Here is a 57,671-nt window from a genome sequence, read left to right on the forward strand (position 1 = left end):
TACTTGATTTAAGTAAACGTACTCCTACTCAGTTCCCTGAACCAACACAAGTATGGGTTGTGTCTATGGGCTCTGGGAAAGCAACACTAATTAATCCAATTAAAGATAATAGTTATCCAATCAAATACTCAGGAGCTGAAGTCCTTGAAGTATATATAAAGCTACCTGGTGCACCAGGAGTTGGTTTTACTCCTGTTCTCTGGACAAAAAAAAGCTTTTCGACCTTTTATGCTTCTATGCATGTTGCTATATTATTTTTGCTTGCAATTACTATTGCTATCTGTCTTATTCGAGCATTTACAGAAAAACAAGAATGGAGAATTTGGGCTGCACTTTATTCAGGATCTATTCTAATAAGCACACTATGGGGACTTCCTCCTACCCCTAAGGGGATACTTACTATTTGGGATATACCTGGTTTACTAGCTCCAGGAATAGCACTATTTATTCTACCACACATAGGTAGACGCCTGATGAACACAAGGCAAGTATCACCTCATATTGATATACAACTTTTACTTCTTACTCTTCCAGGATTAGTTTTATCAATTCTTCCTCTTATTCCTGGATATCTTTGGACTTTACCATATCTTTCTGTTTGGCCACTTATAACTATTCTCTTTTTACCCACTTGTTTGTATGCAAGATTTTGTGATCTAAAACAATCAAAAACATTTTTTACTATATGTGCATTCCCATCTATTGGGATATTGCCTCTTGCTATTTCTATCAACTCTATGCCTCAATATATTCCTATAGGTCTAATTAACCTCTTTCCTATAATAACACTTACTCTAAGTGCTATGCTTGTTGCACTTGTACCTAATCCAAAACCTTCTTCTGGAGCTATACGACGGGAACACCCTTCTTCTAACATAAAAATACCATCTATACCTAATAAACAAAATAAGATACAGATGAAGAAAGAAGAAGAACAAAGAACAACAACTACAAATTTAAATATAGAAAGTCTTGAACAACAGCTACGTGCACCTTTAGAGCGTATACGTAAAGAATTAAGTATACTTAATACATCGCTACAGTCGACACCCTTACAACAGCACATTGAATCTATTGAAAATACAGCCGAAGGTCTTTCTCATATTATTAATGATATACCTGAACTATTTATCTCCAAAACTCATACTGACAAAGAAATTTTTGACTTAAACCAAATAGTTCTGGGTATCCATGATGCTGTCAATAACGATGCAGAAAGTAAAAATCTTGCTTTTTCTTGGTTTATAGCACCGCATCTTTATCAAAAATATGAAGGTAACCCAACGCAGCTAACACAAGTCCTTTATATGCTTGTTGAAAGCTCCATACAAGCTACAGAAAAAGGACTTGTACAACTACGTATTCAACGGGTACCTAATAGTATAAACCCTGGAGAACTACTTATTACAGTTTCTGACTCTGGGAAAGGATCACCACCAATTACACGTAGCCCGCTTGCTCTTATTCATGCTTGGGAATTAGCAACTAGCACTGGTGGCTCTGTGACAATGAAAAGTGAGCCAACAGGAACAACTATCTCATTTAGTATCTCCCTCACTGCTAAACAAACAACTACGTCTTTATCCCACCAACATGATGAGTCAATTACTACTACTGAACAGCCAACAACACAATTATCACAAATTATTATTGTTGATATTGTCCCTAGCAATAGACAACTTTTAACTTACTACTTAGATGAACTTCCCTATAATATCTTTGAAGCACAAGATGTTACTACTGTCTATAATCTATATAAACAATCTCCAGGAGCAGTTATCATTTTTGGACCAGAACTGTCTGAAACTATTGCTATTGAAACAATAGGAGCTATTAGAGTATTTGAGGGAGAACACAACTTCCTTCCTGCACCAATATTAGCTATTTGCAAAACAGAAGCTCAAAAAGAAAGACTCCTAAGAATAGGCTGTACCCATGTAATTATCGAACCATTAACTCGTAAGACCTTTCGACAAACTATATTACAGTTATCGCCTATTTCTAGCCATACCCAAGCTATACCTAGTCCTCTTTTGGAATCAACATCTAAAAAAATCAAACAGACAGCACCTACTAGTTCTGTTAACTCAAAACTAATAGACACAGTAAATGATTCACAAATACCATGCATGGAGACGCCTATACAGGATATACCCATATCTCCTCATGCCTCTCTCTATTCTGAAGATAATACTTCAGAGTATACTCATGAAAAAAAGGGGATAGCACTCCTAAAAACCCCAGATCAAATTAAAACAAAAAAACTTTCTATAATTAAAGGAGAACCTACACCTATTTCTTCTTCGACTCATCAACAAAGGAATGATACATCTCTAACCAATAATGTTAGCTACAAAGTAGAACAATATCCTCTTATGAGTTCATCAGAGTGGGTTGGTGAACCTACTCCTATTACTAAGCAAAAAACTTCTACTAATAAAACTTCAGCTAGATTATCGCAACATTCATCAGAATGGGTTGGTGAGCCTATTCCTATTATAAAACGAAAAAAACCACCAATAACCCCACCTAAAAATGATCCTTTACATAATACTGTAGAGTGGGTTGGTGAACCTATGCCTATTACTATAGCACAGCAAAAATCATTAACAATTGAACAACAACCTATAGTTAATCTAACAATAGAAGATGAACAACTATCCTCAGAAAAAAGAAAAATTGTTGAGGAAAACTATACGACAACTATAGAAAAAACACTGTCAGCAGAACCTAAACCACACGAGCAACTTGCAACTATTACTAAAGAAAAGATAGAACACATTGAACCTATAGTAACAACAAATGATATACATAAAAATAACCTATTAGAGAATGGTACATCTTTTAATGAAAAATCAGTTATACTACAAAACTCTATAGAGATACCTGAAGATTTATCAATTTATTCCCCAAGTTTACACATTCAAAATTCCCCTGAAAAATCTTTTTTATCATCACAAAGTGAACCTGATAACAACTCTCAATGCATTAATAACTCATCAAAAGAAATAGATACAATTCAAGAAGTTCCCATAACATCATCTGACTCGGCTATTATCAATCAAAAAGATAATAAACATCATGATAACCTATTAACAGCTACTACAACTAGACAAAAGAAGCATAATAATTCTCGTCAAAAAAACTCTCGACATCAAAAATCATCACTATCATTATTAGATATGATAACAATACCAACAGAAGAGAACCAAGAAACAAACCATACACAAAAAGCTCTTAATACTGATAGCTACTTATCTATGGTTGGACACCCTGAGATACCAGAAGAACATATCATAACATTAACAGAAACAGTAGATACATACAAAAAAGACACATTATCAGTAAAAAAAGACATACCAGACTTATTTAGTGTTCACCATCCAACAGAAGTCATAGAAGATTTTACTTATCCAAAGGAGCAGTCTGAACAACTAAGTATGATGCAACTTTTTAGCTCAACACTTAACATTGTCGAAGAAAACGACTTGGGAACTCATTCTAAGGAACTTTTCCAAGAATTAGATATTACATTAGGATTATTACAACAAGCTATCCAAACAAAACAATCTGAAAATCTTGTATCCTTTTCACAGGTCATTTTATCTCTCTCTGAACAACTAAAGTTAAAACATCTAAAAACACTTTCTTACTCTTTACTCGACGCTATCCAAACAAGTAAAGAAGATATAATAGAACAACTTATTAAAGATATAAAAGCAGAAGTACAACATAACCAAGGGGATACTACAGACTTATTATAGTCTCAAAGGATGGTAGTATATTAACACTAACCTTTTCATGTCTCCCTTATAATCATAGCAAATTTTATTGATATATTTTTTATCTAATATAAGTTAAAAACTAATATGTTTAATTCATAATACTCTCAAAGACAAAAATGAAAAATTTAACTTAACGAAAATAATACTTAGGTTACCTTTTAGGCATACTCCACCATAAACTAACAAAAAATTCACCTGCCAACTTCAAAAAGAATATATAAAAAAATAAGGTACAATAAGTTGCCTTATAGTATTTCTTAGAGTTATACATCGTTATCAAAATAAAAAGAGCTGCTCTTATCAACAATCTTTCCCAGAATGACATAATAAAAGGTCTAATATGCAAAATATACGCTCTAGTTATACTGACTCTATTAATTTCTTTGGTAAGACATCACCTGAAGAACTAATAAAAATTTATGGTTCACCTTTATATGTATATAATGAATCCATAATCCGACAACGATGTAAAGAAATAAAAAGTCTATCTTCCTATCCAAATTTTTTTGTATCTTATTCTGCTAAAGCAAATACAAATCCTACATTACTCTCTATTATTAAAGATGAAGGATGTCTTGTAGATGCTATGTCTCCTGGAGAAGTATATCTCCATAAAAAAGTAGGATTTAAGTCTGATGAAATACTTTATGTATGTAACAACATTTCTGCAGAAGAAATTCAATATGCTATTGATAACAAAATCCTTCTTAGTATAGACTCACTTTCTCAACTTGAAACCTATGGGAAACTTAATCCTGGGGGGAAAATAATGGTCCGTATTAACCCTGGGATAGGTACAGGACATCATAAAAAAGTTATAACTGCTGGAAAAGAAACAAAATTTGGAATTAATACAGAACAGTTTAGTGATGTAAAAAAAATAGTAGATACGTATCAATTGATGCTAGTTGGAATAAATCAACATATAGGTTCTCTTTTCTTAGATCCCCAAAATTATCTTGACTCTATTGCTTTTCTTCTTCAATTTATAGACAATAACCCTTGGATTTTTGAACAGCTAGAAATTATAGATTTTGGTGGTGGTTTTGGTATTCCTTACAAAAAATATGAAGAACAACCACGACTTGATCTCAAAAAAATGTCAGAACAGTTCAATACAAAAATTATGGACTGGGTAGCATCAACTGGTTATAAAGGACGTTTCTATATTGAGCCTGGCCGTTATATCATTGCAGAAAGTGGGATATTACTTGGTTCTGTACATGTTGTTAAATATAATGGTCCTATACGCTATATAGGAACAGATGTAGGATTCAATGTCCTTATGAGACCTGTATTATATGATGCTTATCATGAGATTGAAGTCTATCGTAAAAATGGTACACCAGACTTACAGCTTATTCCACAGACTGTAGTAGGAAACATTTGTGAAAGCGGTGACATTATAGCAAATAAGCGTCCTCTACCTCTCATTCAAGAAGGAGATATAATTGGTATCTTAGATGTAGGCGCTTATGGATTTGTTATGTCATCAAACTATAATCAACGTCCAAGACCAGCTGAAGTTCTCATTCAACAGAATGGTGAACCAAAGCTTATTCGTAAGCGTGAAACAATTGAAGATATGAATATTCAACTTCATTAACATGTTATAAATCAGGACATACCTTATGCCTTCTTTTTCTTTTGTATTAAGATGTTGCCTGCTCTTTTTAATGGTACTAACCTCACAAACCTTGTCTGTTTCACAGCCACTAAGAGAAGAAGCTGAAGGGAATTTACCACAACATATTGAAGCTACCTTAACTAACCTTATTGAAGCAACTTCTTCAACAAAACAATACCCTTCTGTTTCACAGCTTGATACAATCCTTCAATTTGTAACATCGACTAATGAACAGGCTCATAAAATCCTTCCAGCCACACGTGATTATGGTAAAGGTATTTTTTATAAAACTACTATAAATATTCCACTGTCTACCTTAATTAAATATTTTCTTAACCCAGAAATTCCAGGAGAAGCACTTTATCCTACAAGTATCCGTCGTAATGTATGGCAAGAAGGAAGTGAAATCCTCCAAAATAGTAATATATTCTTAGCAGCACCTCTTCCTCCCCAAAAACCTATTTTCTCTCGAGGAACAGAATATGAAGAAATAACTCCTGATATATCTAGCGGATGTTATTATAACTATATTTTAAAAAGACTATTTATTTTATATAAATTTAAGAGTGAAACAGCGTTTATTACTGTTTCATTTATGCCAAAAGAATCATCTGTTGGATTACGTGGCGGTGTTATTGGTAAAGATACTGAGTGGGATTATGTCTATGGTCCAGACATAGGCACAAACCTGCCTATGCTAACATGGGCAAAAACATATCTTTATGGTTCAGCAACTATTAACATTTTCACCCAAAAACCTAATAGTCCTACTACAGATATTTATATATTCAAATGGACAAGTGCTGGCTGGTCAGGGATGAATGTTGTAACACATAAACACATTAGAAATGGGGTTATTCGCTTTATTTCAGGTTTGAAACAAATTATGGAATCCCCTTATCTCCCCTCAGAACAAGAAATTATTAAAAAACATAGCGAGCTTAACACAATGAGTCTTAATGAATTACAATCTGCTCTCAAACCATTTGCATCAAAACTTGCAGCAAAAAGTCTTAAAGATTCTACTCTATCAAAAGATAATTTTCAAAAAATTCTAAAAAATGACGTCTACCCTACAACACTAACAAAAGAAAATGCTGTTGCTGAACTTTTAAAACGTTATATGAAGCAAAAAATTAATCAAACTATGGAAGGAAAGACAACTATCACATCAAAAAAATAACTTATTGTAATATAAAAAAGGTAAATAAACCTTTTCATAAAAACATTAAAAAAAGTAACCATACTATAGTTAATACCTTTTATAATACTTTTAGTCTTGCAAGTAGGGTTGTTATTATGAATGATGGATGTCTTCCTGAAGAATTTAGACAACATCAAATAGATGATATATATTTTGAAGAATCCTATGAGTCAATGGATCCTCAACACAGGGTATGGATTAAAACAACTTTAGCTCTAACAGGAGCATTTTATAATATATTCCCTGGTAGAACAATATCTACTCAAGAAAATCTGTCTATTGGTTTTCAACTAAAAAAAACTTTTAAACCTTTTCATTGGACCATCTTACTCTTAGATGAACATTATATGTCTTCGCCAAGAATTGCAGCAGCAATTATGCCTGCACAGCTTGCTGGAGTTAAAAACATTATAGCTGTTTGGACCAGTAAAAATAACCGACTGACCGCTGAAAAAATCTCACCTGCTTTACTAACAACATTAGAACTTTCAGGAGTTAACATAGCCCTAACACTTACCCACACTGAAACTGAACTTCTTATTCATCAATTAATGAAAATAGGTATTGGAAACCTGTTATATTTTTTAAAAGAAGAAGACATACTACATATATCTACTATACCTGTACTACCTTTCTGGAAAGAATATACTTCTCATCGACTTGTTATAGAAAAAGATGCTGGCATTAATACAGAAATCCTCCAATGGGCACATCCTCATTCAATTATAGAACAAATAGCAACAGAACCATACTCTGAAGATATCCCAGATGCACTTTACTGTGCTAGCTCATCCAGTAAAAACTATACATCATACAGAATCCCAAGAATTTTTCATAATGGACTTGAAGCATATTGGATTCATCCAACACTTTCTCCAGCCTCCTTTCTCCATACAACATGGGATTTATCTTTGCTAGAACAAGACTAACCTATACAATAAACATAATTAATATAAGATAGTTACTCTAACTAATAATAAAATACATGAACTAAAATTATAATTCCCTAATAAGTTAATTATCTAACGACATAAAGTACATAGCAAGTAATCTAAGCAATGCATAGAAAAATTGATTGCCAGTTAGGCCTTTTCCTGTCACGATATCTTAATGAAACCACTGCATAATATCATCCTTATTATGTCTATAGCTTTAATGGGAGTTATGGGCGTATCCATTATTCTTCCAGTCCTTCCTCTACTTGCCCATATATTTGAACTTACTCCTACTGAAGTAGGACTTATTATAACCTGTTTTTCATTGCCAAGTGCTTTATTTACTCCTGTTGCCGGAATTATTGCTGATCTTTATGGAAGAAAAAAAATTCTTTTATTAGGTCTGGCCCTTTTTGCACTTGGAGGAGTTGGATGTGCACTCTCTACCTCCTTTAAAGGACTTCTTTTTTGTAGAGCTATCCAAGGTCTTGGAGCAGCGCCTCTAGGAATACTCTACAGTACTATCATTGGAGACCTTTATAATGAAGAAGAGCGTCCTAAAATGATGGGCATAGCTGGTGCGACAATAAGTATTGGAACAGCAATATATCCGGCACTAGGTGGATTTGTTGGAGAAATTCACTGGACTCTTCCATTCTGGTTTTCCTTATTATCTCTCCCTGTAGCAATCATAGCCCTTATTTATCCCTATCCTTATAAAGGAACAAAAACATCTATCAAAGACTACACAAAAATTTCTGGAAAACTTATTTTTCATTCACATTCAGTAGGCCTTTTAAGTATTACTTTTCTTTGTTTTAGCATTCTGTATGGCCCAATACTTACCTATTTCCCTTTAATTGCAAATTTACTCTATCAAGCTTCACCTATCCAGATAGGTATAACCTTTAGTATTGCCTGCTTAGGTACTGCAATTATCGCTATTAATCTTGCACAACTTAGTAGGACATATAGTCACAAAAAACTGCTTATTATAGCTGCTGGTTGTTACTTTATTTCCCAAGGACTTGTTATTATTCTCCCATTACAAAGCCAAAATATTTGGCTACTTACATTACCTATTTTTGTTTTAGGAATAGCACAAGGTATATCATTTCCTTTAGTAAACAGCCACATTACATCACTTGCACCAACATCCAACAGAGCTATTGTTATGGCTATAAACAGTACATTTATGAGGTTAAGTCAGAGTATTTCGCCAATTGTTTTTGGTATTGGATGGTCATTTTTTGGTTGGCCTGGTCCTTTTATATTTGGTCTTTTTACTTCTATTATATTAGCCCTCTTAATTATGAAAGTATTTTCAAGATGTAACCCAATATCACCTATTTTTGATAACTAGTAAATTTTATTATTAAAAAGCTTAGTTAGTTAAGATTACATATATTATATACAATTACTATAACATTAACTAATTACTAACTATTACTTCCAATTGATTAATTGATGCTATTTAAAGAGGATATATTAATGATGTCATGGCTCACAATAGGTGTTATCCTTGGATTAGTGCAAGGGATCACAGAATTTCTTCCTGTTTCCTCAACAGGTCATTTGATTATTGTAGCTAAGTTTCTTCACTTTACAGGCTCTAAAGCAAGTGTGTTCGAAGTTGCTGTACAACTTGGATCCATTATGGCTGTAGTTGTCATTTACTGGAATAGATTTATAGGACTAATAAGGCCAGAAAAGAATAAAAAATTTACAGGACTATATGGTATTTGGCTTTTATTTTTAACAACATTACCGCCAGGAATCATAGGATTTTTATTTCATAGCTATATAAAAACACTTTTCACCATACCAAGTGTTATAGCTGCATTAACAACTGGCTCTATATTTATGTTGATTAGCGAACAGTTATGTAGAAATATTTCTCAACGTATAGTTACACTTGACGAATTAACGCCTAAGACTGCTCTTGGAATTGGCTTTTTTGAATGTTTAGCTCTTTGGCCAGGATTTTCCCGTTCTGCAGCAACAATTATGGGAGGAATGCTTCTTGGGGCAAAGCGTCATCTTGCTGCTGAATATTCTTTTATTGCTGCTGTGCCTGTTATGTTTGCAGCTACAGGCTATGATCTCCTTAAAAATTGGGATCTTTTTACTGCCAATGATCTTCCTCTTTTTATTACAGGAATGATATGTGCCTTCTTAGCGGCTTGGATAACAATTAAAGTTTTTATCTTACTTATAAGTAAAATCTCATTGCGGCCATTTGCTTATTATCGTCTTCTATTAGCATTTATTGTATATTTATGTATTAAATAATATACCCAGGTCGACTATACATACATCTAATTCATAACAATTGAAAACTATATAATATAAATGTTAATCAAAGTCTGCTAATAACGTACCAAAAGAAAGTGTACCAAAAGTTAAATTATGAAAATCTGCATGGATGCGAGCAACTGCTGCATGCAATACAGGAGATGAAATACCTTTATATATTGAAGTATGTGCCTCTAAGAAAGCAGCAAGACTATCACATGCTTTTAATAGTTGACCGTCTTTTGGATCAAATTCATCTTTATTGTTAAACAATTGAAGCTCTTCAAAGTTCTTAATACGTTTTACCCCTGAGCTATCTTGTATTGTTTCTTGAAATTCGGATGTAACATCTTCACCAAGTAGCCCTAAGTAGTATTGCAATCTATGTACAAGATCTATATAACCTGACTTCCGCAATGGTACAAAAATACGTCTCTCTAATTCTTGTAATTCATACTCTTTTAACAATATTGAAAATTGATCCACAGAACGCTTTACAGGTGTTATAATATCACGAGTCAAAAGCTCTGGTAAATCATGAAATAACCCAGCAAAAAAATTGTTTACACATCTTGCTGGACAACAACCTATAACAAGACTACAAAAATATACATATCCAGCTACTAAAAACATATGACCTAAAACTGATGTTTCAGGAACACGAGGAGTATCCGACCAACGAATTTGAAAACGTAATTGCCCGCTTAACCTTGCAAAATGTCCAAGTGCTGTAGGATTCTCTATAAAAAAAGCCTCTCCTTGGATTAAGTCTTGTACCCCTGTAAGTTCTTTTAAGGCAAAAAGTTCAGAGATAAAAAAATGGGAAATATTTTTTGTCTCCTCATCAAAGGTATTAAAAGGTTGAATAAGTGCAAATTCCCATCCTGATGCATACAACCTAGCTGCCTTAATAATTTTGTCTGCAAGTTCTGTTCGATCTGTTTGGTAATGATATTTTACCATACGATCCCAAAAATCCCTACTCAATGGTTCTACAATTGGTTTTAATTTATTTAATACCCAATCAGTAAGTTGTCTTTTATGAATGTGATGTTCACAAATTCTATGAAAAATTTGTGGTGTAATATCTGTTACTATTAAACCAAATAAATAATCAAATAATCCTCTCTCAATAACAGTTTGTTGTAATGCTATCTTTTCCGATTCAGAGGCATGACGACTATTTAATAAAGTAAGCATCCAAGCAATAATCATTTTATGACCTTGCTTATCTACTTCATAAAGTTCTATAGGACGAAGCTTATCATTCCATCGACGCATAGATGCACCTAAAAACATAATTTGTAACAGACTCTTACGAATAGAAGACATACCTTCTCCATATAACTATCTTATTTTTATTGTAAACTTTGAAGCTATACCTGACAAGGTTTAACTAATTAACAAATCATCTTTTTTCCTGCTTGACAAGAAGTATCTAGTAATTTATGAAATATGTAGTATTTTTATTCATAAAAAACAGGAGACGCTTCGCAAATGAAGACGTTTAGCCCAAAGCCAGAACATATTAGCCACCAATGGTTTCTAGTTGATGCACATAATAAAATTCTTGGTCGTCTTGCCGCTCAAATTGCCCATAGACTTCGTGGAAAGCATAAACCTGAATTTGCTCCACATATCGATAACGGAGACTATATTGTTGTAGTCAATTGTGAACAGATTAAAGTTACTGGTAACAAGCAAGAACAAAAAAAATACTATCGTCATTCTGGATATGTAGGCGGACTAAAAGAAACAACATTAAAAACACTTCTTGAAAAAAAACCAGCAGAAGTACTTATACATGCTGTTCGTGGTATGCTTCCTAAAAATCGTCTTGGTCGTGCTATGTTAAAAAAACTTAAAGTCTATGCTGGACCGGAGCATCAACATATAGCTCAACAGCCTATTCCTTTAAGTCTTCCTTATTAATGACATTAGGAGTTTATTATGTCAACTGAATTTAATTATGCTACAGGTCGTCGTAAAACAGCTGTAGCACGTACAAGACTCTACCCTGGAAATGGAACTATTAAAATTAATGGTCGTCCTCTTGAAAATTATTTTCCTAGAAAATCATTACAGATGATTATCCGTCAACCACTAGTCCATACAAAACTATTAGATAAATATGATATAAAAATTAATGTAAGTGGTGGGGGAGTATCTGGTCAAGCTGAAGCTGTACGTCATGGAATTTCTCGTGCACTTCTTGAAGTTAATCCAGAACTTCGTTCCCTTTTAAAACCTGTAGGCTTTTTAACACGTGATGCACGACAAAAAGAAAGAAAAAAATATGGGTTACGTGCTGCTCGAGCAAAATATCAATATTCAAAGCGTTAAAATTTTATATTGTATTGTTACTATATTATCAACTTTTTTTAAAAAGCATCTGTACTCTTCTAAGAGCCAGATGCTTTTTAACTAACTTACTTAAGAGTTATATAAAAAATCTCTGCCATAATGAGCAGATAATATATATATATATTAACTAATAACTCTTATAATTATGAGATACTGAATGAAAGATGAATTTTTAACTATAACACCACTAGGAGGATTAGAGGAAATTGGGCTTAACTGCCAACTATGGGAAACATCCAAAGGAGTTGTTCTTATTGACTGTGGCATCATGTTTCCAAATGAACAACATCTTGGGATTGATGTTATTATTCCACCTATTGATCCTATTTTACATGTAAAAAATCGATTACTAGGAGTTGTTCTTACCCATGGACATGAAGATCATATAGGTGCTATCCCATGGCTTGTATGTTTTATTCCTGGTCTAAAAATCTATGGTTCTCCCTTTACTCTTGCGCTAGTTGAGCACAAACTCAAAGAACGTAACCTCCTCAGCTCAGCCCAACTTATTGCCGTTACTCCAAAAACTAAACTCAATCTTGGTAACCTTTACTTCCAATTTATTTCAGTAAGTCATTCTATTCCTCAAAGCTATGCGCTTGCAGTGACAACACCTGTTGGTAAAATTATTCATTCTGGGGATTTTAAGATAGATCCAACACCATCAGATGGTATTGGCACAGATTTGCAATCTATTAAAGAATTTGCTGGTAATGATGGTATACGACTTTTCCTTTCAGACTCAACAAACGCAGATGAGCAAGGACATAACCTCTCTGAACAATATATAAAAAAAAATTTTTATGAAATTTTTAGTGAGGCAAAAGGAAGAATTATTGTTACCCTTTTTGCAAGTAATATAGAACGAATTCAAACCGTCTGTGATTTAGTCAAAGTTTTTAATAAAAAATTAGTGGTAACAGGAAGAAGCCTTATTAATAATATAGAAAAAGCTAAAGAGCTAGGTTTTCTCAATATCCCCTATAAATTTTTTACTGATCAAAATGTACCAGACCTGTCTCCTGAACAGACAGTTATTATCACTACTGGTTCACAAGGAGAACCCCTTTCAGCCTTAGTGAGAATTATTTCAGGGGAACATCGCTATCTCTCTATCCATGAAGGTGATACTGTTATTATGTCTTCAAGAGTTCTACCTAATAGTACTTTAGCAGTAAATCGCCTTATAAATAGAATATACCGATTAGGAGCAACTGTTTGTCTTAATGGACAAAAAGCAATTCATGTTTCAGGACATGCACGTCAGGATGAATTAAAAATTTTGCTCACAGTAGTTAATCCTCAATATTTTGTTCCTATCCACGGAGAATATAGACAACTATTTCGACACAAAGAACTTGCAATGCAACATGGAATTCCTTCTGAAAACATTTTTATCCTTGATGATGGAGAGCCCCTTACACTTCTCCCAACCAAGGTCCGTAAAGAAAAAAAAATACCCTTAAAATCTATTTTGATTGACGGAAAAGGTATTGGTGATGTTGATAGTAGTGTACTTAGGGACCGACAACTTCTTGGAGGTGATGGTGTAGTTGTTGTGTCTCTTACTAGAGATAAGGGAACTGGATCTGTTATGCAGGGGCCTTCTATTCTTTCTCGAGGCCTTATCTTTGAAAAAAAACTAAATTGTCTTATAGAAGAAGCAAAACAAGTTGTTATTGAAATATTACAATCAGATTTAACTCTAACGACTCAAAAACTAGAAAAAAAAATTTGTACTTCACTACATAGTTTCTTCCGAAATGTTATTGGAAGAGAACCTATTATCATTCCTATCATTACAGAAAACTAATATTTCTTTTATTCTTATATTTTTTCTTCTACCCACTCTAATATACATATTATACTATAACTATAAATAAAATACATTAAACTAATCTATTAGAATAATATAATATTTTATACTTAAACTGTAAAATATGTATATATATATATTTTAATATAGACACTATATTAGAATAACTGTTATGTAACTTATTCATTAGTAGATGAAGCCATAACATATTGTAGTGCTCATACTACAAGAGGTAAACATGAGTAAAAATGTACATATTGACCTTAAAATCGGAATAAGTTTTGCTATTTCTACAGGAACGTTTCTTATTTTAGGATTATATATTCTACTTTCAATACAACCAATTATTGATCAATTTAAAATCACAATCTTAGAAACATCTGATGCTATAAGCATCACTACACGGCTATTAATTACAATGAAAGAAGCTTCTATAAACTTTCGCAGTTATACTGTAAGAGCAGATCAATCTTTCTATGATAATTTTACTAAAAATATACATCTTTTTAATACAGCACTAGAGCATGCACAAAACCTTAATGATGATTCTATCTCATTAAAAATATTAAATAAAAACTTGCCACAAGTTATAGCTTTAAAAAAAGAATATAAAGAAGTTGGCCAAAAAGTATACGATCTTACTGAAATGTTTAAACAAAATACACCTAAATTAGCCTTTCTTTTAAGTGCATTTATCAATGACATAGAAGAGTTTTTAAAAACTCTTGAAGAGTTAGTTCGAAATACTGGTGGCAAAGATGCTGAAGCTTTCAAACTAATAGTTGATCTTAACCAACTCATTGAAACATCCTTACTTGCTAGAGGAGATTTTTGGAGAGGAGTTAGTAATGCAAATAGCAATGCTTTTGAAACATGCTTAAAAATACTCAAAGGCAGTATTAGCCATATGGAAGCTATCAAAGAAGCAAATTCTGTTAAAGAATTTACTGCTCCATTTGAATCGTTAATTTTTTCAATGAAAAATCTTGAAAATATCTTTGTAACTATAATTAATAACTATGAGTTAGCTCAAGAAAATATACAGAATCAAGATGCAATCGTACAGAGTATCTTAACACTCCTTAATGAAATCCTAGAAGAAAATATGGATAAGATAGGAATAGAATCAAAGTCAGCAGTTGAAAACTTAAAACTTATAAGAAATATTGTGCTTATGCTTGTAGCAATAGGTGTAATTTTTACAAATACAGTAGGATTTATTGTTGCAAAAAAAATAGGAGAAAAAACATATACCCCATCAAAATAAAAGGCTATTGTTTTAAATTTGTTTATAAAAAATGAAGTGGTGCCTGGAGCGGGAGTTGAACCCGCACAGTGAATTCACCGAGGGATTTTAAGTCCCTTGCGTCTACCAGTTCCGCCATCCAGGCAATAAAACAAAAAAACAGTTAGAAGAGGTGAAAAATACAATGGTTAAGCTTTGTCGTCAAGCTGAACATAACAATCTTACAGTTCAAACCAATTAACGAAATTACAAATATACATAACTTACTAAGTATTAAGTATTTTTTCTATTTATTGCTTTTTAAAATTATATCTAATTCCAAGGAGGAATAGTAAAAGTATATTTTTGAAACGTCTTATCTGAAGCTACAACTCCTTGTAACTGATTCAAGTCTCTACTAATAAGTAAAAACTTTCCATTTATACCATCACAAGTGTAGTTACTTAAGGCTTCACATAATTCATTATATTTTCTATCATTCATGTCTTCAAACGAACATTGAACCTGTAACCCATCTCCTACTGGTGTAAAATCAAGATGTATTGCATCAAAACTATTAAGTATCTGTTGAACAAAAAAGGTAAGCCTCTCTTCTTTACTCATTATTTCTTCATAACTAAGTTCTATATCATAAACAAAATAACAAAAATACTCATAAGGCAAATATGCCATAAATGCTCCAAAACTTTTGTTGAGTCTTTCTAACTCCTGAATTATATTAAGAAAATATATTAACAAAAATCAGAAAAACTTTCTATATCTTGTTTTTACATTAATTAAGGTTAGATATGGGAATAAATGAACTCAAAAGGCTATGTATAATAAGCTATGCAAGACTTGGAATAGCAGGATTATCTCCTATTATGCCAGGTAGTTGTGGTTCACTCATAGCAGCAATATTAGCCCCCTGGCTATTCATTCCATTCTCAACATTCACAAGAATATTAATTCTTATTTTTATTTTTTGGACAGGTAGCCTTGTTGGAACAATAATTGAACAATTACTACAAAAAAAAGACCCCAAAGAAGTTGTGATTGATGAATTACTGGGTCTTTGGATAGTATTACTTCCATTCAAAAATCCTGGATGGATTTTTATTGGATTAGCATTTATTCTTTTTCGTATTTTTGATATTATTAAAATATGGCCTGTTAATGCATCAGAGAATTGGTTACCTGGTGGATATGGAATTATGATTGATGATGTATTTGCAGGACTACAAGCATTACTCATTATAAGTATACTATACTGGACAGGTTATCTCAACCAATGGCTTTAATATTCATATCATTCTCCTCTATGATAAGTAACACTTATGATCCAGCCTATCCTTATACATCCCTTTTTTTGATTTATTTATAATGTTAATAATCTTTACTATAAGGAGCACTCATGGCATTACTTCGCTACTACCTCACTATAGGAATTATATTTATAACTTTGTTAAGTTCAGCTACTGCAACACAACCCAAAACAGAATCTCCTGAATCTATTCTTAATAAACCTGAAAAATCTACAAAACGTAATACAACTATTTCAATCGAATTTGAAGGTACTGATAGTATTGGTTCTAAACTTTCCACCCGCATCAAAGAATTAATGAATGCAAGTAATCTTTTCACACTTACAGAAAAAGATTCCCCTAAAATTCGTATTCTGCTTGCTACAATGTCAGAGTTTTCTCAACGTCCAAGTATTGGCTCAGTATATTCTGTTGTGTGGCTTTTTTCACAATCAGAAACAACACTAAAACATTTTCTTGCAAAAAAAATAGGTGTACTTACTGCTGATGAAGTAGACCAAGTTGCAGCAATGATTGTAGAGCAAACAGATACACTTGCTGTACGCTATGGTTATCTACTCCCATAAGATTGTGTATAATATATTCCATTCCCCCCTCCACATAAAAAATACCGGTAGGCAAACCGGTATTTTTTCGGAGGTAGACTCTAAATAAATTTGAGCTCTCCTGCTCCTGACTACTATCAGGAGAGAGTACCACTAACGCTTCATATTTACAACTGTCTCTAACATTTGGTCAATAGTAGTTACAATTTTACTATTTGACTGGAATCCACGTTGTGTTGCAATCATTGAGACAAACTCTGTAGATATATCTACGTTTGATCCTTCTAAAGTATTAGCGTTAATTGAACCAAACCCAGAAGTGTTTGCAGCACCTGAAGATGGGTCCCCTGATTCTCTTGTTTGACTAAATAAGTTACCACCTTCACGACGTAACCCCTGTTTAGAGTTAAAATCATAAAGAGCTACTTGATATAATGGAAGTTGTACTCCATTTGAATATACTCCAAATAACACTCCCTCAGCATTTACACTATAGTTCATTAAATCACCAAAACCATAACCATTTTGACTTGCAGATTTTGTAGAGCTACCACCTGCATAGTTAGTAAACGCATTTGATAAGCGGTTTGGTGTTCCATTCATATTAGCTAAGTCTTTAACATTTGGTGGATCATTAGCTTCTAATATACCTGATGCAGCATTATGAGGCCAATGTTCCTTTTTAATGTCAGCTGCGGTACCACCTGCGGCAGTTAATGCAGTCTTATATGCAGCCTGATAAGAAGCTTCATTTTTATATACATATGGTGGACTCTGTGGAACTGTGTTATCATAGTTAGGGTTACCAAAATAATATTGTGGCATTACCCCAGCAGGATTTTCCAATATCTGAGCCATACCAAGTTCAGTTACTGATGGAGCTGGAGTTTTATACCCACCAACTGTCCAACCACCTGCGACATCCATAGGATTATGTGTTTTTTTATAGCTTAAAGAAGAAAGAGGTTCATTTGCATTCTTCCATGTATTATCAAGATCAGTAGCTTTTAAACCAAAGTCAATTTCTGTAAAAAAGGTGGTAGCATCACCAACAGATCCAGCTGTATTTTTACCTGGGACACCAGTAAAATTAGCTACAATCATAGGAAATCCATTATTAGAAACTTCTGCTGGATAGAAGTTTTCAGCTGGATTATCTATATTAAGAATAGGAATTGCATTTCCATCTCTATCAATAGTAAAACCATTACCATTAATAAGAGCTCCGGTTGCAGGATCAACTGCAGGCTTACGTGAACCATTCAGCGAATATGCACTTTGGTTTGCAAGTTTTCCTGAGCTATCAAAACTCAATGTTCCTGACATTAACATTCCTGCAGCTTTAGTATCTTTGATGTCCACAATGTTACCACCAACAGAAACTTGGCGATTATCTTCAGAAGGATCCATAGTAACAACGTATTCCCATACACTTTCTCCACTTCCACCACCTTTGTAGTCTTTAGGAGAAACTTGGTCAAAATAGACTGTTAATGTATGTGTTCCACCAGCTTCATCATATACCTTAATAGATGTCTGATAACTATATGCACTTTCAGGCATAGGTGGATTGTTAGGTTCACTTGGTTGTTTACCATTCCATATATTAAATAATGAGGTAAATGGACTATTAACGTTTTGAGATTTATCTCCAGATTTATCAGAAGAAAGGTTTACGTTAAAACTTACATTTGTTGTCTGTAAAGGTGCAACTGTCCAAGTATCAAGACGGATATCTGTTGGTTCACCTGTACCCATAATCTGCGAAGTATTTGTACCTGGATTAACACCACCTGAGATACGTTGTGGCCCTTCAGTATTATCAATTTTCCAACCCTGAAGAGCATATCCATGAGGATCAACTAAGTATCCATCATTATTAAAACGAAAATTACCTGCACGGGTATAATATGAAGTCTCTGATCCTTGTGGTTTAACTTTGAAAAATCCACGACCACCAATAGCAAGGTCTGTTGCTTCAGTTGTGGTTTCAAAACTACCCTGACCAAAGTTCCCCATGACAGCTCCAATGCCTACACCACGTCCAATTTGTGTAATCCCTGCAGTACTAAAGCCATCTTGATAAATAAAGTCTGCGAAATCCATACGTTGGCCTTTAAAGCCTACTGTATTTACGTTAGCTATGTTATTACCAATAACATTCATCTTTTCGCCATGACTTAAAAGTCCTGAAACACCTGTCCACATTCCTGCTGTAAGACTCATAGTAATCAACCTCCGAATGTATTTTACTCTGCCTGTTGCCTCAGGTTTTTCCAGAGTTTAGTTTTAATTATATATAATCTACCTTACCTAGATAACTTCTCTTTTATAGTGGGTAATAGCTGATACAAATCCTGCATCCCAGAACCTTCAGATCCCTCTGTACCATTAGTTTCACCAGGATCTGAATTATCCCCACCACCTGACTCACCGTCTTCTGAATCACCACTGTCTGTGTCATCACCGGGCTCAACTGTTTTTGGCTGAACCACTTCACGAACATTTGAAAGAGCTACTAGACGTCCATCAGAAAGACGTAATAATTGATCCCCTTGATACATTGTAACAGCTTCTACTTTTCCACTTACAGATGTGTCTACTAAAACTGGAGCACCTGCTGAATTTTGACCTGCGATATTAACTGTATAAACTCCATCAGAAACTTTACTTCCATTAGGAAGCAGCCCATCCCAATCAAAATCATGAATACCAGGTGCCTTTGAGTCCAATTGAACTGTTGTAATTAGTTGATTAGAAGCATCAAAAATATTTACATAACCTTTAACCATTTCTTCATTAATTGCATATTGAATATTAGAAATAGTATCACCTTTAACGGATACACCATAACCACGAGCAGCAACTTCTTTACCAATAAAACTTGCAGCACTAATCATTTGTTGTTGTGTCTGTAAATTTAATAAAGACTCCATCTTTTCATTTGTACTCATCTGCTGCTCAAGAGCAGAGAACTGTGCTAATTGAGCAATAAATTCTTTATCTTCCATAGGGTTCAGGGGGTCTTGATATTTAAACTGGGTTACAAGTAATTTAAGAAAATCTTCCTTACCCAGTTCACTTTTACCAGCCTGCTGAGAAAAAATCCCAGTTGCTGAGCTAACTCCTGAAGCACCATTAGTTGGCATGATAAAACTCCTTTATGCAATGATATCTACTCGGCTGGTATTTCCTGCCGTCATACTGTTATTATGCATGTTATGTGCCAAGGAAATTTCTACCCCATTATCTTCTTGTCCTACTCTTCCAAGCATGCGTAATCTCTCAAGATCCCTTACTCTTTCAGATTGTTCTTGAGAGCTATTATGCTGATCCATACCTTGCCAATGCATATTTTGTTCGTCTTTCAACTGTGTTTGTACTTCTACTTTAGCTACCTTAAGACCTTGTTGTTCTAGCTCCGCACGTAAGCTATCCATCTGTTGCAGTAATGCAGCTGTTGTTTCAGCACGTTCAGGGCGCAATAGTGCACTCACCTCCCCATTCTTTGTTGTAAGCAAAACATTCACTGTTCCAAGTTCAAGAGGGTTAAGTGTCAACTCTAATTTACTGGTTCCATTACGAAGTGCAGAAAATGCCCCTTGCTCTATTTGAGAAAACATTCTAGCTGCTAAACGATCTATTGCAGTTAGTTGAGCATTTTGTTGTATAGGTTGTTGAAGAGGAATAACTGTCCCCACAGATTGATTTACCCCTAAACGTTGTGCAAGAGATTCCCATGGGTTAGAACTAGTTGTAGTAACACCTTTTCCCTTATTATCAGACAATAAACCCTTACTATCTTGTCCATTATTTTTTTCAAATAATCCATCACCACTATTCTTACCTTGAAATAAATTTTCTTTATCACCAGTTTGAGGTTGAAATTGCCCGGCAAATTTTGCCGAATCTGTATTTTGTCTTGCACCCTGTATTTTATTAAGAGTTTCACTAGCTACGTCTTGTTGTTGAGTATTAGCTATTCCATTTTTTGTAACTGTATCCTGAGTTTGTTCTGCACCCTGTATTTTATTAAGAGTTTCACTAGCTACGTCTTGTTGTTGGATATTAGCTATTCCATTCTTTGTAACTGTATCCTGAATAAGAATTTTACTCTGCTCTGATCGTCTTGACTCAATAGTCCCAGCTGAAATCTCCTCATCCATACGCTTTTTAGCTTCTTTAATTACAGGCATTAATGCACCTTCAAGTTGGCTTGCCAACTTACTCTGTGCATCAATTTTATTTGTCATTTGTTGTTGAAGTGGTACAAGTAAATTTCTTAACTGATCAGGAGTAAGGGATAACTCTTTACTTCCCTTAAAACTTTTTGATAATGCATCCAATGTTGCAGAGTTTGCCCCTAACGCCTTTCCAAGAGAAACAATTTCTTTATGACTAATTGAAAGTTTTACATTTGGATCATAACTTGATAATGCTTTACTTAAACGATCCCATGCTTGAACAGAACGTCCTTGTCTGAAATCACTAAGAACTCTCTCTCCTAACTGACCTGAACTATCCAGTTTATTTGCTAGTGATCTAATATTTATCATATCGCTTTCACTAAGACGCACAGGAGCTTCATAAGCTACTGCTTGTATGACATCACCAATAGCTGTTCCATTAGGTGAACCAAGAAGATTCTGAACAGTTTCAGTTGCAGCACCTTGGGCTGCTAATGAATCAATAACCTTTTGCAACTCGCTATCTGTAAAACGTATATCATCAATAGAAGAAGAGGATGGATATAATGTACTTACATCTACTCTAAGCTCTGCACTATTATCATAAGGAGCTTCTGTACTAAAAAATGATGTATTTTTATCTACAGAATCATAAAATAAATTTGGCGTAATTTCAGCTGGAGTATTTTTAAAAAACTTAGTAAAGAGCTGATTAAAAGCAAAGCTATCTCTACCATTACCTCTAGATAATGATGAAGCTTCTTTATAAAGCATATCGGAAGAAATAGGAAAAATCTGCATGGCTATACTCCTTGTAGGCAAAATAGTACAAGGAGTGTTCCAAAAATTTTAATGTGTGTATTCCCAAGAAGATACGATTATTAGATTAAGATTCTAGGTAACTTTTACCTATTAATTAATACTCCATACTAATTCTAGCCTACTACTAAAATACAAAAAATATCTAATAAAAAATATAGTTATGATGAAAAGTTGATAGTAGATAGCTTACTAACATTGAGAAGCAAAACTAAAAGTTTCTATTAACGAAGAAAGCAATGTACCTGTTTTTTTCCATGCTTTATTACTAAATTTATTATTTTGTAATAACAAATCAATATAACCTGTAGCTGGCCTTAATGCAGGCATAACGCTGAACCAATATTTACTTGGAACAATATCACTTCCTTTTTTAAGAACTTTTGCAACATTCTTACTAAGACTTAATAATGTTTTTTGCATAGGGTTACACATATGAGGAGCATTCTCAAAAAATAACTTAGAAACAGGTATAAGTTTGTCTGACATTCCACCAAGCATTGCAATAAACCACTCTTTCCAAAATAAACCTAATAAATGTCTCTGATGCTCAATATTGGGAAGCAATGGAACCAAAGTAAATAATCCTCGTTCATCTCTACTTGTTTTATATATATGTAACCCAGAAAATATTGATTTCTCTAAAGAACTATTCTCTATTAAATGAACAATAAGTCTACCTATTTTCCCTGGGGTAAATAAACTCCGGCAACTAAAATCTCTCCCCTCACAATTCCAACAACCTACACAACTCATAGCTGGCCTAACTACAATATGTCCAGGAGATGCAGGAGCTGTCTCCCATGGATTTACATTTCCCATAGACAAATTCAAAACAGGAGTTCCTGTCCATGCAGCCAAATGCATTGGACCTGTATCTGGAGTAACAAATAAGTCTAGCTTTTGGGAAAAAAGTACTAACTCAGAAAGATTAAATTTCCCAGCAAAATTATTAGACGAATTTAACTGAGCTATGTCTATACACTCTTGAGCTAAGCTCCTATCATTAGGACCTCCAAGAAAAATTGGGTATAAGTTATGCCTTATTAGATAACGTGCTAGTAAACCCCAAAACTGTGCGTTAGGACGCTTTCCAGCCTCGCTTGCACCAACAAAAAGTCCAATATGTCCTGAACTTCCAATATTACGTAAAGGTGGCCATATAACCTCTTTAAATGACTGCTCTGGAATCAGCCCTAATGCTTCCAAATCTGACCAATGGAAAAGATTATGCCTATTATTATTAACTATAGAACTACGGTATAATCTCCAATCACCTGCTATATATAAAAAATCTTCTTGATTAAAAATACCTATTTTCTCTTCAGTAGTTAATACACCAGTAAGTTGAGCAGCTATGTCTCTATGGCTTAAATTAATAACCCGCCTATAGTTCCTTAATTTAAGATTAGGTATCATAGAGTGATCAAAAAAAACCACTTGAGGAGCAACTGTAATTAATTCTTTAAAAAAATGAGGTTCTGCAAGAACCCATAAAGGATGATTTGGCTCTAACATCAATAATCTTTTACACAAATGAAATGATAGTATTAAATCACCCATTCGTTGTAATTGAATAATCAATGTTGGACTTTGAGTCATATCTTCATATTATCCTTTATATCTCATGGAAATAAATAAGATAGTTTATTATATTTCTTTATAATTACAATCTTATTAGTACAAAAAGATTATATCTTCCATAATATATTTAAAATTATACACTAAAAAACTATAAAAAATGCCCCAGAAGGAATATATCCTTTTGGGGCATCAACACTATACATTAAAAGGAGAAAGGAATTATTAAATATATAGCAAATTATATGCCAAATAATACTATTCATTATCTCTTATAATAAAGAGGAGTTAGATACTGCTTACTTGTAATAAGAAGTACAAAAATTTATACTACTTAATAGTTATCTTAAAATTTATATATAAAAACAAAAAATTTTTTACTACTATTTAAAATAATGATATATACAAAAAAAACTATGTTTAACTAAATAAAAAAATAAAAATTTACTATTATAATTTATAAAAACTACTTATTTATAATATAATATAAAATTAAAATATTCATTTTTTTATAATTAATATAGTAATAAAAACATTACTACGATATATTTGTAGTATAAAATTTTTACATAATATATTATAATATTATAACAATGCCGGTTATTTGTCATTAGTATTAAGATTGGATTGATATAACAGTTAATAGAGTAAAAATATGATATGTAACATTTCTATATTTATTACTTTTTTAAGATTGGTATATCCATTGCATGATTTATGGTAACCAACCATTTCAGGAGGTTTGCCATATGTCTTTGGTCATTAACAACAACATGATGGCTGCAAATGCAGCCCGTAACCTCAATGAAAGTTATTCACGACTTAGCCAATCAACAAGACGTCTATCTTCTGGACTTCGTGTTGGGACAGCAGCTGATGATTCAGCAGGGCTTGCTATTAGAGAACTTATGCGAGCCGATATTAAAACATTTCAACAAGGTGCAAGAAATGCAAATGATGCTATTTCATTAGTACAAGTTGCAGATGGGGCACTAGGTGTTATAGATGAAAAGCTTATCCGAATGAAAGAGCTTGCTGAACAAGCTGCTACAGGTACTTATAATTCAACACAACGCTTGATTATTGAATCTGAATATCAAGCAATGGCTTCAGAAATTACACGTATTTCTGTTGCAACAGAATTTAATGGTATAAAATTATTAGATGGTTCTCTATCTGGACCTCATAAAGGAACTAATCTACAACAAACAGGAGCTCTAAGAGTACATTTTGGTCCAGGGAATAGTTCAGCAGAAGACTATTATGAAATTAGCATACATTCCGCTACAGCTTCTGCACTAGGCCTTGGAAATGGAACTACTGGTCCTGGTGCTACAATCTCTACTCAAGCTGCAGCACAAGCAGCGTTAGACGCCATCAATGATGCTATCGTTTCTAAAGATAATATTCGTGCTAGCCTTGGTACGCTACAAAATAGGTTAGAAGCAACAATTACAAACTTAAATACCCAAGCTGAAAACCTCCAGGCTGCAGAATCACGAATTTCTGATATAGACGTTTCAACAGAAATGACTGAATTTGTAAGAAATCAAATTTTAACACAATCTGGAGTAGCAATGCTTTCACAGGCAAACTCACTGCCAAAGATGGCAAGCCAACTCATTAGTGGCTAATCCATCACTACATAATATGGTTAAGGCAGACCAAAGACACATGGCTTGGAGGAAAGAAGTTGTTGTATTCTTTTCTTCAAGCCATGATACTTATTGATTTATTGTACCGTTATGATAATATTGTCTATTTATAATCTTTTCCTGCTCTACTTACTTTATATATTAACTATTTTTATAACTAATAAAAAGAATCATATAAGCTTTTACTTATCATTAACTGATTGACAATGCATCAAAGACTCTAAAGCAATACGTGCAGCTTCTTGTTCTGCCCTTTTTAAACCTGTACCACTGGCTCTAAAAACTTGGCCATCTGGAAGTTCGACACAAACTTCAAAAATTTTTTCATGTTCAGGTCCATGCATTCCTTCAAGGATATATTTTGGTAATCCCTTAATATGTCTTTGTGTCTCTTCCTGTAATCTTGTTTTAAAATCTTTAACTAATGCGGCACTTTTTTTAGGCCAAAAATTATCATAACTCTTGCTAATTACTTTTCTTGCATAAAACAAATCTCCATCAACAAAAACTGCTCCAAAGACAGCCTCCATTGTATCAGCAAGTAAAGTATTTCTTTGTCTGCCTCCCTGATTTTCTTCTCCTCGTGCTAATAAAAGATATTGATTAAGTTTAAGTTCTCTAGCAAGAAGGACTAACATTTTTGTATTAACAAGATTAGATCTCATCCGAGTTAATTCTCCCTCTCTTGCCTCAGGATGACGTTTAAATAACTCCTCAGAGATACAAATTTCTAATACAGCATCTCCTAAAAACTCTAACCTTTCATTATGTTCTGCTGTTACATCATTTTCATTTACCCATGAACTATGTGTCAATGCTGTTATAAGTAACTGTTCATCTTTAAAATAATATCCTAAATCTTCTTGTAATTCTTTTAAATCCATCTTAGCCTTCTTTTATCTTTTCACATTTAGTATATAATAGTATCTATGATTAATAATTATTGTAGTCTAAACTTGACATAACAATTAGGACTCCCTAACTATGCCAATAGAACTTCACTAAGGAGATTATACTATGTCTTATACTATCCGTATGGTAAAACTTTTTACAGGTGAACTTGTACTAGGAAAATTTGATCCTGAAAAAAATATACTTAAGGATGTTGCTTTACTACAAGTTATCCCCACACAACAAGGTGCTCAAATGATGATGTTACCTTATGGATACCCATTTGAACAAGAATTTTCAGGAACAATAGAAGCTAAATTCTTTATTTATGAATATAAAAAAGTTCCTGAAGATCTTGAAACAAAATACCTTGAAGCCTGCACAAATCTTACACTTTCAACAGCTGGGGTAACTCTTACAGGAGCAACTCCTAGTGGAAACCCCACAGGATTAATTAAATAACGATCTAGTATTTATCAACTTACTGGATGAAAACCATATTCTCTTTAAGTTAATCTAGTTCTAATAATATAACTAGATTAACAAAGAGTTTTATACTAATCTTACTGCATTAATAGTTATTACTATTAAATCAATTGTTACTATAGATAATAATAGTTATGGTTATGTTATTTTTCTTTTTAATTAATTATGGTATAAAAAAATAAGATACACTACTAGCTAAAAAATAAAAGTAGACGAATTATAATAGTTATAGGTAAAAAGAATATAACTAATAAAAATTCTTATAATATTAAGAACTAACCTAAGTTATAGAGCATATTTATCACTATAAAAAATTTTTATCTTACTTTTCCTAACAAACTAGTAAAATAATATAATCCTATGATATAAATTACACTGATATCTCATTAACAAGGTATTTACTTATATAGCTCTAGCAGTCCTTTCGGAGGATTTATCCTAATAAGTTGAGCATTAGTGTCAACCTCTAATACAAATTCTGGTATAGCTGGTAAAAGAACTTCTTTCCCTTCTGGAGTAATGATCGACCACAATTCCTGTCCCCCAGGAAACGATACATATTCCAACTTACCTATAACTTCATCTGTATTATCTAATACTACAGAAAACCCTAATAGATCACATAGATAAGACTCATTACTTTCTATCTCAGGTAAAAAACTTCTTGAAACAAGTAATGTTTGACCACGTAAGACTTCTACAGCACTTCTATCAGAAAAACCTTTAAAACATACTAGAGCTACTCCTTGATGAATACGAGAGGATATAATTTCTGCCTTTTTAGGTAATGAGTTACTTTTTTGAAGAAAGACTTCACCTAAAAAAACATCAATAGAATCCGTATAACGTATTAAACGGATCTCACCCTTAATACCATGAGGACGAGATAATACTCCGACAGCTACAAGCTGCTCTGACATATATGTAGATTATTCCAAGATTTCAAGCATTGTGCGTTTTTGTGCTTTAGATGATGCGGCACCTAGAAGGGTACGAATAGCCCTTGCTGTACGACCTTGTCTACCAATAACCTTTCCAAGGTCTTCTTTTGCAACACGTAATTCAAGAACTGAAGTTTGTTCACCTTCCACTTCACACACCTGCACTTCTTCAGGATTATCTACAAGGGATTTGGCAACAAATTCTACAAAACTTTTTAACATACTAACTCTGTTATTTCTCAAAAGAGAGGTTAAGGAATGAAAACCATGTGTAACTACACAAGGCAAAACTAGATATTATACATTAACTTTACTATATGCTTTAATAATAGAGCGTACAGTATCTGAAGGTTGTGCACCAATTGACAGCCATTTTTCTACTTTTTCGACATCAACCTTGATAGCTGATGGATTTGTTTGAGGATTATAGTATCCCAAATAGTCTAATGGACGACCATCACGACGAGTATGACTGTTGATTGCTACAATACGATAAAATGGACGTTTTTTATTACCCATACGGGTAAGCCTTAACTTTACAGACATATTAAATTCTCCTAACTTTTATGATATATAACTCTCAAAAAAAGAACAAGAAAAAATACATTAAGAATTAATAAAAAAATTAATAGGTTACTATTCATAATAAAAGCAGCACTTCATAATAATATAAAAGAGCTATTTTCTTTTTTTATTCTTATGTTTCTTTTTTTCCTTTTTCTTTTTTGTTGCAGATTTTCCACTACCATTCACTCCACCAATTGAAGTTGAACGCAGGACAGGTCTTCCAAACAGTCCAGGGATACCTGGTAATGCACTAAAACCTATTCCTCCCTCACCAAAAAATGATCCTAATCCAAAACCACCTTCTCCTGATTCTGCATTCTTCATAAGAGAATTATCTGAGACAACTCTCTGCATCATTTGCTTCATTTGATCAAATTTCTGAATTGTTTGATTAACTTTATTAAGAGTAACACCAGCGCCTCTAGCAATCCTTTGTCGTCTACTTGTATTTAACAAATCTGGATTTCGACGCTCTTTAATTGTCATAGAGTTGATAATAGCTTCTGTATAAGAAAATTCATCTTCTGGAATTGCAACACGAAATTTACTAACAGCAGAACCAAATCCAGGGATAAGTTTCATTAAAGAACTTAATGAACCTAATTGTTTCATTCGGCGTATTTGACTAAAAAAATCTTCAAAATTAAATGTTGCTTTCTGAATTTTTTCAGTAATAGCTTTAAGCTCATCATCTTCAAACGTTGACTGGGCTTTTTCTATAAGTGTAAGCATATCTCCCATGCCAAGAATACGTCCTGCTATACGATCTGGATGAAAGACTTCAAAGTCAGAAAGTTTCTCACCGGTTCCCACATACTTAACTGGCACACCAGTAGATGAACAAATAGATAGTGCTGCACCTCCACGTGCATCTCCATCCATCTTTGTAAGAATGGCACCTGTTAATGAAAGCTTTTTATTAAACTCCTCTGCAACAGTTACAACATCTTGACCTGTCATAGCATCTGCAACAAAAAGAATTTCTTGTGGATGTGCAACAAGTTTTATATCTGTAAGTTCTTGCATTAATGGTTCATCTATATGTAATCTCCCGGCTGTATCTAACAAAACAACTGTATACTCTTTTTCTTTTGCTTCATGCAGCGCAGCATTAATAATATCTAATGGCTTCATTGCCGCATTAGATGCAAAACATGGGATATTCAGTTGCGTTGCCAAAGTTTGTAATTGTTCAATAGCAGCAGGTCGATATATATCAACAGGAACTAAGTATGGACGTAATCCTTGACTCTGTAGTAAAGAAGCAAGCTTTCCTGTAGATGTCGTTTTTCCTGAACCTTGTAACCCAACAAGCATAATAACACTTAGGGGAAAATGCGTTACATCTAATTTGGTCGACTTTCCTCCTAATAGGTTAACAAGTTCTTCATGAAAAACCTTTATAAACTGTTGTGCAGGAGTAAGATGTTTTTCTATAGCTTGTCCAACAACTTTCTCTTTTACATGCTCAATAAACTTTTTAACAACGTTAAAATTAACATCAGCTTCTAATAACGCTAAACGTACCTCACGTAATCCGTCACGAATATTATCTTCCGTAAGTTGACCACGTTTACCAATCGCATGCAATACACTGGATAATCTTTCAGATAAACTTTCAAACATAGATATCTCCAATCTTGAACTGCAGGATCATAGATAAAAAGCGTTACTTTTTGTTGCCTTAAAAGTCAATAGAATGCTATTTTTTCTATTACAATATAAAAAATTAATAATAATTTCATATGGTTAACTAACATTGTTAAGAGAATGCATTATTATACAACAAATATGAAACAGTTTCTACATGTGGTGTATGAGGAAATAAATCTACAGGTTGAGTCTGCTGTATGACAAAATGAGGACTTAGCATAGCAATGTCTCGTGCAAAGGTCCCAGGATTGCAAGACACATAAATACAGCGTCGAGGAGCAAGGCGGATAAGCAATTCTATAACTTTTTTATCTAAACCAGCACGTGGAGGATCTACAATAACTATATCAGGAGTAATACCTTTTTGTATCTGTGAACGAATAAAACTAAATGCATCATCTTGTATAAAAGAACAATTAGTATAGCCTAAAGATAAACGATTTTTATTAGCTAAATTAATAGATGCAGCAATTGACTCTACTCCTATCACCTTTAAAGAAAAAGGAGCTAAAAAAAGAGCAATAGAACCTACTCCAGTGTATAAATCCCAAACAAGTTCTTTTCCTGTAAGTTGAGCCATGGAAAGAATTTTTGAGTAAAGAATTTCAGTTGCTTTTGTATTTATTTGAAAAAAATTATCATTCCCCCTAGATAATACAATATCCCCTACTTGTTCCTCTAAAAATCGTTCTCCCTCATGCCAGATTATATATTCACTATAGGCTATATCTGAAACCTGAGTCCTCCGAGACAATATAATACCTTTTATAGCTTCTACTCCTTTTAGACACTGAGCTAACCTTTTACCTAATGCCTGTTCATCAAATTTATTCTCAATCAATGTATTTTTTTTATTTACAATAAGCTCGACAAGGATATCACCAGTTATTGTCTCTCGAATAATAAGAAAACGAAAATATTTTAATGTAAGTATCTTTTTTTCTAATGATGTCTGTTCGTGTCTAACCCAATGTCTTACTATCTCTACTATTTTCATAGTATTTTTGGACTGAAGCAAACAATCTGTAACTGGAATGACTTCATGAGAATCAACTCTTTTTAAACCTAATAATACTGTACTTAGACAAGGAGATGGAGCAAACGCAAAGACCATCTTATTACGATATCTCCACTCACATGGAGAAGGTATAACATCTAATATTACTGGATTGTTCACTTTACCTATACGTTCAAGAGCATCTTGTATTATTTGTTTCTTCCAAATAATTTGATGTTTATATTGAATATGCTGCCATGTACAACCTCCACATTGTATTGCATGTATACATATAGGTTCTCTTTCATACTTCGAAGGTTTTATTATCTGTTTAACTTCTCCTTCTAAAAACTTTGAGTGTACAGATGTGATATTAACAAGAACTTTTTGACCAGGAACTGTATGAGGAACAAAAACAACCTTATTTTCAAAACGTCCAAGCCCTCGACCATCTGAAACAATAGATGTAATATCTAAAACAAGTTGATGTTGAAGATAATTCATATCCTTTTTATTATTGTTCACTATAAAACTTAACCTACTTTTTAATATACCAAGTTTTATCGTTCATTATTCTGTTCTAGTAAACTAAATAAATATTCACCATATTCATTCTTATGCATGGGCTCTGCAAGTTTTTTTAATTGAACATCATCAATATACCCTTTACGCCATGCAATTTCCTCAATACAACCAACTTTTGCACCTTGTCTCTCTTGAACGGCTTGAACAAAGGCTGCTGCTTGATGCATTGACTCAAATGTTCCTGTATCCAACCAAGCAACTCCACGCCCAAAAATTTCAACAGAAAGTCCACTGTCTTGAAGATATATATTATTTAAATCCGTAATTTCAAGTTCCCCTCTTGCAGAAGGTTTCAATGATGCTGCTTTATTTGATACGTCACCATCATAAAAATATAATCCTGTGACTGCATAATGTGATTTTGGATTTTGAGGCTTTTCTTCAATAGTTAATACTTTATTATTTTCATCAAAAGAAACAATACCATATCGTTCAGGATCTTTTACTCTATAAGCAAAAACTTTCCCTCCATACTCAAGGCCTGTACAATCTTCAAGCATACAATATAACTTGTCTCCATGAAACAAATTATCTCCAAGGACAAGGCAACAAGGTTCTCCAGCAATAAAATTTCTTGCTAATATAAATGCCTCAGCCAGACCATTAGGAAATGATTGCTTTATATACGTTAACTGAAGCCCTAACTGTGAACCATCGCCAAAAAGATTTATAAAGTCCTGTTGATGATGAGGCGTTGTGATAAAACAAATTTCACGTATTCCTGCTTGCATAAGGATAGATAAAGGATAATAAACCATTGGTTTATCAAAAATAGGTATTAACTGCTTGCAAACTCCCCTAGTAATAGGGTAAAGACGTGTTCCTGAGCCACCTGCTAATATAATTCCCTTCATATCACCTCCAACAACTACATGAAAAACATAATCTAATACTAAAATCAAATACTAAAAACATATTTTGACTCACATATGATGCATATTTTTTTTACATAAAGTACTAATTGTATATATAGTATTAATCACTTTACTGGAGTAAACGTTATGGATCTTATTTTAATTAAAAGAGCAATCTTAAGTGTCACTCAAAAAGATGGCCTTATAGAATTAGCTACCTTTCTTCATAAACATAATGTAGAGCTTGTTTCTACAGGAGGAACATTAGCTACATTACATTCAGCAGGGTTACCTATAACTGCTGTTAGTTCTGTAACAGGATTCCCTGAAATTTTAGGAGGACGTGTAAAGACTATTCACCCTAATATTCATGCAGGAATTCTTGCAGATAAAAACAATTCTGAGCATACCAACACATTACAACAGTTAGGTATTCAACCATTTGACTTAGTTTGTGTAAACTTATACGAATTTGAAAAAGCTTTAATGAAAAAATTTAATCCATATGAAATGGTCGAGAACATTGATATTGGTGGTCCATGCATGTTAAGAGCAGCAGCAAAAAATTTTCATAGTGTACTAGTATTACCTAGCCCAACCTTTTACTCTGAAGCAATAAAAGAATTATCTATAAACTCTATGTATAGCTCTCTAACCTTCCGTAAAAAAATGGCAGCTGAATCTTTTAAAATAACTTCACAATATGATACTATTATTGCAACATATTTAGAAAATAATTAGTTCAAAAAGCTTGTTATCTATCTTAGATAATTATATTAAACCGTTATAAATTTTTTTGACTGTAACTTAATAATATCTAACTGCAAGACTACAACCAGAATTTTTATACCTAAAGAACAAAAGGTTAACTAACCATTGGTAGCCTATATTTAAATTATAATAATAAAGAAAGATTAAACTATCTAAAACTATAATACACAACAAGGCATAGTTATATGCTCCACCATAATGAATACACGAATCCTCTCAATGTAGTATGTGGGATTTTATGGCGTAATGAACGATTTTTAGCTACTCAACGACCAGTAAATCAAAGCCATGCAGGATATTGGGAATTCCCTGGGGGAAAAGTAGAATTAGGAGAGACACTACACATAGCTCTTAAAAGAGAACTTAAAGAAGAATTAGGAACTACTATCTTTTCACCTACTTTCTATTGCAAAATAAATCATAATTATGGAGTAACACCACTTCTTATCCACTTTTTTCAAATTACAGTATTTGAAGGTGAACCTACTCCACTTGAAGGACAAACATTAAGCTGGATTACACCAAAAGAAGCCAACAACCTTCAATTCTTAGAAGCAGACAAATTTTTACTCCAACAGTTACAACAACGGTAGAGTGAAATACTATAGTACTCTTATAACATAGTGTTATAATCAACACTATGTTATAAATTTTTTGTAGATAATAAAAGAATTATCTACCCTCTTATATAAGCTATGCTATGAGGTAATACGACTTATACCACTCTACAAACTTCTTAATTCCATATTCTATAGGAGTATTCGGAGAAAAATCTACATCATGTTTAAGATCATCTATATCTGCCCATGTTGCTTCAACATCACCAGGTTGCATAGGTAAGTATTCCTTTATAGCTTTCTTACCTAACTCTACTTCAAGTACTTCTATAAACTCACTCAACTGGACAGTATTATTATTACCGATATTGTATATCTTCCAAGGAGCCTTACTTGAAGAAGGATCTGGAGAATGACTATTCCAATTCTCATTTATCTTAGGAGTTTTTTTCATCACTCGAATAACTCCCTCAATAATGTCATCAATATATGTAAAATCTCTCCTCATTCTTCCTTCATTAAATACACTAATAGGTTCACCAGAAAGAATTGCCTTTGTAAAAAGGAACAAAGCCATATCTGGTCTTCCCCATGGACCGTATACAGTAAAAAAGCGTAATCCTGTTGATGGTAGATTATATAAATGACTATAAGCATGAGCCATAAGTTCATTAGCTTTTTTTGAGGCTCCGTATAAACTTATAGGATGATTAGTACCCTGATGTACTGAAAATGGCATTAACGTGTTGAGTCCATAAACAGAACTTGAAGAAGCAAAAACTAAATGTTCCACTTCAGTATGACGACAACATTCAAGAATATTCCCAAATCCTACAAGATTAGATTGGATATAAGATGAAGGGTTTTCAATACTATATCGTACACCTGCCTGTGCAGCTAAGTTGACAACATGACTAAATCGGTATTGTAAAAAAAGCTCTTGAAGGTTAGGTAGATTTACTATGTCTATAGAGGAAAATGTAAAATTAGGCTCATCCATTAAAAGTGCCAATCTATCTTTTTTCAAAGTAACTGAATAATAGTCATTGAGATTATCAATACCTACAACTGAATGCCCTTCATCAAGTAATCGACGACATAAATGGAAACCAATAAAACCAGCAGCACCAGTGACAAGCACATTCATACTATAAATCTCCTATAGAGTATGTAAACTTTGAATATGTTTTTTTAAAAAACTTAGAAGTTGACTGTAATACATTTCATTCCCTATTAACTCATCTATATGTTGTGTAGTTACCATATATCTACCCCAGCATATTTGAGGAACAAAAAGAGAAAAGTTAGGTAATCCTAGTTGATTTGGAGTAATACCTGTCATAAAAATAACCCAATTTGGCTTAAGATGCTGTACACCACTCATAAACATTTGCATATTTTCAAAGGAGGTTGCATGATCAGGGAATAAACATAAAGGCCAAAATGCATGGCTTCCTTTAGCTAAAGACAAATCTTTAATGAGTCGATGTAATAATCTTCGACGATCTGGATTTGCCTCTCCCCCCAAGTCATACCCTAACTCTTCATATGTCCAAAGTATAAATGGATTCTTTGGAGTCCTACTCAAAATATCTTTCCAAGCAAACGGCCACTTATCTAACGGGAGTAATGGTACACTATTTTTTGTATGTGTAACTTGATGATGCCTTACTTTCACTGCATCAGATGAGTTGGGCTGAAATGATGGGATAGTATTACTATTATCTTTTAATTTTTCTTTCTCAAAAGAAGGTGATTGAAATTTATTATTATAATTCTGGTCACTCTTTAATAAAGAAATTAATGCTTCATTTTCTATTAATAAATGTGTAATACCCGCCTGTCTCCATGGACGAAATATCCCTATTACACCTAAAGAGACTTGATCCATGAAAGAATTCTCCATGCAATATCTGTTTTAGTCATAGCTTCCCAACGAGCTTCATGCCCATTCCTATCTAAGATAAAGACACTGCCAGATAGAGATGCAACACTATCTTTAATATAATTTCCAACAATCATATCTGCCTTTTTAACATATAATTTATTCTGTACAGCTTGTTCTAACCCTTCAGATTCAAGTGCAAAACCAACAACTTTTTGGTTACGAGCTTTATTATTAGAAAGTTTTTGTAATATATCTGTATTTCTAATAAATCGTAGTGTAAATCCATCACCAGCTTCATCTTTTTTAAATTTACCTTCAGGACCTTTTTCTGGCGAAAAGTCTGCTACTGCAGCAACAAAAATTCCTATATCAGAAGTTGGCCAAATACTTTCTGCAACTTCAAACATTTGTAAAGCTGTAGTAACAGAATAACGGTGAATTCCTAAAGGTAACCATGGAGAGCCTGGCCCACAAACAGCATGAACTTCTGCACCTCTCATCCAGGCAGCAACAGCTATTGATGCACCCATAATACCTGTTGCAGGATTACTCCAAAATCTCAATCCATCCCAGGGTTCTCGTGTAGGACCTAGTGTAATAAGTATACGTAATCCTGCAAAATCTTGTGGTGTTATAGACTTAAGGCCTATAAGATAAATATCTCTAAGATCTGCCAGGCGACCTTGACCTTCATCTCCACATGCAACACGCCCTTGCTCTGGTTCAATAACAATACACCCTCGATCTTGAAGAATTTTTATATTTTGCTGTGTTGAAGGATGGTTCCACATATTTGGATTCATTGCAGGAGCAATAATAGGCTGACCAGAAAATGCTAAAGCTTGACATGCAAGTAATTCATCTGCCTGTCCATATGCCAACCTTGATATAGTTGAAGCTGAAGCAGGAGCAATAATAAAAGCTTGTGCTGTTTTCCCAGGTTCAAGATGTGAGTATGGATGACGAATATCATCAAACATCGTTGTGTAAACAGGATCTGCTCCAACAGAAGAAAAAGCTAATGGATTTAAAAAGTTACAGGCTGCAGGTGTTAGTGTGACACTAACAGAAAGACCTACATCTTTCCAAGCTCGTACTAAATCGATTGCTCGATATGCAGCAATTGACCCACAAACACCTAAATGTATCTGTAATAATTCCTGACAATGAAATAAAAGGTACTTGTCTATCATTCGTTAAGTCCTTTCTCTCCTAACTCTGTCTCAAAGTCACCTATAACTCCATGTGAAGAATAAGGTGAATCTTGACTTATTATTGTTTCTCTCGATAGATTTAATTGATATGCACCATCATCTAATCGAGCTAATACCCAAACCTCTATAGCAGTAGTCAACTGCTGATTATAAATATATAATATAGCATAACGACCACTCTTTTCATAGAGCTGAATTGTTCGTTTCCCGTCTATAACACCTCTAAGAGTCCATCCCTGACGAGACATATTATGTATCATAGCAGAACAAAGAGAAGACCTATCAACCCTTCCTTCAAACGTAAGTAGTCCTATTTTTTCTCCATCTGGCCCTACAGAAACAAGTGTTCGGTTATGATCTATACTCATACTCTTTGGAATACAAATATCTGGGAAGCTTCCATAATACACATCGTCTACATGTGCAGTTGAACTAGAAAAAGGATTGCTAAAACTAGAAAAGTCAAACTTAGAACAACCAACTGTTATTATGCATAAACAAACACAAAAATATATTCTCAACATTAAGATATCTCCTCAATAACTATTTAGAAATATAGTAGAGTAAAATATAGTAGAATAAATTAAATTGGAATAACATAAATACATATCATAACAATTGCTTTATTTCTATGAAATAGGGATATCAGTTACTCTTAATAAAATTGAGGATTACTAAAATATCCTTAAAAGTAATTCTTTACATAAAATATTAATAAGAAGATTTAATAAGAAATACCTGAGGACATTATTTGTATTTAGTATACTTAAATTGGATTTAACTAACTCTTAAAAAATAACTTCAGAGTATGTGTCATATATATCAAAAAAAGTAAAAGTTAAACTTACTAATTAATATATAAAAATTTTTCATTTATCTTATAACTAAATGTTATCCTTAACTAAAAAATATAGCTTATTTTACTATATATATATATATCTGAACACCATGCTACTAAAAAAACATATCTTTAGTTTTGAAGATCTTCTTGCATATCCTAAAAATTTACGGCAAATACATTGTAAGACAACTCTATTGGCACTCCTTTAACAATAGGTATTAGCTTATGGATGTTCAAAAGATAAAAGAACAACTTAGTCGTATCAAGCTCTACTACTCACGTAACGAAACAATTAGAGCTCTTGGTGTAGCTGTAGCAGGTCTCAAAGGTATCGTAAAGTCTAGCACGCCACCACCTACAGAATTACGCAGCCTTTTAAGGGAAGGTTCTCAACTACTATTACATGATGCATTAATACAGAAATATTTGCCAGCCCCTATAACTTACCAACCTGGCCAGGAAAAACAACTCTTTACTGTTTTATCAGAAACATACAAAAAAATTATTGAAGATCAAGAAAAAGAAACATACTTAAAAACTAGAGAAAGAAAGCAATCTTTAGATCAAGCTTTTAACCTTGGGATAAAATTACTAGAACAAAAAAAAATATCTGAAGCTGATAAAGCTTTCACAGAAGCATTAACATACTATAAGGACGAAGAAAGACTCTTTTATCTTATTGCTAAAGCGCTTATTAAATCTCATGAACCTACACGTGCATTTGACTATATAAAAAAAGGGCTTACTTTTCATCCAACTAATAATGATCTTAGCAAACTATATGATATCGCAACACGCCTAAAAGCTGGTGAAACATCTGCACTAGATGAACTATAAAATAAATATTCTACCATGAACTAATCTCACCTAGCTATATATTATACAAAAAACCATGCAAAATTATCCATTATGTTTTATACATGCATCTGATCTCCATCTAGATACTGTATTTTCAGGTCTGTCAAAAGATATTCCTTCAAACTTAGCTACAATACTTCATAACTCCACTTTTGTAGCTTTTAACCGTCTTATACAATTATGTATTACACACCGTCCTGACTTTCTATTACTTTCTGGTGATATCTATAACGAAGAAGATTATAGTATCCGTGCTATCCTTACATTAAGAGATGGCTGTTACACCTTAGAAAAAGAAGGAATACAAGTCTTTATTGTTCATGGGAATCATGATCCTTACTCCTCAAGAATGAAGTCTATCACTTGGCCTAAAAATGTCACTATTTTTGATACAGAGGTAACAAATGTACCCTATACAGCCAAAGATGGTACACTCCTTGCTCGAATATATGGTATAAGTCATGCTTCAAATAAAGAAAGTAAGAATCTTGCTCTACAATTCCATCGAACAGAAGATACATGTTTACACATAGCTATGCTTCATTGCACTGTAGGAAGTCCACAACACTATGATAGATATGCTCCTTGCTCAACAAAAAATCTTATAGATGCAGGCATGGATTACTGGGCACTTGGACATGTTCATGAATATCAAGAAATTTCACAAGATCCCCTTATAGTGTACCCTGGATGTACACAAGGCCTTCATATCCATGAGCAAGGAGAAAAAGGATGTGTCCTTGTCACAACTAAACAACAAGGCTCAAAACTTACTCTATACAAAAAATTTTATACACTTGGGCCAGTATTATGGCACACACTTACTATTCAACTTGGAGATACTAACCAACCTACTCTTCAAGAAGATATCTCTAACACACTATCCCTTGATTATATAGAAGATACTTTTCATAATGCTCTTAATGAGCTTATAGCTACATTTACTCCTGGCTGGCAGATGCTCATTCTTCGCCTTTCTTTTACAGGTTGTACATCACTTGATCCTCTGTTAAGATATGGGAATAATCTGAATGACCTTCTTGAAAGGCTAAGGGATGTAGCTAGTAGCTCCCAACCAGTTTGGATTAAAGACATTCAACTGTTAACCACATCTCCAAAGTATTATCATGAACTTTTAGAAAGAGAAGACTTACTAGGTGAAGTTGTACGACTTTCAAAATCAATTAATGAATTAGAAAATATAGAACAAATACATACAACAGCTCTTGCTCCACTGTTTTCACATCATAAACTTCGGAAAATTCTTAACTATCCTAACCAGCTAGAATTTAAACAACTTTTAACAGAAGCTGAGCGTCTTTGTGTCGAACTTTTAGAGAATAATTAATGCGTATCCACTCCTTCCATATAGATTCGTTTGGATTCTTTCATAACCAAACAATTTCAAATCTTTCACCGAAATTTTCTATTTTTCTTGGAAACAATGAAGCAGGAAAATCAACGCTTTTGGACTTTTTTCGTCTTACACTTATGGGCTATCCACAAAGAAAAAACAATCGTATCAAAAACTATCTAAATGGACATGGACTTCAAGGAGGAAGTTTAGTTCTTGATACTAACTATGGTAATATCCATATCACTCGACGTCCTAATAAAGGACCAGTAATTATAGATCAACATGGAACCCCCATAGATATTACACTATGGGAACGCTTATTAAGTGGTATTACCCCTGAAGTTTATACAAATATCTATGGATTTAGCCTCTCAGAACTTCAATCATTTGAAACGCTTAGTACTGATAATATCCGGAATGCACTCTATGGAGCAAGTTTTGGTACTGGTTTACAGTCCCCAAGTGAAGTTATCAAGTCACTTGATAATACTATGAATGAACTCTTCAAACCTAAAGGTTCAACACAACCTATAGCTGAACACTTACATGACTGGGAAGAGATTAACAAACAACTTATAGAAGCCGAAAAAGAAGCTGCAAACTACGATAATTATGCACTTGAATTAAAAAAAATTACATTAAACCTTGAAAGTCTCCATTCTAAATCCAAAGAATTAGAACAACAACAATACCATTTAAAAAAACGTCTTGATATTTGGCATCAATGGGAAGAATGGCGCCTTATACAGACACGCCTTGAACACCTTCCTCCCATATCTGCATCATTTCCACAAGATGGTGCAGCTAGAATGGAACGTGCACTGGAAAAAAAAGAACATGCCGCACGTGAAGTTACCCTTGCTAGAACCCGTCTTAACAATACACTGAATAAAATTCAACAATGTCATATAAATCATGACATATTGTGTATTCATAAAGAACTTCAAACTATTGCTGAACATAAATCAACCTATAAAACAGCCCTTATAGATATTCCTGCCTTAGAAGCAAAACTACAACAAACAAAAGAATCTCTTAACCAAGAATTATTAATACTTGGTAAAAATTGGTCTATTGAAAAAATAAACAAAATTGATCGCTCTATATCTGTACGTGAAAAACTTGAACGCCTTTCTGTTGAAATAGAGCTAACTAAAGAAGCATATGATGCTGCAGCCACAGCATATAATAATATATGTGAAGAATTGGAAGTTGCAAAACAAGAAGAAATAGAAAAACAAAAAATCTATGAATCTCTTCCTTCATTACAGACTGTCCTTAGTGATACAAACAAAGACATCCTTAGTCGTATGCTTATACAGATAGAAGAAGCTGAACGTTATTTACCAGAGAAAAAAAGTCGCTATAATTCTCTTTATGAAGATTTCAAAAATCTTTTAACCCAATTTCATTTACATCCTAAATATAATAAAATAGAGACACTTCTAAAGCTGTTAAATGAACAAAACTCTGCTATAGAAATGGTTAACACCATCCAAGAAAAAGCATTAGAAGAAATACAAGCTAATAATTTATTAACTCAAACTAAACAAAAGGTGGACCAACTAAAACTCCACTCAAAACAAATAGAAGAACAGATCCAACAGTTAGGGGATGTTGATACAAAAGATATTGTTTCAATCTATTCTCAAATAAATACCTTACGGACATTACTACACATCTTTTCTACAGAAAAAATACGTGCTGAAGAAATAGAAGATTATTATCAACTACAAGTTGCAAATAATAACTTCAATAACAAAAGCTCACGGTCTATTGTAATAGGAATTCTTTCTAGTCTTATTGGTTGTGGAATATTTAGTATTCAACACTTAATGAATAGTAATATATTGCCTATTTCTCAAAACATAATAATCCTGCTACCTCTATGGTCTGGCTACTTCTTTTTAAGTTCAGGAATTGTCATTATCTTAAAAAAACTATTCTATAATTACCTTCCACTAACTAAAAATTCTACTATTACAAAACAATTACATACACGACATGAAAAGGCTCTATCCAAATGTACTGAACTTCAAAATAAAATTTATACTATTTGTAATGAGCTGCGTATAGAAACACCCTCTTTAGAAAATATTGAGAAGTTAAATTACCAAATAGAACAAAAAAAAGAATTATATGATAAGAAAGAACATTTAAAGCAAGAACATAATAAATATCAAAAAGAGATTGAATCACTTTATCAACAAATAGATGTGGCTAAAAAAGAACATGAGCAAAAACTAGCAGATGTTATTTTAGCTAAAAATACTTGGTATGAATATGTTTTGGAGTTTGGAATACAGTTTGTTCCTAAACCAGAACAAGTTACTGCATTCTTTGCACGTGTAGAAACAGCATGTAATTTATGGTCTACTATAGAACTATTGAATAATGATATTGCTGAACTTGAATCTTATTACAAAAATTTTAAAAACTTTGTAAATCAAACCTTAGGGGAGTATCTTTCTTCTATTGACTGTGATTCTATACCGGCTTTGATTAATGCAGTAAAAGATATCTTAACTTCTCATCAAGACGATGAATTAAATAATAGCTATACACAAGCTTTAGAAGATTTACAGTTAGCACAAGCACACACTAAATACCTTATAGATTACTTACAAAAACTAAAAATACAGTATGAACATTCCAAGACTAAATACGATAAGACTTGTTCAGCCTGGAGCAACAATCTAAGTAATCTTATGTTGGATCCTAACTTGGCGCCTGATGCAATAAAAAATATGTTCAAACAAATGGATCATATTGCATTGTTAAACCAAGAGATGATAAAAATCCAAAATAAACTTGAACATCAACAAAACGAAAAAAATGCTTTTGTTCTCCCACTAAAACACCTTTGTCAACAGTTAGGCTATACTCCAAACAGTGATGACTGGATTACAGTTCTTGATCAACTCCTTAAAGATGCAACCAATGCCACATTAATATCTAATGAAAAGAAAACACTTGAAGAACAAAAAAGCGAATATGAAAATGAAGTAAAATATACTCAACTCATCCTCGATGACGCAAACCAATCTGTCTATAGACTACTCCAACTTGCCAATGTAGATGATACAGAGACTTTCTTTCAACACGATATCATTAAACAAAAACAAGAAGAGCTTTATAAGCAGCAAGAAGAAATTGAAGCTATTCTAAGATTAGCTGCTAAAGATATTTCTTCCTACAAATCCTATCCTGATTTCAATATGTTTTTACAATCATTTTCTGAAATAGAAAAAAAAGATTTAGAAGTAGAACTGAATGAAGTTTCATCACGACTTATTGATAATAAAAAAAGTATAGATAATTTTTCTAATCAAGCACGCACACTTGAAATACGTTTAGAAAATCTTATTTCATCTGATACTCTATATCAAATGAAAGTAAAACAAGCTTCTATAGTACATTCTATGCAAAACATTGCAAAAAAATGGAGTTGTTATGCGCTAGCAAAACAGCTTTTAATTGAAGCAAAGTCTCACTTTGAACAGGAACGTCAGCCTGAAATTATACGTATTGCATCCCATATTTTTAGTACTATTACTGGAGGGAAATGGATAGGCATCAACTCTTCATTAGAAGAAATGTCACTTAGTATATTACCACCTCATGGAGAACCTATAAAGCCAGAGCTTCTTAGTAGGGGAACCCAAGAACAACTTTACTTGGCACTACGTCTTGCACATATCCATAATCATGCCATCCAAGCAAGTCCATTACCTATTATTATGGATGATATTCTAGTCAACTTTGATCCTGAAAGAGCAAAACATACAATTAGTACCTTTGTAGAATTAACAAACTCTTCTCAAGAACTTCATATGGGGCATCAGCTTCTTTTTTTTACATGTCACCCTCATATTGCAAAACAACTTCTTGAAACAATCCCTGAAAGTAACTTATACTATATAGAAAACAAAAAAATTACTCTTGCATCTTGACTCTAATTCTATTTACTTAAAAAATTTACTAAAACTCCTATAGCCTAAACTCTTTAATCATTTTTTCAATAGCTTCTTTTGCAAGCTCCTCTGTAGTAACCCACTTACCACCACGTTTGATAAATTTATTAAGTGTTAAAAGATTACTTGCAAGTCCTACTTGCTTCTCGCTATAGTGAGATCTTCCTAGTAATGCTCCTTCTCCTTTTGTATCTATAAGAAAAAAATCTATAGTCAACTCAGCAGAAGATGTCACACCTGCACTACTTCCCTCTCTAGGATGCCAACTTAAAACATAAGGTATAATCAAAAACTCTACACCTAGTTGTTTTCCTACAGCAACCCAATATTCTAGTGCACTATTAACTCCAGCCATACGTGTAATTGTAGGATCTGCACCATCAGCTGCTGGAATAAATTCATATTCACGTTTAGTTTGTGCTCTTAGCGTATCTATAATCAAAGAGCGAAGTTCTATAAGGTTTTCCTCTGTAGCAAAACCACGATCTTCTGGTATATAACCAGCTAAAAGATCTGTTGTTCCCATAGGCTGTATAGGTCCTACAACACCAATTGTTACCTTAGGTAATACTTCAGGAATTTCTACAAGTTGTTGCCCACAAGCCCCAAGTAAACTACTTGTTATCATTAGGATAAATCCTAACTGTATCACTTTATTCATAAATTTAACACTCCTCAATTATACCCCATAATTTTGATAATCTAAATTCTATCCTGCTTACTATCTATCTATTGTTAGATAAGGCTTGGTTCAATATAATTCTCTAAAGTAATTTATTGACTATTTTCTTTTTTCTTTGTGTCCTGCTGACAATGCAACAACCCATATACTCAACTCGTATAATATCAACATAGGAATAGCCATAAGTATTTGAGAAAAAACGTCAGGAGGTGTAAGTATAGCTGCTACAATAAATACTACAAGAATAGCATACTTACGTATAGAACGCATTTTTTCAGCATTAATAAGGTTCATTTTACCAAGAAAAAATGCAAATAAAGGCATTTCAAAAATAAGACCAAAAGCAACTAACATCTTGAGAGAAAAAGACAAATAATTACTAAGAGATGGCATTGCTACAATAGTATCTGTAGAATAGCTCATAAAAAAAACAAAAACAAAAGGAAAGACAAAAAAATAACAAAATGCCGCACCTCCTAAAAAAAATGCAGCTGAACATATAGATAGTGGCAAAATATACTTTTTCTCTTCATCATAAAGCCCTGGGGATATAAATAACCATATTTGGTAAAAAATATAAGGACTAGTAATAAACAGTGCTGCAACAAAAGCTATCTTAAGATATACAAAAAAACCCTCAGGGACACTAGTAAAAATCAATTTTGTGTCTGCTGGCATTACAGTTATTAATGGGAGAGCAAGATAATGAAATAGTATATCTGATATACTATAACATGTGATAAATACTACTCCAATAACAATAATACACTTAGTAAGCCTTTTCCTTAATTCTGATAAATGCTCTAACAAAGGCATTCCATATGGTTTCTCATCATCATCAGACATTGTTGGAGGTATCCCTCCACCATTATTGTTTCCTCCATTTCCACTTGCAGTTATTATGAGCGATGTATTATTTACTGGAGGTGTTATACCTGGAAGATATGCCTGCTCTTGTTCTCCATGCATACTTTCTACAAATTTTTCTTGTGAGCTATCTAATAACATATTGCTATCAGTATCTTTTATTGCTCCAGAGTCACTCATCATATTATCTTGTATTGAAGACTCTTTTTTCATATAGATGCCTTCTCAGCCTGCTCTTTATTAAGAGAATGTTTGCCATCATCCTTATCATTAGAAGACACAAATGAAGTAGATAGTGTGTCGCTTGTAGATAAAGGACTTTCAGATATTGTTGTCTCATTATTATCTACATTATTTTTTACACTACTTACGGTGTTACCTGCTTTAACTTTCTTTTCATGCTCTTCAAATGTTATCTCAGTATTAAGAGTATGTTGAAATTCTGAAGAAACTTGCCTAAATTCTCTTAAAGCTTTTCCTAATGTCCTTGCAATTTGGGGAATACTTTTTGGTCCAAGGACTAGTAATGCTACAAGTAAAATTAAAAGAAGTTCTGTACCACCAATACCAAACATACAATTTTCCTAATATAAAAAAATTGTTACCCTATTTAAACTTTTTGAATTACCTTCCTTTTCCTATAACTCTCTTTATACTAAAGGAAAAGATAGAAAATCTATAACTCATAACTAAAAAGTTTCACTTTAATTAAAGGTACTCCAGTAAAATATAACTATACTAAACAGCTAACTACTATAAAAAGATATAATAAAAAGACCTACATTGTAATACATATCAAGTCAACAAAGTAAGTCTTTCTATAAGGTATCAAGAACTATCTGTAGTTATCTAATATATTACTCCCACTCAATTGTACTAGGAGGTTTAGACGAAATATCGTATACAACCCTATTAATACCTTTTACTTCATTTATAATCCGTTTAGAGATAGTTTCCAAAAGTTGTGAAGGTAAACGAACCCAATCAGCTGTCATAGCATCTCTACTATCAACACAACGTAATGCTATGACATTTTCGTATGTTCTTCCATCCCCCATAACACCAACAGTCTTTAGAGGTAAAAGAATTGCAAAACCTTGCCAAATTCTTTTATACCAACCAAAACTTTTGAGTTCTTCCTCAACAATTTTATCTGCTTTACGCAATATAGTTAAACGCTCTTGAGTAACTTCACCTATAATACGGATGGCAAGGCCTGGACCAGGAAAGGGATGTCTCCAAATAATGGAATCTGGTAATCCAAGCTCTACAGCAACTTTACGGACTTCATCTTTAAATAGTTCTTTTAAAGGTTCTATAAGTTTCAAAGACATTTTTTCTGGAAGTCCACCAACATTATGATGACTCTTTATAACAACACTTGAACCTCTATGAGGGATAGATTCTATTATATCTGAATATAATGTTCCTTGTGCCAAAAAGTCTACTTTTCCAATTGCTCTTGCCTCTTCATCAAAGACATCAATAAAAGTATGACCAATAATTTTTCTTTTTTCTTCAGGATCTTGAATACCTTCTAGTTGTTTAAGGAAACGGTCTTGTGCTTGGACAAAAATAAGATTTAAATCAAAGTGTTCACGTAAGTAAGAAATAACTTCATCCTTTTCTCCTTCACGCAACAAACCATTATCAACAAAAATACAATGAAGTCTTTTACCAATTGCTTGGTTTAATATAAGAGCTACAACTGTAGAGTCTACACCACCAGATAATGCACAAACAACGTTTCCATCCCCTATCGTTTTCTGTGCTTGTGTGATAATCTTTTCTATAAATGAAGACATAGTCCAATCAGGAGCAATACCTACTATCTTAAAAAGAAAGTTACGGATAATTTGTTCTCCATCTTCTGAATGAGAAACTTCCGGATGAAACTGTACAGCATATACCTTTTTCTCTTCATTTGCGATTGCACCCACGTTAAGTGTGTTTGTTCTCCCAATAACTGTAAAGTTTGGAGGTGGAAACTCTACAGTATCACCATGAGACATCCAGACACGAGAGAAAGGTTTATGGCTAATACCATCCCAAAGAATAGAGTTTCCTTCTAGTATAAACTCAGCAGGACCATATTCACGTGTTTGTGAATATGCAAGAATTCCTCCAAAGCATTGAGCAATAAGTTGCATTCCATAACAAATACCAAGAATAGGTACATTAAAATCAAAGATAATATCATCTAACTGTGGGGCATCAGATGCTCCTACACTTGCGGGTCCCCCAGACAAAATAATCGCTGATGGTTGTAAAGAAGCTAAAACTTCTTTACTAACAGTACAAGGATACACTTCAGAATATACACCTAACTCACGTATCCGACGTGCTATAAGCTGAGTAAATTGTGAACCATAATCTATCACAATAACTTTATTCTGCATTTGTTACCTTTAACTATATTAAGTCATATTGTTGTATTAAAAATGAGTAGATAAAGACAAATTTAATAGTAAATTTAACGATATAAAATAACTAGTTATATCTATTAAGTAACTAGGGAGTATCTACTCGATAATTAGGGGCTTCTTTTGTAATAATAACATCGTGCACATGACTTTCACGTAAACCTGCTGAGGAAATAATCACAAGTTGAGAAGTATTAAATAGTGTTTTTAAATCTGATGCACCACAATATCCCATACCAGAAGATAAACCTCCAACAAGTTGATAAATTGTGTCGGATACAGGACCACGATAAGGAACACGCCCAACTATTCCTTCGGGAACAAGTTTCTTATTTGTGTCCTGGAAGTATCGATCGGAACTCCCATCTTTCATTGCATCAATAGAACCCATTCCTCTATAAATTTTATATGTTCTTCCCTGATAGAGAATTGTTTCTCCTGGGCTTTCTTCAGTTCCAGCAAAAAGACTACCAACCATAACTGTATTGGCACCTACAGCAAGTGCTTTAACTACATCTCCAGAAAATTTAATTCCACCATCACTGATACAACACCGATCCATCTCCCTTGCAGCCTTAGAACACTCCATTACTGCTGTTACTTGAGGAACACCAACACCTGCAACAACACGTGTAGTACAAATAGAACCTGGACCAATACCAACCTTAATTGCATCGGCACCAGCTAATAGTAAAGACTTGGCAGCCTCATATGTTGCAACATTTCCTGCAATGAGCTGACAATTAGGGAAAGAATGCTTTATTACTTTTACAGCATGAAGAATATTCTTTGAGTGACCATGTGCAGAATCCAAAACAAGAACATCCACTCCTGCCATAAGTAATGCTTCTGCTCGAGCCTCACAATCAGAACCCACACCAATTGCTGCTCCCACACAAAGGCGACCTTTGTCATCTTTACATGCATTAGGATATTTTTGTATTTTATCAATATCCTTCATTGTAAGTAATCCTGCTAGTTGCCCTGCTTCATTAACAACCAATAACTTCTCAATGCGATGCATATGCAAATGATGTTTTGCTTCATCTAATGTAGTTCCAACAGGAACTGTAACAAGATTTTCACGTGTCATTACTTCGTGAACAAAAGTATTGGAGAGATCTTCAACAAAACGAACGTCTCTATTTGTAACAATACCTATAAGCGTTTTATCTTGTACTACAGGTAAGCCTGAAACTCTATATAGCTGCATAAGTTCAAGTGCATGTTCAACTGTATCCTCTGGCCGAACAGTCACTGGGTCAAGAATCATACCATTTTCAGACTTTTTAACTTTTTCTACCTCCATCTTTTGCCTAGAGATACTCATATTCTTATGAATAATACCTATACCTCCAGCTCTTGCCATAGAGATTGCCATAGCAGACTCTGTAACAGTATCCATTGCAGCAGAAATAAATGGGATACTTAGCAATAGTGATGGTGTTAACCAAGCAGAAATATTTACTTTATCAGGAGTAACCTCAGAGTATGCAGGAATTAATAAAACATCATCAAACGTTAACGCTTTATAACGAATTTTATTTGTTATATCTTGATTCATACAAAAACACTCTGAGTTAAATAGATTAATCTGACTTGTGTTATTTTCATTGACTAATTTCTAAAGGGAAAGAATAGAGAAACCAAAATACATGATAACATAAAAAAATATCTGATATAAAAATATAATTCAACACGCTGATTGTCAATGTAGATTACAAGTTACCTTATTAGTATTAATTCTAACAAGCTAGAAAATAACATTTTTTTAATACATTCTGTCTTTGGTTTAATCTTCTATATATTTAATAGTATCATACTGTACAAAGTATATTTAACTATTCGTTATTATTAATAAAATAAAAAGAGAATCAAATTATGACAGAATTACAAAAAATGCTATCTGGCTATGAATTTGAATCTGAAGATAACGAAATTTATGAAAGGTCTTTAAAAGCTCAACGATATATAAAAACTTTAAACGCTCTTGAGCCAGAAAGACCTGAGCAACAACTTTCGATTTTAAAACAACTTTTTAATTATGTTAGTCCAACAGTACGTCTCCAAACACCATTTTTTTGTTCTTTTGGTTTTAATATTAACATTGGAAACAACACATTTATTGATATGAATTGTGTTTTTCTTGACTATAACAATATCACTATTGGCGAAGGAGTTCTTATTGGCCCTTGTGTAAATATTTATACTATAACCCATCCAATATCTGTACAAGAGAGAAAACGACTTGCTCCTAATAAAAATGATGCACCACTCTATAATGCTACTGCTAATCCTGTAAAGATTGGAGATAATGTATGGATAGGAGGTGGCTCTATTATTTTACCAGGAGTTGTTATAGGTAATAATACAACCATTGGTGCAGGTTCTATTGTTACTAAAAGTATCCCATCTGATGTACTTGCTGTAGGAAATCCATGTCGTGTTCTTCGTAATCTTCATCCATAATATTATATATTAAAAAATTATTCAAAAAAGAAAATTTCTATTCATTTTTCTCAATGTAATTTATTATTATTATTATTATTATTATTTAAAATTATGGTATGATGTATTTCTATCTTGATATAATGTATCCTAACTATAATATATAAATATAATTATATTATTCTTATAGTTAACCTACATTATTGTACTCTAATATTACTATGAATTTTATCTTTTTTTCTTCTATTATTGTTATTTATTGTTTAGCTATTTTTACTGCCGCACAGGCATTACTCCATAAAAAAGACTCAAAATCTGCATTTGGATGGATTGCTATAATTTTTATGCTCCCAATTCCAGGAATAATCTTTTACTGGCTATTTGGTATTGCTCGTGTTGATAGTCGAGCAAGTCTTTTGATGGGAAAAGCAGCTTATAAGGTCTTAGGTGGGAAAAAAGATCTCCATACTGGCTTTTTTGTTAAGGATCCTCAAGGATTCATTGATAGCAAAACTCTTCCTGTAAATATAGCAAAGCTATCTATGCCAGGACAAAAAATTTCTGATCATTATGTTGTAGGAGGAAATAATGTCTATCCACTTTATAATGGAGAAGAAGTATACCCCAAAATGCTTGAAGCTATTTCAAAAGCTACCCATCGAGTATATCTTTCTACATTTATTTTTGGGAACGACTTTGTTGGAACACTCTTTATAAAAACTATAAATGAAGCTGCGATTAGGGGATGTGAGGTAAAAATATTACTTGATGGTATTGGCTCGTTCTTCCCTATAAAAAGTTGGAGGGAAAAATTACATCCAGCAATTAAGCTAGCCTATTTCCTATCACCAAGCTTACTACCTCCCAAATTATCTATAAACTTGCGTAATCACAGAAAAATTCTTGTATGTGATAGCAATATTGCATTCACTGGGGGAATGAATATCTCACAACATCACTTAGTAACTCTTAAAAAGTCTAACCGTGTCCAAGACATACATTTTTATTGTGCAGGCCCAATTGCTAAACAACTCGAGATTGCATTTCTATTAGACTGGAGTTTCACTACAGGTGAAACTGCTCGTATCCCTTTTGATCCAATAAAAAAACAAGGATCAACACTATGTCGTTTAATTATTGATGGTCCAGGCTCTCCTCATGAAACAATCCATGATTTATTCTGTGCTATGAGTTCATCTGCACAAAAAAATATCCGTATTATGAGCCCTTATTTTTTGCCAACACCTCAACTAAGCGAAGCTTTAGCAAGTGCAGTATTACGAGGAGTAACTGTTGATATTATCATTCCATTAAAAAATAATCATTACTTACTACAGTGGGCAATGGCCCATCAGGCTCCTCAACTTGTAGATAAAAATATACATCTCTTTTTACAACCACCACCCTTTGCACACACAAAACTCTTACTTATTGATAATGATTATACATTAATGGGATCCGCCAACCTTGATCCACGAAGTTTAAATCTTAACTTTGAACTTGTAGTAGAAAATTTTAGTACAACACTTACTAACAATTTAATTGAATTCTTTGATAAAAAAAAATCTCAATCCTACCAACTGACTGAACATACAAAACTACCGTCTCTCCCCATACGATTACGTAATGCTGCCAGCTGGCTCTTTTCACCCTATCTATAACATTACCTATTATTCTTTAACACTATTGTCCTTTCTGATGTAAAGAAGAACTTTTTTTCTTTCTCTTTCTAAAAGAACTATTGCTACTTCTTACCTTTTCTTTTTGCCTATAATAGTTCCTTGCCTTAGTCCTACCTTTTTTAATATTTTCTCCACTAGTAGGTTGCATCATATGTAACTCAAACTCTATTTCTAACCTTAATATATTCACAGAACTTACTTTAACAGTTAGACGTTGTCCTAAATAAAAACGTTTTCCTGTCCTTACACCAAGAAGTTCTTGTCTATCCTGATTATACTCAAACCAATCATCCTTTAGCGATGCAAGCCTTACCATACCTTCTATAGGCATAGATATTAATTCCACAAAAAAAGCAAAATCTGTTATTCCTGTGACAATAGCTTCAAAAATTTTACCCTCATCTCCTTGTAGGACAAGACAACTTAACCGCTTAGTAATTTCTCTCTCTGCCTCTTGAGCTACACGTTCATGTGAATTACACTGTTCTGCAATACTAAAAAGCTGTTGCCCAAAGGGTATATGTTTCTGAGTATCTCCTAAAGCAAACTTAACAGCTCGATGCACAAGTAAATCTGCATAACGACGGATAGGAGATGTAAAATGACAATATAAAGGAGATGCTAAGCCAAAATGCTCTCCAGGTTCAGGAGAATATTTTGCCTGCATCATTGAACGTAATACCATACGACTAATCAAAAATGTCTGAGGAGTATTTTCTGCTTCTTCCAAAATACCCCCCAACTTCTTTGCATCAGGACTACCTGACAATTGGCAAGCTAAGTCTGTAGTCGCTAATATCCGAAAAAGTTTTTCTAGACGCTCAATATCTGGCTCTGGGTGTATACGGTATAAAAAAGGAATTTGTTTATCATGAAGAAATGTAGCAACAGCTTCATTTACAGCTAACATAAGCTCTTCTATTAATTGATGAGAAAAAAAACGTTCTTGACGTATAACTCCTATGACTCGACGGGTTGCTTTATTAATTAAAAAACGTGTCTCTGGAAGATCAAACTCTAAACTTCCCCTTTTTATACGATTAGCTTGTAATACTTTAGCTAACTCACTTGCATTATTAAGCATTGACAGGGTATCTATTCCCCCAGGGAGTCGACTTATTTCTTTAACTTCCAAAGCTAAATGTACTTGCTCATATGTAAGACGTGCCCGAGAAGATATCACTCCAGGAAAAAATATTACATTCTTAGTTTTCCCATCATTATCAAAAGAAATTTTTGTAGCCATTACTAAACGTTCTTCTTTTGGCTTTAAACTACAAAAATCATTAGATAAAAACTCTGGCAACATGGATTCTACAGAGCATGGGAAATAATATGAATTCCCTCGTGCTAATGCTTCACTATCTAATAATGAACCTGCTCTGACAAAATGACTCACATCAGCAATGGCAACCCATAAATCCCACCCAATATCTGTTGGATAAACACAAATAGCATCATCAAAATCTTTAGCGTCTTCACCATCAATTGTTACAAAGTCTATTACTCTTAAATCTTGCCTTATAGCTGTAGAACATTGTGAAATATCATCATATTTCTGATAGGGAACATTATAGAATACTGCTTTACTCTTAATAAAAAGGTCTTTTGCAACATTTTCCTCTTTTAATACATGTAAAGGAAATTCACATGGAATATTATAGTTAAGTTTCACAACTTTTTCTTGTACTCGAACATCCTCTTCAACCCCCAGTGAGTATTGAGCAATACCCATCAATAACTCACCATTTGTATTTGGAGTTGGTATAATAACTAATAGCTCATTTTCAATGGGTTTTTCAGGTAACTTTGATGTGTCTACAATGAATAGTACATTAAGCTTAGAGTCTACAGGATAGCAAACAACCCCTCCTTTCTCATGCTTCTGGCTAACACGAACAATAACTTCTTTACGAGGTCTTTCAAGGATCTGTACAACCTGGCCTTCAAAGTTTTTACCATGCTTAGTAGGATAGACAATAACTTGAACTTTATCTCCATCCCATGCACCATTTTGAAGTTCTGGACGGATAAAAATATCTGAATATGGCTTTTGTGTATTCTGTTGATCAACAATAACAAACGCTGCTCCAGAGCGCTGTACTACAAACGTCCCTATAACTTTTTGCATAGGTGATGCTATTGCCCACTTCTCACCTTTTGTACAAACTATCTGACCTTGTTTCTGTAACACGTTTAATACTAATTCTAAAGCTTGTTTTTTTTGCTTAGTAATTTTTAAACGTGTAATGATTTCATTACTACTTAAAGGATGATCAGAATTATATAGTAAGCTTAGTATGTGTAATCCATTTATTTTACTACCTGGCTGAACACTTTGACGAGTAATATAGCTTTTAGGTTTATGTTTTTGTATCTTACTTGTCTTTTGTCCCAATGTATTATCTTTTGTTTTTTGAGAGCGATGTTGACTTCTTTTCATCTATTACCTTCCACCACTCTATGTCAGGTGGCTCTTTCACTGTTATTATCATTACTATCATTACGTAGTATATCTCTTTCTCTTTTATTAGAAAAAGTAGCTTCATCCATAACATGACTACCATGATAAAGGTTTTGGGGAGATTCTGGAAGTATAACAGTAGTCCTCATGTTATCTATCTCTTCATGATCATCAGTATGTTGTACTTCTACATTGTTATTGTTCTGTATAACACTAACTTCATCAACGTCACTACGTTCATCATCAAAAATAATTAAATCATTAGAGACAGCCTTATCTTGAATAGATTGCTCATACTCTGGAGGGATACTTTCCTCTCCCTGCTCTTCAAAAAATAGTGTTACCGAACTATTAAATCCTTTGTAATCCTCTATATCTTCCCCTAACGAATCTACAATATTATGATGCTTTTCATCCCACAATGCAGCTAACCATTGTGGGAAACTATACTTTGACCACAAATATCCTTCAAATACTGTTTTTACTTGTAATCCCCAAAGTTCACTAACAGGTAACCACTGCAGTTTTACAAAGTCTTTCATTGTACAAATAATAGGAAGATTAAAAGAAAGAAGTCGATTAATATCTTGAAAAGTATATCTATGATGATCAGAAAAAATGATATGAGTTTCTGGAGAATAACCTAAATATGACTCAACTGTATGTAATACCTGATTTGGATTCCCCACACCTGTAACTAAAATATATGAGCGGCCAGCAAACTCTTTAGCTGTTACTGCCTCTGACAAACCTGCTCCTTTTAATAAAACTGGTTTTAAATAAAAACTAAAGACTGGTTTACCAAAATGAAATAATCTATTTTGAATAATAGGCAAAAGTGATTGCATTTTTTCCTTATCTGCCTTGATAAGAAAAGCACTTGCATCCTCAAGTGCTTGGCTACCTTCTCTCCATGAGCCTGCTGGAATAACTCTATTCCATTGTTTTGTTAAATCTTCCTCACTTAATAATACAAAGTCTAGAGTTTTTTTTACACCAACCTGCTGAAATCCATCATCTAAAAGTAATAAATCTGGCTTTAATACTTGTACAGCATATCTTCCTGAACGAATTCTATTTGGATCTACTAAAATAGATGCATTTGGATGCTCTAAAGCTAACATAAGAGGTTCATCACCAACTTCTTTGGGCTTATGGTGAGGCTTTACATATAAAGGTAATATAGTAGAACTATTATCCGACTTATATCCTCTTGTTAAAACAGATACTGATAACTGTTTTTGTTCTGCCCAATCGAGTAACCAGTCGATCACTGGAGTTTTTCCTGTACCTCCCCAAGAAATATTACCTACAGAAATACATGGACAATATGGATCTAGTCGACCCAATAAACCTATCTTTCCAATAGCTCTACGTATTCTCATAACTAGAGTATAAAGATACGACAATGGTAATAGAATAAATCCTAAATTTTTTTGTAATTCAATGAAATCCATTTATGATTTACTCCATTAACATACTGCTATCTAATCATTGCTTATAATAAAAAATCTGACTTATTAGTTATATGTTTTCTTACAAATTCCTTTATAAATATAGGCAATTGCCCAGTTTAAAGATATCCTGAAAACTGGGCAATAATTATGTTAATTAATAGACTAGTTAGTTAACTCGCAGTATTAACTGCTTCAAAGATAGCAGTATAGTTAGGCTCGTGTGTCATCTCAGGAACAATTTCTTGATAGGTAATCATCCCGTTTGTATCAACAACAAAGACAGCCCGTGCTAACAAGCGCAACTCTTTAATAGCTATACCATATGCATAACCAAAGGAAAGTTCTCTATGGTCAGAAAGTGTTTCTACTGCACTCACACCAGTAGCTCCACACCAACGTGCTTGTGCAAAAGGTAAATCACAACTAATAGTTAAGATACGAACTTTTTCACCAAGTTTTGCTGCCTCACTATTAAAACGTTGTGTTTCTATATCACATACTCCTGTATCTAATGAGGGGACAGCACTTAATATTAATATATTATTAGCATAGTCACTTAAAGTCCGAGGAGAGAGATCATTTGCAAGAACTGTAAAGTCTGGTGCCTTTTCCCCTATAGAAACAGGATTACCCATAAGAGTTAATGGATTCCCTAGAAAAGTTATTATATCCTTACGTTCCTTAACCATGTAAATTCTCCTAAAGACGAAGCTATCGTCAATCAATAGGTTATATATATATATATTACTAATTATATCATAAAAATAGCAAAGGTAAACAAATTAATCTCTATATATTACCATCACGGTATGATATACTAATTAACATACTATAAAAATCTTGTATACCTTTCAGTTATACATACCACATCTTGAGCTTGATAAAGAATAACATATGTGAAACATAAAATCATAAAAGGACTATTATAACAAATAATAAGTAAAAACTAGTTGCTACATTAAAACATTAGAATATTTCTAAAATGACTTCCCATCAATATTATGATAATAAAATAATACAAAATGGATAGATAATATTAAAGTATTATTCTAACCCATTAACCTGTATAATATACTGCTTCTTCTTGCTATATATCAAAATATAAAAAATACAAAAGATGAGCGTGTTATTAGTCCAATATAGGTAGTTATCTTAATATGTATTAAAGTACTCTCTGTGGAACTTACTTAACTCACATATAAAAATTATTTTAACCTTAATATTAATTAATCAAAATTTGTTATAACTTCTACAACTAAAAAAGATTCTTAAAATTTTTTGTAATAACCAAAAACTAAGGATAATAACAATAATGTCATAATATCAATATGATATAACTTAGTATTATTTACTATACAAAAATTATACTATATTAGTTAGTAACTACCTATAAGTAAACCGTATAACTAAGTTTAGTTATTAAAATTAATACATAGTCTTCATATCAGACTTACCAAGTTAAGATTATTTTTATATTATACTATATCTATAATCTTTAGCTATAACCTGTTACTTTATTTAAAATCTTCATGAGCAAAAATAATAAGATATCTATTCCTCTCAATAATACTTATTCTTTAGTACGTTGGGACTTACTAAAGTTTGAACAACAACTATGTAATAGTATTAAATTAATCCTTCCTTTTAAAAATTATGCTATTTACTTTCCACAGCATCATCTCCCCAAAAATCCTGAATGGCTTCCCGAAGAACAAAAACTATTTCTTCCATTCTGGTACAAAGACGAATTATTAGGCGTTGTCATGATTCGTAATCCTGATCCTACCTTAACAGAGATGTTACTCCCTGTTCTGCCAGGGTTAACTACTTTATTTTTAGCACAACTTGAAC

Annotated in this window: 47 protein-coding genes and 1 tRNA gene (2 of these 48 running past the window's edge); 22 read left to right on the forward strand and 26 right to left on the reverse strand. The window is 33.1% G+C overall.

The window, feature by feature from the left end:
* From LI_RS03040 to LI_RS03065, 6 genes are all read left to right on the forward strand, one after another.
* Positions 1–3,764 carry the 3' portion of a signal transduction histidine kinase gene (locus LI_RS03040; protein ID WP_011526635.1) on the forward strand. Its footprint begins 385 nt before the window's first position, so only the last 3,764 of its 4,149 coding nucleotides appear in the window; its start codon lies off the left edge, out of view; its stop codon occupies positions 3,762–3,764.
* A 361-nt stretch (positions 3,765–4,125) separates the two neighbouring features.
* Entirely contained in the window at positions 4,126–5,391 is a 1,266-nt protein-coding gene (gene lysA, locus LI_RS03045; RefSeq protein ID WP_011526636.1) for a diaminopimelate decarboxylase, read from the forward strand.
* Positions 5,392–5,416: 25 nt separating this feature from the next.
* Complete coding sequence (locus LI_RS03050) at positions 5,417–6,595, forward strand: hypothetical protein (RefSeq protein ID WP_011526637.1); 1,179 nt, start codon at positions 5,417–5,419, stop codon at positions 6,593–6,595.
* Positions 6,596–6,711: 116 nt separating this feature from the next.
* Positions 6,712–7,545: a hypothetical protein gene (locus LI_RS03055; protein ID WP_015353752.1), complete on the forward strand. Its 834-nt coding sequence runs from the start codon at positions 6,712–6,714 to the stop codon at positions 7,543–7,545.
* A 181-nt stretch (positions 7,546–7,726) separates the two neighbouring features.
* The gene (locus LI_RS03060; protein WP_011526639.1) at positions 7,727–8,914 is read left to right on the forward strand and encodes an MFS transporter; all 1,188 of its coding nucleotides are present in this window, start codon (positions 7,727–7,729) and stop codon (positions 8,912–8,914) included.
* Between the two features lie 131 nt (positions 8,915–9,045).
* Complete coding sequence (locus LI_RS03065) at positions 9,046–9,843, forward strand: undecaprenyl-diphosphate phosphatase (RefSeq protein WP_015353753.1); 798 nt, start codon at positions 9,046–9,048, stop codon at positions 9,841–9,843.
* Between the two features lie 63 nt (positions 9,844–9,906).
* Here the strand turns inward: LI_RS03065 and LI_RS03070 are convergent, their stop codons facing one another.
* The gene (locus LI_RS03070) at positions 9,907–11,178 is read right to left on the reverse strand and encodes an HD domain-containing protein (protein WP_011526641.1); all 1,272 of its coding nucleotides are present in this window, start codon (positions 11,176–11,178) and stop codon (positions 9,907–9,909) included.
* A gap of 165 nt (positions 11,179–11,343) precedes the next feature.
* Here LI_RS03070 and rplM point away from each other — a divergent pair, with 165 nt between their 5' ends.
* The 4 genes from rplM (at position 11,344) to LI_RS03090 (ending at position 15,293) form a co-directional block, all read left to right on the forward strand.
* On the forward strand, positions 11,344–11,778 hold the full coding sequence (gene rplM, locus LI_RS03075; protein ID WP_011526642.1) for a 50S ribosomal protein L13: 435 nt from the start codon (positions 11,344–11,346) through the stop codon (positions 11,776–11,778).
* 18 nt (positions 11,779–11,796) lie between these two features.
* The gene (gene rpsI, locus LI_RS03080; RefSeq protein WP_011526643.1) at positions 11,797–12,189 is read left to right on the forward strand and encodes a 30S ribosomal protein S9; all 393 of its coding nucleotides are present in this window, start codon (positions 11,797–11,799) and stop codon (positions 12,187–12,189) included.
* Between the two features lie 178 nt (positions 12,190–12,367).
* Positions 12,368–14,023: a ribonuclease J gene (locus tag LI_RS03085; RefSeq protein ID WP_011526644.1), complete on the forward strand. Its 1,656-nt coding sequence runs from the start codon at positions 12,368–12,370 to the stop codon at positions 14,021–14,023.
* A gap of 241 nt (positions 14,024–14,264) precedes the next feature.
* Positions 14,265–15,293, forward strand: coding sequence for a hypothetical protein (locus LI_RS03090; protein WP_011526645.1), 1,029 nt, complete (start codon positions 14,265–14,267; stop codon positions 15,291–15,293).
* Positions 15,294–15,330: 37 nt separating this feature from the next.
* Here LI_RS03090 and LI_RS03095 read toward each other — a convergent pair.
* Positions 15,331–15,417, reverse strand: a tRNA-Leu gene (locus LI_RS03095).
* A gap of 167 nt (positions 15,418–15,584) precedes the next feature.
* Positions 15,585–15,944, reverse strand: coding sequence for a hypothetical protein (locus LI_RS03100; RefSeq protein ID WP_011526646.1), 360 nt, complete (start codon positions 15,942–15,944; stop codon positions 15,585–15,587).
* Between the two features lie 116 nt (positions 15,945–16,060).
* Between LI_RS03100 and LI_RS03105 the strand changes: the two genes are divergently transcribed.
* Entirely contained in the window at positions 16,061–16,552 is a 492-nt protein-coding gene (locus LI_RS03105; protein ID WP_011526647.1) for a phosphatidylglycerophosphatase A family protein, read from the forward strand.
* Between the two features lie 113 nt (positions 16,553–16,665).
* A complete protein-coding gene (locus LI_RS03110; protein WP_011526648.1) occupies positions 16,666–17,142 on the forward strand; it encodes a hypothetical protein in 477 nt (158 codons plus the stop codon).
* A 132-nt stretch (positions 17,143–17,274) separates the two neighbouring features.
* On the opposite strand, the gene LI_RS03115 is transcribed toward LI_RS03110, so the two are convergent.
* The 4 genes from LI_RS03115 to LI_RS03130 all read right to left on the reverse strand — a co-directional run bounded on the left by LI_RS03115 (position 17,275) and on the right by LI_RS03130 (position 23,729).
* Complete coding sequence (locus tag LI_RS03115) at positions 17,275–19,347, reverse strand: flagellar hook protein FlgE (protein ID WP_011526649.1); 2,073 nt, start codon at positions 19,345–19,347, stop codon at positions 17,275–17,277.
* Positions 19,348–19,430: 83 nt separating this feature from the next.
* Positions 19,431–20,270: a flagellar hook assembly protein FlgD gene (locus LI_RS03120; protein ID WP_011526650.1), complete on the reverse strand. Its 840-nt coding sequence runs from the start codon at positions 20,268–20,270 to the stop codon at positions 19,431–19,433.
* A gap of 12 nt (positions 20,271–20,282) precedes the next feature.
* A complete protein-coding gene (locus tag LI_RS03125) occupies positions 20,283–22,109 on the reverse strand; it encodes a flagellar hook-length control protein FliK (RefSeq protein WP_011526651.1) in 1,827 nt (608 codons plus the stop codon).
* Positions 22,110–22,319: 210 nt separating this feature from the next.
* Positions 22,320–23,729, reverse strand: coding sequence for an ADP-heptose--LPS heptosyltransferase (locus LI_RS03130; protein WP_011526652.1), 1,410 nt, complete (start codon positions 23,727–23,729; stop codon positions 22,320–22,322).
* 728 nt (positions 23,730–24,457) lie between these two features.
* On the opposite strand from LI_RS03130, the gene LI_RS03135 reads away from it, so the two are divergent.
* Positions 24,458–25,342, forward strand: coding sequence for a flagellin N-terminal helical domain-containing protein (locus tag LI_RS03135; protein WP_011526653.1), 885 nt, complete (start codon positions 24,458–24,460; stop codon positions 25,340–25,342).
* A gap of 203 nt (positions 25,343–25,545) precedes the next feature.
* Here the strand turns inward: LI_RS03135 and rnc are convergent, their stop codons facing one another.
* Positions 25,546–26,247: a ribonuclease III gene (gene rnc, locus LI_RS03140; RefSeq protein ID WP_011526654.1), complete on the reverse strand. Its 702-nt coding sequence runs from the start codon at positions 26,245–26,247 to the stop codon at positions 25,546–25,548.
* Positions 26,248–26,380: 133 nt separating this feature from the next.
* Between rnc and LI_RS03145 the strand changes: the two genes are divergently transcribed.
* Complete coding sequence (locus LI_RS03145; protein ID WP_011526655.1) at positions 26,381–26,716, forward strand: hypothetical protein; 336 nt, start codon at positions 26,381–26,383, stop codon at positions 26,714–26,716.
* A 422-nt stretch (positions 26,717–27,138) separates the two neighbouring features.
* Here the strand turns inward: LI_RS03145 and rimM are convergent, their stop codons facing one another.
* From rimM to rfbA, 6 genes are all read right to left on the reverse strand, one after another.
* Entirely contained in the window at positions 27,139–27,660 is a 522-nt protein-coding gene (gene rimM / locus LI_RS03150; protein WP_011526656.1) for a ribosome maturation factor RimM, read from the reverse strand.
* 9 nt (positions 27,661–27,669) lie between these two features.
* A complete protein-coding gene (locus LI_RS03155; RefSeq protein ID WP_011526657.1) occupies positions 27,670–27,903 on the reverse strand; it encodes a KH domain-containing protein in 234 nt (77 codons plus the stop codon).
* A 75-nt stretch (positions 27,904–27,978) separates the two neighbouring features.
* Entirely contained in the window at positions 27,979–28,227 is a 249-nt protein-coding gene (rpsP, locus tag LI_RS03160; RefSeq protein ID WP_015353754.1) for a 30S ribosomal protein S16, read from the reverse strand.
* Positions 28,228–28,359: 132 nt separating this feature from the next.
* On the reverse strand, positions 28,360–29,874 hold the full coding sequence (gene ffh, locus LI_RS03165; protein ID WP_011526658.1) for a signal recognition particle protein: 1,515 nt from the start codon (positions 29,872–29,874) through the stop codon (positions 28,360–28,362).
* A 136-nt stretch (positions 29,875–30,010) separates the two neighbouring features.
* Positions 30,011–31,402 (reverse strand): 23S rRNA (uracil(1939)-C(5))-methyltransferase RlmD, encoded by a 1,392-nt coding sequence (gene rlmD / locus LI_RS03170; RefSeq protein WP_223604190.1) that lies wholly within the window; start codon positions 31,400–31,402, stop codon positions 30,011–30,013.
* 56 nt (positions 31,403–31,458) lie between these two features.
* Entirely contained in the window at positions 31,459–32,337 is an 879-nt protein-coding gene (gene rfbA, locus LI_RS03175) for a glucose-1-phosphate thymidylyltransferase RfbA (protein ID WP_011526660.1), read from the reverse strand.
* A 147-nt stretch (positions 32,338–32,484) separates the two neighbouring features.
* On the opposite strand from rfbA, the gene LI_RS03180 reads away from it, so the two are divergent.
* Complete coding sequence (locus LI_RS03180; protein ID WP_011526661.1) at positions 32,485–33,078, forward strand: IMP cyclohydrolase; 594 nt, start codon at positions 32,485–32,487, stop codon at positions 33,076–33,078.
* Positions 33,079–33,293: 215 nt separating this feature from the next.
* The gene (locus tag LI_RS03185; protein ID WP_011526662.1) at positions 33,294–33,701 is read left to right on the forward strand and encodes a (deoxy)nucleoside triphosphate pyrophosphohydrolase; all 408 of its coding nucleotides are present in this window, start codon (positions 33,294–33,296) and stop codon (positions 33,699–33,701) included.
* A 100-nt stretch (positions 33,702–33,801) separates the two neighbouring features.
* Here the strand turns inward: LI_RS03185 and LI_RS03190 are convergent, their stop codons facing one another.
* From LI_RS03190 to LI_RS03205, 4 genes are read right to left on the reverse strand one after another with little or no spacing between them, the layout of a single operon-like run.
* Positions 33,802–34,812: an NAD-dependent epimerase gene (locus tag LI_RS03190; protein ID WP_011526663.1), complete on the reverse strand. Its 1,011-nt coding sequence runs from the start codon at positions 34,810–34,812 to the stop codon at positions 33,802–33,804.
* A gap of 12 nt (positions 34,813–34,824) precedes the next feature.
* Positions 34,825–35,556, reverse strand: a complete 732-nt coding sequence (locus tag LI_RS03195; protein ID WP_011526664.1) for a hypothetical protein — start codon at positions 35,554–35,556, stop codon at positions 34,825–34,827.
* Positions 35,538–36,746 carry a bifunctional phosphopantothenoylcysteine decarboxylase/phosphopantothenate--cysteine ligase CoaBC gene (coaBC, locus tag LI_RS03200; protein ID WP_011526665.1) on the reverse strand — a complete coding sequence of 403 codons (1,209 nt, stop codon included), beginning with the start codon at positions 36,744–36,746 and terminating at the stop codon, positions 35,538–35,540. Before coaBC ends, LI_RS03195 begins: the two co-directional genes overlap by 19 nt.
* Positions 36,743–37,291, reverse strand: a complete 549-nt coding sequence (locus LI_RS03205) for a hypothetical protein (protein ID WP_011526666.1) — start codon at positions 37,289–37,291, stop codon at positions 36,743–36,745. Before LI_RS03205 ends, coaBC begins: the two co-directional genes overlap by 4 nt.
* A gap of 542 nt (positions 37,292–37,833) precedes the next feature.
* On the opposite strand from LI_RS03205, the gene LI_RS03210 reads away from it, so the two are divergent.
* The 3 genes from LI_RS03210 to LI_RS03220 are packed head-to-tail and all read left to right on the forward strand — an operon-like array spanning position 37,834 to position 43,776.
* On the forward strand, positions 37,834–38,445 hold the full coding sequence (locus LI_RS03210) for a tetratricopeptide repeat protein (RefSeq protein WP_011526667.1): 612 nt from the start codon (positions 37,834–37,836) through the stop codon (positions 38,443–38,445).
* 55 nt (positions 38,446–38,500) lie between these two features.
* A complete protein-coding gene (locus tag LI_RS03215; protein ID WP_011526668.1) occupies positions 38,501–39,814 on the forward strand; it encodes a metallophosphoesterase family protein in 1,314 nt (437 codons plus the stop codon).
* Positions 39,814–43,776 (forward strand): AAA family ATPase, encoded by a 3,963-nt coding sequence (locus LI_RS03220; RefSeq protein ID WP_011526669.1) that lies wholly within the window; start codon positions 39,814–39,816, stop codon positions 43,774–43,776. Before LI_RS03215 ends, LI_RS03220 begins: the two co-directional genes overlap by 1 nt.
* A 37-nt stretch (positions 43,777–43,813) precedes the next feature.
* Here LI_RS03220 and LI_RS03225 read toward each other — a convergent pair whose 3' ends face one another.
* The 5 genes from LI_RS03225 to guaB all read right to left on the reverse strand — a co-directional run bounded on the left by LI_RS03225 (position 43,814) and on the right by guaB (position 49,333).
* The gene (locus tag LI_RS03225; protein WP_011526670.1) at positions 43,814–44,458 is read right to left on the reverse strand and encodes a hypothetical protein; all 645 of its coding nucleotides are present in this window, start codon (positions 44,456–44,458) and stop codon (positions 43,814–43,816) included.
* A 120-nt stretch (positions 44,459–44,578) separates the two neighbouring features.
* The gene (tatC, locus tag LI_RS03230; protein WP_414738635.1) at positions 44,579–45,295 is read right to left on the reverse strand and encodes a twin-arginine translocase subunit TatC; all 717 of its coding nucleotides are present in this window, start codon (positions 45,293–45,295) and stop codon (positions 44,579–44,581) included.
* Between the two features lie 260 nt (positions 45,296–45,555).
* Positions 45,556–45,921 carry a Sec-independent protein translocase protein TatB gene (tatB, locus tag LI_RS03235; protein ID WP_011526672.1) on the reverse strand — a complete coding sequence of 122 codons (366 nt, stop codon included), beginning with the start codon at positions 45,919–45,921 and terminating at the stop codon, positions 45,556–45,558.
* 282 nt (positions 45,922–46,203) lie between these two features.
* Positions 46,204–47,745 carry a glutamine-hydrolyzing GMP synthase gene (gene guaA / locus LI_RS03240; protein ID WP_011526673.1) on the reverse strand — a complete coding sequence of 514 codons (1,542 nt, stop codon included), beginning with the start codon at positions 47,743–47,745 and terminating at the stop codon, positions 46,204–46,206.
* A gap of 112 nt (positions 47,746–47,857) precedes the next feature.
* Positions 47,858–49,333 (reverse strand): IMP dehydrogenase, encoded by a 1,476-nt coding sequence (guaB, locus tag LI_RS03245; RefSeq protein ID WP_011526674.1) that lies wholly within the window; start codon positions 49,331–49,333, stop codon positions 47,858–47,860.
* Between the two features lie 317 nt (positions 49,334–49,650).
* Between guaB and LI_RS03250 the strand changes: the two genes are divergently transcribed.
* Complete coding sequence (locus LI_RS03250) at positions 49,651–50,238, forward strand: sugar O-acetyltransferase (RefSeq protein ID WP_011526675.1); 588 nt, start codon at positions 49,651–49,653, stop codon at positions 50,236–50,238.
* A 200-nt stretch (positions 50,239–50,438) separates the two neighbouring features.
* Positions 50,439–51,878, forward strand: a complete 1,440-nt coding sequence (locus LI_RS03255; protein ID WP_011526676.1) for a phospholipase D-like domain-containing protein — start codon at positions 50,439–50,441, stop codon at positions 51,876–51,878.
* Between the two features lie 22 nt (positions 51,879–51,900).
* Here LI_RS03255 and rnr read toward each other — a convergent pair whose 3' ends face one another.
* The 3 genes from rnr to tpx all read right to left on the reverse strand — a co-directional run bounded on the left by rnr (position 51,901) and on the right by tpx (position 56,509).
* Complete coding sequence (gene rnr, locus LI_RS03260) at positions 51,901–54,342, reverse strand: ribonuclease R (protein ID WP_011526677.1); 2,442 nt, start codon at positions 54,340–54,342, stop codon at positions 51,901–51,903.
* A 23-nt stretch (positions 54,343–54,365) separates the two neighbouring features.
* Entirely contained in the window at positions 54,366–55,820 is a 1,455-nt protein-coding gene (gene lpxK / locus LI_RS03265; protein WP_011526678.1) for a tetraacyldisaccharide 4'-kinase, read from the reverse strand.
* Between the two features lie 170 nt (positions 55,821–55,990).
* Positions 55,991–56,509: a thiol peroxidase gene (gene tpx, locus LI_RS03270; RefSeq protein ID WP_011526679.1), complete on the reverse strand. Its 519-nt coding sequence runs from the start codon at positions 56,507–56,509 to the stop codon at positions 55,991–55,993.
* 840 nt (positions 56,510–57,349) lie between these two features.
* Between tpx and LI_RS03275 the strand changes: the two genes are divergently transcribed.
* On the forward strand, positions 57,350–57,671 hold the 5' end (the start) of the coding sequence (locus LI_RS03275; protein WP_011526680.1) for a tetratricopeptide repeat-containing diguanylate cyclase. 2,090 nt of this gene lie beyond the right edge of the window; only the first 322 of its 2,412 coding nucleotides appear in the window; the start codon lies at positions 57,350–57,352; its stop codon lies beyond the right edge, outside the window.

It is taken from the genome of Lawsonia intracellularis PHE/MN1-00 (genome assembly GCF_000055945.1).
Lineage (GTDB): Bacteria > Desulfobacterota > Desulfovibrionia > Desulfovibrionales > Desulfovibrionaceae > Bilophila > Bilophila intracellularis.

Coding starts and splice junctions, on each gene's coding strand:
- lysA (WP_011526636.1), top strand. CDS start 4,126: ATGCAAAATATACGCTCTAGTTATACTGACTCTATTAATTTCTTTGGT.
- LI_RS03050 (WP_011526637.1), top strand. CDS start 5,417: ATGCCTTCTTTTTCTTTTGTATTAAGATGTTGCCTGCTCTTTTTAATG.
- LI_RS03055 (WP_015353752.1), top strand. CDS start 6,712: ATGAATGATGGATGTCTTCCTGAAGAATTTAGACAACATCAAATAGAT.
- LI_RS03060 (WP_011526639.1), top strand. CDS start 7,727: ATGAAACCACTGCATAATATCATCCTTATTATGTCTATAGCTTTAATG.
- LI_RS03065 (WP_015353753.1), top strand. CDS start 9,046: ATGTCATGGCTCACAATAGGTGTTATCCTTGGATTAGTGCAAGGGATC.
- LI_RS03070 (WP_011526641.1), bottom strand. CDS start 11,178: ATGTCTTCTATTCGTAAGAGTCTGTTACAAATTATGTTTTTAGGTGCA.
- rplM (WP_011526642.1), top strand. CDS start 11,344: ATGAAGACGTTTAGCCCAAAGCCAGAACATATTAGCCACCAATGGTTT.
- rpsI (WP_011526643.1), top strand. CDS start 11,797: ATGTCAACTGAATTTAATTATGCTACAGGTCGTCGTAAAACAGCTGTA.
- LI_RS03085 (WP_011526644.1), top strand. CDS start 12,368: ATGAAAGATGAATTTTTAACTATAACACCACTAGGAGGATTAGAGGAA.
- LI_RS03090 (WP_011526645.1), top strand. CDS start 14,265: ATGAGTAAAAATGTACATATTGACCTTAAAATCGGAATAAGTTTTGCT.
- LI_RS03100 (WP_011526646.1), bottom strand. CDS start 15,944: ATGGCATATTTGCCTTATGAGTATTTTTGTTATTTTGTTTATGATATA.
- LI_RS03105 (WP_011526647.1), top strand. CDS start 16,061: ATGGGAATAAATGAACTCAAAAGGCTATGTATAATAAGCTATGCAAGA.
- LI_RS03110 (WP_011526648.1), top strand. CDS start 16,666: ATGGCATTACTTCGCTACTACCTCACTATAGGAATTATATTTATAACT.
- LI_RS03115 (WP_011526649.1), bottom strand. CDS start 19,347: ATGAGTCTTACAGCAGGAATGTGGACAGGTGTTTCAGGACTTTTAAGT.
- LI_RS03120 (WP_011526650.1), bottom strand. CDS start 20,270: ATGCCAACTAATGGTGCTTCAGGAGTTAGCTCAGCAACTGGGATTTTT.
- LI_RS03125 (WP_011526651.1), bottom strand. CDS start 22,109: ATGCAGATTTTTCCTATTTCTTCCGATATGCTTTATAAAGAAGCTTCA.
- LI_RS03130 (WP_011526652.1), bottom strand. CDS start 23,729: ATGACTCAAAGTCCAACATTGATTATTCAATTACAACGAATGGGTGAT.
- LI_RS03135 (WP_011526653.1), top strand. CDS start 24,458: ATGTCTTTGGTCATTAACAACAACATGATGGCTGCAAATGCAGCCCGT.
- rnc (WP_011526654.1), bottom strand. CDS start 26,247: ATGGATTTAAAAGAATTACAAGAAGATTTAGGATATTATTTTAAAGAT.
- LI_RS03145 (WP_011526655.1), top strand. CDS start 26,381: ATGTCTTATACTATCCGTATGGTAAAACTTTTTACAGGTGAACTTGTA.
- rimM (WP_011526656.1), bottom strand. CDS start 27,660: ATGTCAGAGCAGCTTGTAGCTGTCGGAGTATTATCTCGTCCTCATGGT.
- LI_RS03155 (WP_011526657.1), bottom strand. CDS start 27,903: ATGTTAAAAAGTTTTGTAGAATTTGTTGCCAAATCCCTTGTAGATAAT.
- rpsP (WP_015353754.1), bottom strand. CDS start 28,227: ATGTCTGTAAAGTTAAGGCTTACCCGTATGGGTAATAAAAAACGTCCA.
- ffh (WP_011526658.1), bottom strand. CDS start 29,874: ATGTTTGAAAGTTTATCTGAAAGATTATCCAGTGTATTGCATGCGATT.
- rlmD (WP_223604190.1), bottom strand. CDS start 31,402: ATGAATTATCTTCAACATCAACTTGTTTTAGATATTACATCTATTGTT.
- rfbA (WP_011526660.1), bottom strand. CDS start 32,337: ATGAAGGGAATTATATTAGCAGGTGGCTCAGGAACACGTCTTTACCCT.
- LI_RS03180 (WP_011526661.1), top strand. CDS start 32,485: ATGGATCTTATTTTAATTAAAAGAGCAATCTTAAGTGTCACTCAAAAA.
- LI_RS03185 (WP_011526662.1), top strand. CDS start 33,294: ATGCTCCACCATAATGAATACACGAATCCTCTCAATGTAGTATGTGGG.
- LI_RS03190 (WP_011526663.1), bottom strand. CDS start 34,812: ATGAATGTGCTTGTCACTGGTGCTGCTGGTTTTATTGGTTTCCATTTA.
- LI_RS03195 (WP_011526664.1), bottom strand. CDS start 35,556: ATGGATCAAGTCTCTTTAGGTGTAATAGGGATATTTCGTCCATGGAGA.
- coaBC (WP_011526665.1), bottom strand. CDS start 36,746: ATGATAGACAAGTACCTTTTATTTCATTGTCAGGAATTATTACAGATA.
- LI_RS03205 (WP_011526666.1), bottom strand. CDS start 37,291: ATGTTGAGAATATATTTTTGTGTTTGTTTATGCATAATAACAGTTGGT.
- LI_RS03210 (WP_011526667.1), top strand. CDS start 37,834: ATGGATGTTCAAAAGATAAAAGAACAACTTAGTCGTATCAAGCTCTAC.
- LI_RS03215 (WP_011526668.1), top strand. CDS start 38,501: ATGCAAAATTATCCATTATGTTTTATACATGCATCTGATCTCCATCTA.
- LI_RS03220 (WP_011526669.1), top strand. CDS start 39,814: ATGCGTATCCACTCCTTCCATATAGATTCGTTTGGATTCTTTCATAAC.
- LI_RS03225 (WP_011526670.1), bottom strand. CDS start 44,458: ATGAATAAAGTGATACAGTTAGGATTTATCCTAATGATAACAAGTAGT.
- tatC (WP_414738635.1), bottom strand. CDS start 45,295: ATGCCTTTGTTAGAGCATTTATCAGAATTAAGGAAAAGGCTTACTAAG.
- tatB (WP_011526672.1), bottom strand. CDS start 45,921: ATGTTTGGTATTGGTGGTACAGAACTTCTTTTAATTTTACTTGTAGCA.
- guaA (WP_011526673.1), bottom strand. CDS start 47,745: ATGCAGAATAAAGTTATTGTGATAGATTATGGTTCACAATTTACTCAG.
- guaB (WP_011526674.1), bottom strand. CDS start 49,333: ATGAATCAAGATATAACAAATAAAATTCGTTATAAAGCGTTAACGTTT.
- LI_RS03250 (WP_011526675.1), top strand. CDS start 49,651: ATGACAGAATTACAAAAAATGCTATCTGGCTATGAATTTGAATCTGAA.
- LI_RS03255 (WP_011526676.1), top strand. CDS start 50,439: ATGAATTTTATCTTTTTTTCTTCTATTATTGTTATTTATTGTTTAGCT.
- rnr (WP_011526677.1), bottom strand. CDS start 54,342: ATGAAAAGAAGTCAACATCGCTCTCAAAAAACAAAAGATAATACATTG.
- lpxK (WP_011526678.1), bottom strand. CDS start 55,820: ATGGATTTCATTGAATTACAAAAAAATTTAGGATTTATTCTATTACCA.
- tpx (WP_011526679.1), bottom strand. CDS start 56,509: ATGGTTAAGGAACGTAAGGATATAATAACTTTTCTAGGGAATCCATTA.